Source organism: Aeromonas veronii, assembly GCF_040215105.1.
Taxonomy (GTDB): Bacteria; Pseudomonadota; Gammaproteobacteria; order Enterobacterales; family Aeromonadaceae; genus Aeromonas; species Aeromonas veronii_G.
Genome location: NZ_CP157875.1, coordinates 4,262,501 through 4,318,707, shown reverse-complemented (window position 1 = coordinate 4,318,707; position 56,207 = coordinate 4,262,501). Strand labels below are relative to the sequence as shown.

Below are 56,207 nucleotides of genomic sequence, written 5' to 3'. Positions count from 1 at the left end.
CAAGCCTGCCGGCCTGGTGGTTCACCCGGGTGCGGGCACGCCGGATGGCACCATTCTCAACGCCCTGCTGCACCGCTACCCCGGCATTGCCGAGGTGCCCCGCGCCGGTATCGTGCACCGTCTGGATAAAGACACCACTGGGTTGATGGTGGTCGCCAAGACCATTCCGGCCCAGACCCATCTGGTGGAAGCCCTGCAGGCACGCCAGATCACCCGTGAGTACGAGGCCGTTGCCATCGGTCACATGACCGCAGGTGGCACCGTCGATGCCCCCATCGGCCGTCACCCGACCCAGCGTACCCACATGGCCGTGGTGCCCAATGGCCGTCCCTCCGTGACCCACTTCCGGGTGCACGAGAAGTTCCGCGGCCATACCCGCCTGCGGCTGCGCCTCGAGACCGGACGTACCCACCAGATCCGGGTACACATGGCTCACATCAAGCACCCGCTGGTAGGGGATCCCGCCTACGGTGGCCGTCTGCGTCTGCTGCGCAATGCGACCCCGGAGCTGACCCTGGCCCTGCGCAACTTCAACCGTCAGGCACTGCACGCCACCATGTTGAAGCTGGCTCACCCCATCACCGGCGAAGTCATGGAGTGGCACTCCTCCACGCCGCAGGACATGCTGGATCTGATGGAGGTGTTGCGGGCAGACACCCTGGCCAACCCGGATGATCTGGTCTGGAACTGATGCAGCCTGTCTGCGTCGGATCTTGCCGTTATTCGGCATTCGGCCTGAACGATGAATCGAGCGGGGCTCCCTTGGCGGGGCCCCGTTTTCATATGAGGTGAATCAATGAAGGAATCGCGGATGAACTGGATAGTCCCCCACTGGCCGGCGGCTGCCAACGTCAGAGCCCTGTCGACCACCCGGGATGGGGGCATCAGCGAGGGCGTCTTTCAGGGATTGAACCTGGGGGCCCACGTGGGGGATGACCCCGGGCGGGTCGAGGCGAGCCGCGCCCTGCTGCAACAGGCTGCCGGGATCCCGGGTCGGCTCAACTGGCTCAATCAGGTGCACGGCGTTGCCGTCCATCCCGTCAGCAACGACTACGACGCCGCGCCGGATGCCGATGCAGCCTGCGCCAGAGACGCTGGCCTTGCCTGCATCGTCATGACCGCCGACTGCCTGCCGGTGCTGTTCTGCGACAAGGCCGGCACCCGGGTGGCAGCCGCCCACGCCGGCTGGCGTGGCCTTCATGCCGGCGTGCTGGAAGCCAGCATCGCCGCAATGGGCTGCGAGCCGAACGACATTCTCGCCTGGCTCGGCCCCGCCATCGGCCCCACGGCGTTCGAGGTGGGGGGAGAGGTGCGCGATGCCTTTATGGCCGAGCAGGCTGAGGCGGTCGCGGCCTTCGTGCCGTCGGCCAACGAGGGCAAGTGGCTGGCGGATATCTATCAGCTGGCGAGGCTGCGCCTGGCCCGTGCCGGGGTGACCGCCGTCTATGGTGGCGAACACTGCACCTTCGGTGAGGAGGGGCGCTTCTTCTCCTATCGCCGTGACGGCCAGACCGGTCGCATGGCCTCCATCATCTGGTTGGCGGAATAATTCGAGAAGTGCTCGGAGACCCGCGATAGCCTTTCCCGGCGCCGCCCTGTGATGCAGGGCGGCGCTCTTTTGGCACCGCTATTGAGGGAAAAATAAACAGTCACCCCTTGAAATTCCATTCCAAGACCTCATCTTCCCTGTCAGAAAGTTCTGTTGTTGCCGCCCCGGCGGCGTCTGTCTGAAGAGGGGGAGTGCAATGCGCCTCGATCGCCTGACCAGCAAATTCCAAGTCGCAATTTCCGACGCCCAGTCATTGGCACTGGGTCGTGATCATCAATTCATCGAACCCGTCCATCTGATGACCGCCCTGGTCAATCAGGATGGCGGCTCCATTCGTCCGCTGCTGACCCTGACCGGGTTGGACATCAATGCCCTGCGCTCGCGCCTGGGGGAGGAGCTCGATCGCCTGCCTCGCGTGAGCGGGGTCGAGGGGGACGTGCAGCTCTCCAACGGCCTCGGTCGCCTGCTCAACGTCTGTGACAAGCTGGCCCAGCAACGCAAGGATCAGTTCATCTCATCCGAACTGTTCGTGCTGGCCGCCCTGAACGAGAAGGGCACCCTGGGTGAGCTGCTGCGTGCCCAGGGGCTGACCAAGGAGAAACTCGAGGCCGCCATCGACAAGGTGCGCGGTGGCAAGAAGGTGGATGACGCCAACGCCGAGGAGAACCGCCAGGCGCTGGAGAAGTACACCATCGATCTCACCGAGCGGGCCGAACTCGGCAAACTCGACCCCGTCATCGGTCGTGATGACGAGATCCGCCGCACCATCCAGGTGCTGCAGCGCCGCACCAAGAACAACCCCGTGCTGATCGGGGCCCCGGGCGTGGGCAAGACCGCCATCGTCGAGGGGTTGGCCCAACGCATCGTCAACGGCGAGGTGCCGGAAGGACTCAAGAACAAGCGGGTGCTCTCCCTGGATATGGGGGCCCTGGTGGCCGGCGCCAAGTATCGCGGCGAGTTCGAGGAGCGCCTCAAGGCTGTGCTCAATGATCTCGCCAAGGAGGAGGGCAGCGTCATCCTGTTCGTGGACGAGCTGCACACCATGGTGGGCGCCGGCAAGGGCGAGGGGGCCATGGACGCGGGCAACATGCTCAAACCGGCCCTGGCGCGCGGTGAGCTGCACTGCGTCGGTGCCACCACGCTCGATGAGTACAGACAGTACGTGGAGAAAGATGCCGCCCTGGAGCGCCGCTTCCAGAAGGTGCTGGTGGAAGAGCCCTCGGTGGAGGACACCATCGCCATCCTGCGCGGCCTTAAAGAACGCTACGAGCTGCACCATCACGTGCAGATCACAGATCCCGCTATTGTTGCGGCGGCCCAGCTCTCCCACCGCTACATCGCGGATCGCCAGCTGCCGGACAAAGCCATCGACCTCATCGACGAGGCGGCGGCCAGCATCCGGCTGCAGATAGACTCCAAGCCGGAGTCCCTGGACCGGCTCGAGCGGCGCATCATTCAGTTGAAACTGGAGCAGCAGGCGCTGTTGAAAGAAGACGACGATGCCAGCCGCAAGCGTCTGGACTTGCTCAATCAGGAGCTGTCTGAAAAAGAGCGGGAATACAACGAGCTGGAAGAGGTGTGGAAGGCCGAGAAGGCCGCCCTCGCCGGCACCCAGCACATCAAGGCTGCGCTGGAGCAGGCCCGTCAGGATCTGGATGTGGCGCGCCGCGCAGGCGACTTGGCCCGCATGTCCGAGCTGCAATATGGCCGCATCCCCGAGCTCGAGAAACAGCTCGACCTCGCCACCCAGGCCGAGATGCAGGAGACCAGCCTGCTGCGCAACCGCGTCACCGATGTGGAGATTGCCGATGTGCTGGCCCGCTGGACCGGCATCCCGGTGGCGCGGATGCTGGAAGGGGAGCGTGACAAGCTGCTGAGGATGGAGGATCAGCTGCACAGCCGGGTGATCGGCCAGGAGGAGGCGGTGGACGCCGTCTCCAACGCGATTCGCCGCTCCCGGGCGGGCTTGTCGGACCCGAACCGTCCCATTGGCTCCTTCCTGTTCCTCGGCCCCACCGGGGTGGGCAAGACCGAGCTGTGCAAGGCGTTGGCGGAGTTCCTGTTCGATACCCAGGACGCCATGGTGCGCATCGACATGTCCGAATTCATGGAGAAGCACAGCGTGGCCCGCCTGGTGGGTGCGCCTCCGGGATACGTGGGGTATGAGGAGGGCGGTTATCTGACCGAGGCGGTGCGCCGTCGCCCCTACTCGGTGATCCTGCTGGACGAGGTGGAGAAGGCCCACCCGGATGTGTTCAACATCCTGTTGCAGGTGCTGGACGACGGTCGTCTGACCGACGGTCAGGGCCGCACCGTGGACTTCCGCAATACGGTCGTCATCATGACCTCCAACCTCGGCTCGGATCTGATCCAGGAGCACTATGCCGAGAAGGATTACGAGGAGATGAAGGGCCTGCTGATGGAGCTGCTGACCCGCAGCTTCCGGCCTGAGTTCATCAACCGGATCGACGAGACCGTGGTGTTCCACCCCCTCGGCGAGGATCACATCAAGTCCATCGCCCGCATCCAGCTCAAGAGCCTGATGGGCCGCCTGGAGTCCCAGGGCTACGAGGTGGAGGTGAGCGAGGAGCTGCTGACCAAGCTGGTGCATGCCGGTTTCGATCCCGTCTACGGGGCGCGCCCCCTCAAGCGGGCGATCCAGCAGAAGGTGGAGAACCCGCTGGCCCAGGCCCTGCTCAGCGGCCGGGTCATCCCCGGCAAGAAGCTGCTGCTGGGAGCCGACAGCAATGGTCTCACCATGAGTCAGCCATAAAAGGTGTCACTAATGAAAAACGCAGGCCTGGTGCCTGCGTTTTTTTATGGGCGACACCCGGTGACCAGGGCGCTTCCCTTGTGTTTTTGTAGATATTTATTTCGTCATTATTGCGTTTTGTAGCGTGTTGTGTGGTCTGGAGTCGAGCAGCCAGCGGCACAGACTGTCGATATGCTGTCGGCACGGTGTCTGTCTCGGCCACACCAGGTAGTAGCCGTCACCGGTGGCGACAGCCTGCTCGAAGGGCAGGGCCAGCAGGCCGCTTGTGATCGCCTCCTGGCTCAGCAGCAGATCCCCGACCGAGATGCCGTGGCCGCTGATGGCCGCCATATTGCCCTGCTCCAGGGTGTCGAACACCTTGCCGCCGGCCAGGTTGAGACCGGGCTGGATGCCGGTCCCCTTGAGCCACCGGCGCCAGTCCCGGCGATCCGGCGAGGGATGGATCAGCTCGCACATCGCCAGATCCCGGCTCGCATCCTCCACCAGGGCTGGCGCACAGAGGGGGATCAGCCACTCCTCGAACAGCAACCTGCTTTCAACATCGCCCCCGAAATGACCATTCCCCAGCAGGATGGCGCAGTCATAGGGTTCGCGGTCGAAATCCACCCCGTCTATGTCCATCCAGACGCTGGAGGCCTCTATCTTGGGGCTGGTGTGATGGGCACGGAAGTTGCCGAGCACCTCCAGCAGCCAGCGCATGGTCAGGGTCGACGGCGCCTTCAGGCGCAGCGTCCGGCGATGGCTACGAAAGGCGTGGCAGGCCTGCTCCAGACGCTGGAACCCCTCCGTCAATTGTCCCGCCAGAGCGCGCCCAGCGTCCGTCACCTCGACCCTGGGGCCATGGCGGTGGAAGAGCTCGCATTCGAACCAGGCTTCCAGGGTCTGGACGTGGCGGCTGACGGCCCCCGGCGTCAGATTCAATGAGGCCGCCGCCTTGCTGAAGGAGCCGAGTCGGGCCGCGGCTTCAAACGCACGCAGCGCATAGAGGGGAGGGAGTGACATGGGTCGAGGCCAGTGTGAGTTTTGCTCACATTGAATGGGAGTTTTACCCGTTTCTCAAGCGGCCATTACTGGGAAATAATGCCGGCCATGCTTGGATATGGGTGAGAACGACTCATCATGGCTGCCATGGCGTGGCCAGCCGGAATCCGGTCTGGGAGCCAGGACATGCCTGCATTGCCCGGACACAAAAGCGGCGATGCCGGTATCGATACAAAGGAGAATGACCGAGATGAACATGACGCTACTGGGGGCCTATACCCTGTCCGTATTGCTGCTGTTGCTGACCCCCGGCCCCGTGGTGGCCCTCGTCACCGGCACGGCGGCGCGCCACGGTTATCGCAAGGCCGGGATGACCCTGCTCGGGACCAACGGTGCCTCCCTGATTTTGATCGGGCTGGCCACCCTGGTCCTGGCCGGTGTAGTCTCCCTGCCGCCCCTGTGGCTCTACCTGCTGGGCGGGGTGGGGTCCCTGTACATCGGCTACACGGCCGTGCGCGGGCTGATGGCCTGTGCGGGGCGAGAGCCCTCCCCCGAGGGATCCGATCCTGAAGGAGGCGGCTTTGTGCGAGGCTTCATGATCGGGGTGGCGAACCCCAAGGACATCCTGTTCTTCGTCGCCTTCTTCCCGCAGTTCATCGCGGTGACGCCCCGCTTTGGCACCAGCATCCTGACCCTCTCCCTGGTGTGGTTCTTCTTCGATCTGCTGGTATTGAGCCTCTATGTCCTGCTGGTAAAGCGCTGGATGCCCGCCCGGCACAGCCCCCGCATCGCCCTGATCTCATCCCTGTTCCTGCTCGCCGTGTCGCTGTTCGGTATTCTCTACAATGGGGTGAAAGTCACCCTGATGCTGGCGTGAACGGCCGTTAAAGAAGGATTTTCATCGCTTTCATACATCTTCTCTCTGCACGACAACGCCAGCCTTGGGACTGGTGTTGTCGCGTCTCTCCTATACCCATAACCAATTTATGGAGATAGGGCTGGGTCTCGTCTGGCCGGGATGCTACGCTGCATATCATTGATGATTATGTTGTTATTTTCAGAAGAGGGACCTTTGCCGATGAAAATACCATGCTCACTCATCCTGCTTTGCGCCAGTCTGGGGTCGCCCTTGGCGATGGCGGAGCAGGCCGTTCAGGATGTGCCCGAGATCTGTGCCACCTGCCACAGCATGAACGGCGTCCCCAAGGAGCCGAACATCCCCAACCTGTGGGGGCAGTCCGAAGCCTATATCAGCGAGCAGTTGCGGGCCTTTCGCAGCGGCAAGCGGGTCAGCGACTTCATGAATCCCATCATCTATCAACTCAGCGATGAGCAGATTGCCCGCGCCGCCAAGCACTTCTCGAGTCAGGCAGAGGCGAAGGAGATCCCCCTGCACTGGAGCGGTGACAAGTGGCCGGGGGACATGGAAGCGGGTGAGCGGCTGGCCCTGGCGGGCAAGCCGGATCGCAACCTGCCCGCCTGCGTGGCCTGCCATGGCCCGAGCGGTATCGGCGTAAGCCCGCTGTTCCCGCGCCTTGCCGGGCAGGATCCTGCCTACCTCAAGCGTCAGCTTCATTACTGGAAGGCGAACAAGCGCCCGGATGGCGCCATGGGTTCCATGCCCGCCATCGCCAAGGCCCTGAGCGACGCCGAGGTGGATGCGGTGGCCAACTACTTTGCGACGTTGGGGGTGGCGAAATGAGACAGTCCTATTTGCTGCTTTGCCTGCTGGCCGGATTTGCCCAGGCCGCATCCTTCGACGATCAGTTCAGCGTCCCCCTCGGCGAGAAGGCGCCGGATGGCCAGTATCATCAGGTGCCCGACTGGTCGAAGGTACCGGACGGCGAAATGGGGGCCGCCATCAAACGTGGCTACAGCCTGTTCGTCAACACCCAGCAGCTCAAGGGACAGGGGCAGTCAGGCAACGGCCTGCAGTGCAGCAACTGCCATCTGGGCAGTGGCATCATCCCCGGCGCCAGCCCGCTGTGGGGGGCCTATCCCGCCTATCCCGCCTATCGCAAGAAGAACAACAAGGTGAATACCTATGAAGACAGACTGCAGGGCTGCTTCCTGTTCTCCATGAATGCCAAGGGCGGCGAGCCACCGGCCTATGACAGCCTGGCCATTCGGGATCTGGTGGCCTACTCCTACTGGCTGGCGAGCGGGGCGGCCATCAGTGACAAGTTGCCGGGCCGCAACTTCTTCGCAGTGGCCGAGCCGCCCCAGGCCCCCGACTTCAAGCGGGGTCAGGCCGTCTATGGGGAACGCTGCGCCGATTGCCACGGCGCCAGCGGCGAGGGCAAGAAGATCGCCGAGCGCTTCGTGTTCCCGCCGCTGTGGGGCAAGGAGAGCTACAACTGGGGGGCGGGCATGCACGGCATCGACAAGGCCGCCGCCTTCATCAAGAGCAACATGCCCCTCTCCCAGGGCGGGAGCCTGAGCGATCAGCAGGCCTGGGACGTCTCCTTCTACATCAACAGTCAGGAGCGCCCCCAGGATCCCCGATACAAGGGGGATCTCGGCCAGACCACCAAGGAGTTCCACGGCAAGTATTCCCAGTACGGGCTCGCCTCGCCGGTGGATGGCCATCTGCTGGGCAGCAAGGCGTACTGACGGCAGTAGTGATGAAAACAGGGGCTCAGGCCCCTTTTTTCTGGCCTGAATCATGTGGAAAAGACAAAAAAAGCGGCAATCCGAAGATTGCCGAGAGGAATGTATTCGATGCGATCTGAGGTGGGTTGAGCGGATCGCAGGGGCAAGCCCCAAGGTCGGCAGGCACGCCCGCCTTACAATCAGCCGGGATACGCTCTCCACCCCGGCCGACCAGCTTCACTATCGCATCGGTTCCCGCAACACGGGACCAGATGCAATCAAATCAATCTCTTACAGCATGCCCGCTACGGCAGCCTTCATCTCCGCCGGCCAGACGCCGACCTGGACCTGACCGATGTGCTCTTTTTGCAGCAGCAGCATGGCGAGGCGGGACTGGCCGATGCCGCCGCCGATGGTCTGGGGCATCTCGCCCGCCAGCAGCGCCTGGTGCCAGTCATATAGCAGGCGATCCTCGTCCCCTGTGGTGGCGAGCTGGCGGCGCAGGGCCTCGGCGTCCACCCGGATCCCCATGGAGGAGATCTCGAAGCTGTCCTTGAGCACCGGGTTCCACACCAGGATGTCGCCGTTCAGACCGGCAAGCCCCTGACCGAGATCGTTCTCGCTGCTCCAGTCGTCGTAGTCCGGGGCGCGCACGTCGTGGCGCTCGCCGTGAGACAGAGCCCCGCCGATGCCGATGAGGAACACGGCCCCCAGCTCCTTGGCGATGGCGCGCTCGCGGCCCTTGGCGTCGAGGTTCGGGTAACGGCTCAGCAGCTCTTCACTGTGCAGGAACTGGATCTCGCTCGGCAGGAAGGGGGTCAGCTCGTGCTCGGCGCAGACCGCGCGCTCGGTGGCCTTGATGGCGCTCCAGATGCCGCGTACCGTCTCCTTCAAGTAGGCCAGATCCCGGCGCTCGCTCGGCATCACCTTCTCCCAGTCCCACTGATCCACGTAGACCGAGTGGATGGGGGTGAGGCGGTCTTCGTCCGGGCGCAGCGCCTTCATGTGGGTGTAGATGCCCTCGCCCGGGCCGAAACCGAAGCGACCCAGGGTCTGGCGTTTCCATTTGGCGAGGGAATGCACCACCTCGTAGCTGTGCTCGGGCAGGGTCTTCACCTTGACCTGCACCGCATGCTCGCAGCCGGAGAGATTGTCCTGGGTGCCATCACCGACCCGGCTCAGGATGGGGGCTTGCACCTCCATCAGACCGAGTTGCAGTGCGAGTTGGCGGGAGAACATCTCTTTGACGAAGCTGATCTGCTGTTGGCTGCGAATGTAGTGCTGTTTCATGCTGAAGTACCTGTCTCGAACCCGTTGGATGTGGTGATTCTTCAACAGATGAACCATTAAATTCAATATTCGATAATAGAAATAGGCTTGTCGTGTTTTTTTCTTCAAAATAAGCTGTGAATTAATATCGTATCGTTAACGGGAGTGCAAAAAAATGCCGGAAAATTATCGGATCGATAATCTCGATCAGGCCATCCTCACCGCCCTGATGGAGAATGCGCGCATCCCCTATGCGGAGCTGGCCAAGCAGCTGGCGGTCAGCCCGGGCACCATCCATGTGCGGGTGGAGAAGATGAAGCAGGGGGGGATCATCGAGGGCACCCGGGTGCAGGTGAACCCCAAAAAGCTGGGTTACGACGTCTGCTGCTTCATCGGGATCAATCTGAAGAGTGCGAAAGACTACCCCTCGGCCCTGGCCAAGCTGCAGGCCCTGGACGAGGTGGTGGAGGCCTACTACACCACGGGCCACTACAGCATCTTCATGAAGGTGATGACCCGTTCCATCGACGAGTTGCAGACGGTGCTGATCCACAAGATCCAGACTATCGACGAGATCCAGTCCACCGAGACCCTGATCTCGTTGCAAAACCCCATCCTGCGAGACGTGAAGCCCTGAGCATGGCGGTTGGCTGTGGTGGCGGAGGTGAATGGAGTGACGACTTGTCGAGGCGATGGCGGATGAGATAGATAAATACGCTGATTTATTGATATATGGTGGATATAGAGAGAGGTAAAATTTAATTTTGCAGTGAGTTTGACTGCCTCAGCCAGGCTGGAATCGGCAGCCCCGGCACGGCGGAGCCGCTTCAGGGGACGAGATAGGGGATGCCGTGCTTCTCGTAGAGGGCCTGCAGGCGTCCATCCTGCTTCATGTGCAGCAGCTCGGCGTCATAGGCGGCCATCAGTGCCGGGGTGTCGGCATCGGCGCGGGCACGGGTCCAGGCGTTGAAATAGGGACTGGTGCGCAGGGGCTTGGGCAGGTAGTCGAGCTGGCCTTCCAGATGCTCCTCATGGATCTGGGCAAAGGCGGTCACCAGGGGCATGGGCACCAGGTCGATGCGCCCGGCGATCAGCTTGCGCAGTTGCAAGGCATTGATGGGGATCTCCTGGAAGTGATAGGCCGGATCCCGGCTGGCGGCCATCAGCTCGGGGGTATAGGCGAAATCCCTGGTGATGCCGATGCGCCAGGGCTTGAGGTCGGCGAGCTGCTGATAGTGGATCTTCTCCTTGTCCTCCTTGCGCACGAAGAAGTGCCAGCTGTGCAGCAGGTGAGCCTGCTTGGGATAGAGGAGGTAGGCGTCCCGCTCCGGCTTGTAGGAGTGGGTCAGCACCAGATCGTACTCGCCGTTCTGGGCGTTGCGGGTAAGGCGGGCTCCTGCTTCTATCAGATCGATTCTGATCGGCACCCTGAGCGCGCCGAAGATGGTGCTGACCAGATCCACATCCAGCCCCTGTGGCCGGCCAGCGGCATCCAGCCACTTCAGGGGCGGCTCTATGGTACCGCCGATGACCAGCGTCTTGGCAGACAGCCAGCAGGGCAACAGCAGACAGAACAGCAGCAAGGCTCGCAAATCACATCTCCTGAGTGGGCGGGGCAGGCTCGCGATCATTTGGGTATAGTAGCCGACACCTATGTCACAGAGACGACAGCAGATGGCGAATCCTGAAATAGAAAGCGAACTGGATGGCATCGACAAGGTGGCGGTCATGCTCTATCGGCTCGGTCTCAGTCTGGCAGCTTTGCTGCTCCTGTGTCGAGGGAGTCGTGCATTGACGGGGCTGGATTTATTGTCGCCATCCCACTGGCTGACGGCCCTGGCGGTGGCGAGCAGCCTGTGCGCGTTTTGCCTGCACCTCTATGACAAGCGGATACGCTTCCTCTTGCAGGGATTGGGATGGGGGGCACTGCTGCTGGCCGCCTGCGGGGCGTCGGATGCGCTGGTGCTGGGGGCGGCGCTGGCCACCCTGAGCGGATTGGCCTTCAAGGAGCAGTTCTGTTTCGCCATCCCGGGCATCCGGCTGCTACCGGTGCTGCTCCCCCTCTGCTGGTTGCTGGAGGTGCTGCACCTGGCGTGGGCGAGTGCCCTGGTGGCGCTGGCGAGCGGCCTGCTGCTCGGCCTGCTCAGTCTGGCCAAGTGGCGCATGCCGCTCCATTTCGATATCGGGGATCGCAGCCGCTACCAGCTCTAGGTCGCCTGGCACTGTTTCATCTGCTGGTTGAGGGCGGCCATCACCTGCCGACGGCTGATGAGGCCGGTCACCTTGCCTTGCTGCAACACCGGGTAGATCTTGGGCTTGGCGCCGGTCATCTGGCGAGCCAGATCCAGAATACTGTCGTCAGGGCCGACGCTGAGCGGGTTGCGGTTCATCAGATCCTCGACCCGGGTGCGGGTATCGCAGTAGTAGCTGCCGCTCAGCAGGCTGGGGATGCAGTCCTGCTCTGACAGGAAGCCGACGAGCTGCCGTTGGGCATCCAGTACCGGCAGACCGCTCAGGCCGGTGCCGTGCAGCCGATCCAGCGCCTCGGCGAGGCCCATGCCGGGGGTGAGTGCCTGGGTCAGGCGCTGCATATGATCGCGAACTTGTAGCATCTTGAGTCTCCGTACGTTTCAATGGAGTCACTATGCCCGTCGAAAGGACGGGTGGGCCAATGGGTTTTGCCTCACCCATTGATAGGCGCGGGGCGCAAGGTTGTGGCCCGCCGGAGACGTCGGCGGGCGCTGTCAGACAAGGAGAGGGTATGCGTGCATTGGTGACGGGCTGCGGCCGCCGACTGGGTTTCTACCTGTGTGAGCGGCTGGTGGCTGCCGGTTGGCAAGTGACGGGCAGTTATCGCAGCGAGCGGCCGGAGCTGGCGCGGCTGCGCGCCCTCGGGGTGGAACTGGTGCAGGCCGATTTTGCCCAGGCTGGGGAGGTGGAGCGGCTCATCGATGCCCTGCGTGCCCACGAGGATCTGGCGCTCATCATCCACAACGCCTCCGCCTTCGAGCCCGAGGCGAGGGAGGCGGCGGCGCAGCACGAGCAGTTCGATCGCTTCTATCGGGTGCACATGGCGGCGCCTTTTGCGCTCAATCGGGCCCTGGCATCCCAGCTCTCAAGCCAGCCCAATGCCGGCATCATCCACATCACCGACATCTATATCCACGCCCCCGCTCCCCAGTTTGCCGCCTACGTGGCCACCAAGGCCGGGGCCCATTCCCTCGCCATGAGCTTCGCCCGCGAGCTGGCACCGGGGGTGAGAGTCAACACCATCGAGCCCGGCCCCATCCTGTTTCTCGATGAACACGGGGACGCCTGGCGCCAGCAGGTGCTGGCCCGCACACCGCTGGCAAGAGAGGGAGGACTGGAGCCCATCTGGCAGGCGGTACAGCTGTTGATGAGCAATGACTACATGACGGGGGCCAGCATCCGGGTGGATGGCGGCCGCTCCCTGGCGGTCATCTAGGGACAAGCCCCGGCCTCAGGCCGGGGAGCAGGATGGGTCAGTGACGGGGGACGCCGGGATGGGGGTGCACCGTCTGCGGCGGGGCCGGGATCTTGCCCTCCTCCAGCGGTTGCCACAGTTCGACGGGCTCCTGCCCGAGCAGGGGGGCGGTGAAGACCTTGCTGGTCGGCAGCCGCAGCGCCACCTTGCGATCGTGCACCTGACCCCGGCCATAGAATTCGGCCAGCAGCTCTTCCAGATAGGCATCCACCCCGGCCTTCGCGAAGTCGTCCCTCTCTCCTTGTGCAAGGATGTCGATATCCAGGGGTCTGTCCGCCACCTTGCACAGGGGGTTGTTGCGATCCCGGCCATGGGCCAGCTCCATGAGGACGAACTCGGCTTTCAGCTGGGGCAGGGAGAGCTCGCTCTCGATGATGAACAGACAGTTGAGAAAGTCGTGGCGCGAGTGCATGCCCACCGGTTTGGTCTGGATCACCGAACTCAGCCGCAGATGGCCGAAACGGGCAAGCAGTTCGGCGACGGCCTGACCGACATGTTGGGCAGGCTCCAGATTCGATCCAATGCTACAGAGATAAAACATGCTTTCCGCTTCCTTGGGATGGGCTCGTCTGAAATATATACGCAGCTCACGGTTATCGTGTTCACTATGAATTAACATGGTTTTAGCTGTTGTGATCCAAATCTGATTGGCAGAAAGGAGGTTCATATGAGTGTTGAAATGAAATGGGCGTTGTTGACCGCCTCCGGGGCATTGGCCTTTATTATCGTCATCTGTGTGTTATCCGTCGGATTGGCGTGAGTCCTCCGATCGAAATGAACCGGCCCTCTGGCCGGTTTTGCTTTTTGGGGGAGTGCGGATATGCTGACCCACCCATGAAAAAGCGAGACAGTTCGAGATGACCAAGGTACGGCCCCGTTCTCTTCTTCAGGTGGTGTTGATGGGCTTCGTGCTGGTCTTGATGCCCCTGGGAGGCATGATCTGGCACGACAGCCAGGCGCTCTCCCACCTGAGCCAGCTGACCAGCGATGAGCTGGAGCGGGCGGTGCGCGATACTCGCCGTGCGACCCTGCTCGGTGCCCAGGCGGTCGATCTGGAGCGCACCCTGCGCCGTTACGCGATCCTGGGGGACGAACGCATCCTTGGCAGCTACCAACAGCAGCTGGCGAGCTATCGCGCCCTGCTTGCCACCCATCAACAGTCCATTCCTGACGTAGCCATCTATACCGATCTCGACGCGGCCCTGAGCTGGCTGGACGGCTTGCAGGATCTGCGCAAGGCCAAGAGCGACGAGAACAACAGCAGATTTGAAGAGTTCAACCGGCTCAACGATCAGCTGGAGGCGATCACCGGCGGCCAGGTCGATGAGCAGGTCATACGCATGCGCTCCGCCATCGCCGACCTGAAGACCGAGATCCTGTGGGCCAGCGGCTTCGTGGCCGTGCTCAGCCTGTTGCTGGTGTTGCTGTTCACCTACCTTATCATCCACCCGGTACGTCAGATTGAGTCGCGGATCCTGAGCCTGGGTGCCGGGGTGGAACCGGACAAGCGTCCGGTGGACGGCCCCGCCGAGCTGGTGCTGCTGGGGGAGCGGATCGGCTGGCTGCACGAGAAGCTCAAGGAGCTGGAGCAGCAGAAGTATCAGTTCCTGCGCCATGTTTCCCATGAACTCAAGACCCCGCTGGCCGTGTTGCGGGAAGGGGCGGATCTGCTGTCTGAACAGCTGGTGGGCCCCCTCAACCCGGATCAGCAGGAGATCTGCCAGATGCTGGAGGAGAATAGCCGCCGTCTGCAGACCCTGATCGAGCGGCTGCTGGACTTCAATCGACTCAGCCAGCAGGAGGCGTTCAGCTTGACTGCGGTACCTTTGGGTCCCTTGTTGTCAGAATTGTCTGCAGAGTACCGGCTGGCGCTGGAATCCAAGCAAATCAGTGTACACTTGCCGTCCGAACCCCTCAGCCTGCAAGCTGAGCCCTATCGTCTGCGGCTCATCCTGGACAACCTGTTCTCCAACGCCGTCAGCTACGGCGCCAAGGGGGGGCAGATCTGGATCCGGGCCGGCGTGGAGGCGGGCGGCAGCTGGCTGGAAGTGGCCAACGAAGGCCCCGCCATTCCCCCTGCCGAGCGTGAACGGATCTTCGAACCGTTCGAACAGGGCAGCACGGTACGCCAGGGCCTGTTGAAGGGCTCTGGCATGGGCCTCTCCATCGCCCGCGAGTCGGCGATGAGTCTGGGGGGCGAGTTGAAACTGGTCGAGGATGAACAGGCGGATGTCTGTTTTCGCCTGACGCTGAAGTGAACCCCGAGCCGGCGCCATTCAGAATATCCGGTGCCCGGGTGATTGAAGATGAGATTGATTGACGTCAGACAGGCCGCTGCCTGTCTCCCGCTTGGATCTGAAGTGAAGTCCAAAATGAAACGATTCGTTGTGCCCATATTGATGATGAGCCTGCTCTCGGGCTGCTCCCTGTTGCCGTCGGGCAGTCTCACGACCCCGTCTGATGAAGCCATCGCCAAGCGCATGGAATTTGCCAATAAAGAGATGCAGGTTCGCCTGCAGTACTCGGACTGGCTGCTGGCCAGCCATCCCCAGCAGCGGGTGCAGGAGCGCCAGCGCCTCAAGGGGGCCAGTGACCTCGAGAGCCGGGTCAGTCTGGCCATGGTCAACACCCATCCCTCCGAATCGGTGGCGAGCCGCCGGGCCGGGCTGGATCAGCTCAAGACCCTGTTGCCCGAACTCGGGCTGGATGCCCAGGCCTTCCTGCGCAGCTGGATCGCCCTCGGCGAGGAGCTGCTGGCCCGTGACAGCCGCCGGGATGACCAGAATCAGGAGGTGCAGCGTCTGCGCCGCCAGATTGAACAGCTCACCACCATCGATGAGCAGCTGAATCAGCGTAAGCTCAATGGTGGTACCCAACCATGACAAGTGCGTCTGGCAAAGCCATGAAGGGGGCAATTCTGGTGAAAGGGGGGAGGGTATGAGCCGCATTCTGCTGGTGGATGACGATGCCAGCCTGCTCAAACTGATGAGCATGCGCCTGCGCAGCCAGGGCTATGAGGTGGATACCGCCGACAGCGCAGAAGGGGCGCTGGACAGGTTGCGCCAGCAGCGGGCCGATCTGGTGCTGAGCGACCTGCGCATGGGGGGCATGGACGGGTTGGCGCTGTTCGAGCGGATCCAGTCCCAGTGGCTCGGCATGCCGGTCATCATCATGACGGCCCACGGTACCATTCCCGATGCCATCCAGGCGACCCGCTCCGGGGTGTTCAGCTTCCTCACCAAGCCCATCGACAAGGATGAGCTGCTGGTGACCATCGAACATGCCCTCAGTCTCACTCGCCCCAAGCAGCAGCAGGAGTGGCAGTCCCTCATCCAGACCCGCAATCCACAGATGGAACAGTTGCTGATCCAGGCGAGCAGCATCGCCACCATGGAGGTGCCGGTGCTGATCCTGGGGCCGTCGGGATCCGGCAAGGGGGTCATGACCCAGGCGCTGCATCAGGCCAGCACCCGGCACGACAAGCCGCTGCACACCATCAACTGCGCCGCTCTGCCCTGGGCCGCGCTGGATCTGCAACTGTTCGGGGAGGACGGCCAGTCCGGCCTGTTTGCCCAGGCAAAGGGCGCGACCCTATTCCTCGACGAGATAGGCAACCTGTCGGAGTCCCTGCAGGCCAAGCTGCTGCAGGTGCTGGCAGAATATGGTCAGGGCACCCCGGAGGTGAGGGTCATCAGCTCCAGCCACCAGGATCTGGTCACGGCCATGGAGGAGGGGCGTTTTCGGGAGGATCTCTTCTACCGTCTCAACGTCGCCAACATTACCTTGCCCCCCCTGAGTGCCCGCAGCGAGGATATTCCACTGCTGGCGCGCCAGGCACTGGACGATTATCGCAGTCGCCACGACAATTGTGCCGCCCTTGGCTTCTCGCCGGAGGCGCTGGCCCTGCTGGCGGCAGCGGCCTGGCCCGGCAACGTGCGCCAGCTCTGCGGGGTGGTGGATCAGCTCGCCAGCCTCTGCTGCAGCCCGGTGATCGGGGCGGCCATGGTGGAATCGGCCCTGAGCGGCGGAGTCGGTGGCATCCCCTCCTTCAACGAGGCCCGCGCCGAGTTCGAGAAGGAGTATCTGATCCGCCTGTTGCGTACCACGGAAGGCAACGTCACCCTGGCGGCCAACATGGCGGGCCGTAACCGTACCGATTTCTACAAGTTGTTGAATCGCCACAGCATCGAGGCGGCAAACTTCAAGTTGAAGGGGTGAACGGCAGCCTAGCCCCAGGGGAAAACGAAACGGCCTGACCACATTGTGGTCAGGCCGTTTGCTATGGCGCGCCGTTTGTCAGGAGCGGGCGGGATCGACCGCGTTTGCCTGGGCCTGGGTCTTGCGGGACAGCCAGAGTCCGCTCGCCTTCATCAGGTAGCCGAAGAGGGCGCCAATCACCAGGGATGGCAGGATCAGCTGCCACTCCCCGGCCGCCCCGAAGGTGGCGCAGCAACCGGCGAAGGTGCCGGGAATGTAGGCGAGCCACTGTTGTTTGGCCTGCACGCACATCAGGGTGGCGACCACCCCTGTCATCAGATAGCCCGCCATGCCAGCGCCCCACCAGCTCTCGCCGTGGATCAGCAACAGGGCCCACAGCATGCCGGTGGCATTGCACAACAGGGTCTGCAGCAGTGCCTTGTAGCCGCCGCTGGAGGCAAAATAGCTGGTGCAGCCGAGGAAGCCGACCCAGGAGATGAGACCGAGGGCGGCGGCCAGTCCACCCCAGACGGCGGAGAGAAGACCGGTCGTGATGGCGATGGCGATCAGTGGGCTCATGTCATGATTCTCAGTGATGGATCCGGAAAAGCAGGCAGCCTACCCCTCGAATGCAGGGCGGCAAGCAGGGGCGGGATTGTGTGTGATCTTGGTCACTCTTTTCAACTCGGGAATACGCTTGCGCTCGCGAAAAAAATTCATGGTGGCTTTTTGAACGCTGCACCATAGTTAGAGGCCCTGTCCTGCTCCTGGAGTGAGTCTGATGGCGCCAAACGTGATCGTTCCTCTGCTGGTCTTCGTCCTGCTGTTTCTGGTTGGAACCATGGCCAAGGCCTTGCCGCTCTACCAGATGATGTAAGCCGTGAAATAAAATCTCGCCGGGGCCGGTCTTAGTATATGTCGCCTCACAGCCCCGGGAGTTTCCTCATGTTGATCAAGCGTTCTACCCCCCATCAGCCGACCGAACGGGATGTCACCCCGGAATCCGTCTATCAGGATCGTCGTCTCATCCTCAAGGGGTTGGGACTGGGCGCCGCCGCGACCCTGGCCTTCCCGGCCCAGGCCAGCCTGCTGGATCTCTTCTCCTCCGAGAAGGCGGTGCCGGCCCCCGCGACCAAGGCACTCAACTACCAGGCGGCCACTCGACCGGAAGGGGTGATCCTCACTCCGCTGGACAAGGCGATTACCCACAACAACTTCTATGAACTCGGCACCGACAAGGGGGATCCGGCCCGCAACGCCCATTACCTCAAGCCGGAGCCCTGGACCCTGAAGGTGGAGGGGGAGGTGGCCAAGCCGTTCACCCTGGATGTGTGGGATCTCATCAACAAGCAGACCCTGGAGGAGCGGATCTATCGGCTGCGCTGCGTGGAGGCCTGGTCCATGGTGCTGCCCTGGAGCGGTATCTCGCTGGCGGAGATCATCCGCCGCGCCGAACCCACCAGTCGGGCCAAGTTCGTGGCGTTCGAGACCCTCTACGATCCTGAGCAACTGCCGGGGCAGGCGTCTCGCGGTTTGGGGGGCGGCATCGATTACCCCTACGTGGAGGGGCTGCGCATGGACGAGGCGATGCACCCGCTCTCCTTCCTGGCGATGGGGCTCTACGGCAAGACGCTGCCCGCCCAGAACGGGGCGCCCATCCGGCTGGTGGTGCCCTGGAAGTATGGCTTCAAGAGCATCAAGAGCATCGTCTCCATCCGGCTGGTAGAGGAGATGCCTCCCACCACCTGGAATCTGCTGGCACCGAACGAATATGGCTTCTACGCCAACGTCAATCCACAGGTAGATCACCCGCGCTGGAGTCAGGCCAGCGAGCGCTTCATCGGCGAAGGGGGCATCTTCGGTGCCAAGCGTCAGCCGACATTGATGTTCAATGGTTATGGCGATGAAGTGGCCTCCCTTTATCAGGGGATGGATCTGCGCAAATGGTATTGAGAATGGGGGCGCTAACCCGGGCCGAGGGTCGGCAGGGCGGCGGCAGGAATGACTCTTGCGAAGCGGGGTTGAAGCCATGGCATTGAGATTGACGGCGCGCCATATCACCGGATTGCGGGCCCTGGTGCATCTGGGGTCGCTGGGTTTCCTGCTGTGGCTCGGTTATGCCGTGCCGGCGGGGCTGTTGGGAGGGGACCCGGTGCAGGGGCTGACTCATTACCTCGGCAAGGGAGCTTTGCACCTGCTGCTGCTGACCCTGCTGGTATCGCCGCTGGCCAAACGCTGGCGCCAGGGGCAGCTCATCAAGCTGCGCCGCCCGCTCGGGCTCTGGTGCGCCGCCTGGGCGGGATTGCACTTCATGGTGTGGCTCGGGCTGGATCTGCAATTCGACTGGGGGTTGATCGGCGGCGAGCTGGTTAAGCGCAGCTACATCGTGGTGGGGGCATTGGCCCTGCTGATCCTGCTCGTCCTGAGCATCACTTCAATCCCGGCCTTGTTGCGGACCATGGGGCCGAGCTGGCAGCGGCTGCACAACTGGATCTATGCCCTGGCCCTGCTGGTGCCCATTCATTATTGGTGGTCGGTCAAGAGCGGCTGGCAGGAGCCGCTAGTCTATCTGCTGATGGCCTGCGCCCTACTGGTGCCGAGGCGGGAAAAACTGCTGCGGCCCTGGCGCCAGCGCCAGCAGCGGCGGACCGGCCTGAAAGAGGCCTGAGCCCGGACGATGTTTCATCCAGACGAAAAAAGAGGCCTATTCGGCCTCTTTTTGCTGGGTGATCTCGCCGGTGTAGGCATCGACGCTCAGTCGCACCTTCTGCTCCCTGGCATCCAGGGTGCGCACCTCAAATCTGTCCCCTTCCAGCTCAATTTCACGAATGTCGTGATACCCTTGAGCCAGCAGCAGCTTGACCAGGGCCGGCATGTCCAGGCGGGTCAATGTTGCCCAGCCAGATGAAGAAAAAAGACAAAGGATCAGCAGGATACTGCGTGGGATCATATTCATTCCGGATTCATGGCTGGCACACTATAAACGCCATTATGTTAGGTTTTAAGAGATGAATCACCCATGAATAGAGCCCTGCCCCTGCTGGCCCTGTTGCTGCTGGCCCTGTTGCTGCCGGCCCTGGTCCAGGCGGCCATGCCGAACGAGGCGTTGCTGCAGCAAGCGGTCAGCGAGGGGAAGATCCGGCCTTTTCATGAGTTGATGGAGGTGGCTTCCCGCCTGCCGGTACGGGTGCTGCGCGTCGATCTGGGGGAGGAAGACGGTGTCTGGCTCTATGAACTCAAGCTCATCGACGACGAAAACAGCGTGATCAAGGTGGGCTATCGGGCCGATAATCTGGAGATGGTATGGCTCAATGGGCACCATCTTGAGCGCCTGTTCGAGCCCCGCCCCTCACCGGAAGAAGAGTGAGTCTGCTGATTCCTCCGGCTTGCCCGTACCGGACACAGTTCCGCACCTTGTCCCGAACCGCGCAGGCGGGGACATCAACCCCCTTGCCGTTGGCAATCACACCTTGGACGAAGATTCATGCGCATTCTGATAGTTGAAGATGAAAAGATCCTGGCGGGCCAGCTGGCTGAACAGCTGCGCCTGACCGGTTTCGTGACCGACCTCTGCCACGATGGCAACGAGGCGGGCTTCCTCGGCGAGACCGAACCCTATGACGCCATCATCCTGGATCTCGGTTTGCCGGGCCGCGATGGCCTGAGCGTGCTGAAAGAGTGGCGCAGCAAGGGGATCGATACCCCTGTGCTGGTGCTGACCGCCCGCGGTCAGTTGCACGAGAAGATTGAAGGGCTCAACGCCGGAGCCGACGACTACCTCACCAAGCCGTTCCAGGTGGCCGAGCTGGTGGCCCGGGTCCATGCCCTGGTGCGCCGCGCCGCAGGCAATGCCAGCTCCATTCTGGAGATAGGCGGAGTGCGCCTGGACATGGCCGCCTCCCAGGTCTGGTATGAAGGCACCCCCATCAAGCTGACCGCCCACGAATTCCGGGTGCTGGGTTATCTGATGCAGCACAGAGGCAAGGTGGTCTCCCGCAGCGAGCTCATCGACCACATCTATGCCCAGGATTTCGATCGGGACTCCAACACTGTCGAGGTGTTCATCGGCCGGATCCGCAAGAAGACCCACGCCGATCTGATCGAGACGGTGCGCGGACTCGGGTACAGGATCAACGAATGATCCCCCTGACCGGCGGCGCCGGCATTGGCGCCGATTACCGCGGGGTGGCGTCATGAGGCTGGTGCGCACCCTGCGCGGCCGGTTGCTGGCCATCGCCCTGGTCTGGTGCGGGCTCTTCCTGTTCGCCACCGGTTTCAGCCTGCAGACCATGATGCGCAACTACTGGCAGGAGGCGGAAGCCGATGGCCTCAGGTTGCAGCTCTACGATCTGCTCTCCCGTCTCGAGATCCAGCACAATGGCTTGCCGGTCGTCACCGAGCCCATGGCGGATCCCCGCTACCGTCAGCCCTATTCCGGTTACTACTGGCAACTGGAGCTGGGGGGTGAGGTGATAGGCCGCTCCCGCTCCCTCTGGGATACCCACCTCAGCGCCCATGGCCTGAAGTCCGCCTTCGGCGACCCGGATCTCTTCGTCGGCAAGGGACCGAACCGGGAGCCGTTGCTGATCATGACCCGCACCGTGTTGCTGCCGGGTTCGGATCGGGTGTTTACCCTGGTGATGGCGAAAGACAGCACTGTGCTGACCCAGACCCTCAAGAAGACCCGCATCAGCCTCTTCCTCGGCCTGGGGTTCGCCGCCACCGGTCTGGTGCTGGGCTTCATGTTCCAGATCGTCTACGGCCTGCGCCCGCTGCACCTGCTGCGCCGGGAGTTGAGCCGGGTTCATCAGGGCCATCAGGAGGGATTCCGGCTGCGCTATCCGCTGGAGATCCAGCCCCTGGTTGAGGACATCAACCGGCTGCTGCACCACTACGGCGAGCTGTTGCAACGGGCCCGTGCCCACACCGGCAACCTGGCACACGCCCTCAAGACCCCGCTCAGCATCATGCGCAATCAGGTGGCCCAGCTGCCGCCAGAGGATCAGGCCGCCATCGGCGAGCAGCTCGACAAGATCCAGCGCCACATCGATTATCACCTCGGCAAAGCCCGGGTGACCGGCGCCGCCAAGATCCTGGGGGTGTCGACCCCGGTGCGGGCCCGGGTGGAGTACATCTGCCGCGCCTTCTCCCGTCTCTACCCGGGCAAGGAGGTGGATTTGCAGGTGCCCGCCAACCTGGCGGTCGGGGTGGAGGAGCAGGACTTTGACGAGATGGTGGGCAACCTCCTGGAGAATGCCTTCAAGTGGTCCGCCGGTCGGCTGCGGGTCTCCAGCGCCGAGCTGGGGGGCTGGATCACCCTGCGCATCGAGGATGATGGCCCCGGCATGAGCGAGGATCAGATTGCCAAGGCGGTGCTGCGCGGGGTGCGCCTCGACGAGAAGGTGCCGGGCTCCGGGCTTGGCCTCAACATCGTCTCCGATCTGGCGGAAGCCTATCGTGGCAGCCTCATCATGGGGCGGGCCGAGCTTGGTGGCCTGGCCGCCTCCCTCTCCCTGCCCAAGGTGGCCCGGATCGAGAGCTAGGCCACCGACGTTGCCATGAGGCGCCGACCCGTCCGGGCTGGCAAGGGACGGGCGTCCGGCTTAAGATAAAGTCCTTATTTCAAGGGGTAGGAAGAGTAGCAATGACTGATGATCCGTGGGCACTGTGTCATCTCGACGATTCGTTCGATGCCTCCGTGCTGGGTACCAAGGGCGCCCAGATCCAGTGGTTCGAAGACAGGGATGCCCTGATCGCCTTCCTGCTGGAAGATTTCGTCGACCTGCTGGCGGACGTGGGAGAGCTGGATGAGGATCAGACCGAGAGCGCCCGGGAGCGTTTCACCCTGCTGGTGGAGCAGAGCCTGGACGATCGCAGCCTGATGGATGCCATCAACGACCTCGCCTCCGGTCTGCGCCGCATCGCCTGGCTGGGGCCCTTGTCAGAACTGGCGGAGATCAGCGACGATTTCGCCAGCGGGCTGCGGGCCTTCTTCTGGAGCCAGTACGACGGTGACGAGGATGACCCCGAGGCCTGGGTGCCGGAGGATCTCTGGCCACAGCTGGTGGAGTGTGCAGAGGAGTATATGGTCGAGGGTGAATTCTAGGAGACGTCACACCGTAGATGCCGCATCAGGCAGCTGGATATGCTGCTGAATGCGGGTTTTCTGCCCGCCTCCATTCCGGGTTTTCCCACCAAACAAAAAAACGGCGCCTCGAAGGCGCCGTTTTTCATGGCCAGGATCCGGGATCAGGCGTTGGCCGGCACCTCGTGGGCCGTGTTGTTCAGCGCGGGCCCGCTGTATTTCTCGATCTCCAGCTGGGCCATGTGGCCGCAGTTGCCCTGCGCCAGGCTGGAGGAGCCCTCGTCGAAGGTCAGGCAGTTGACGTTGCCGTTCTTGCAGATGCTGCCCACCTCGCCCGGCTTGGCCGGATCGAACCAGGCACCCTCGCAGACACGCACCACCCCGGGGCGGATGTCTTTCGACACCAGGGCGCCCACCAGGATCTGGCCACGCTCGTTGAAGGCGCGCACCAGATCCCCGTCCGCGATGCCCCGTGACTTGGCATCATCCGGGTGGATCAGAATGGCCTCCCGGTCGGCGATGGCGAACTTGTCCCGCAGCGGGGTGTTGTCCAGCTGGGAGTGCAGCCGCTGGGTGGGGTGGGAGGTGTTCAGCGACAGGGGATAGCGGTTGGCCTGTTCGCTCTGGTACCACTCCTTGGGCTCATACCATCTGGGATGGCCGGCGCAGTCGACGTAGTTCATGCCCGCGACCGTGCTGGAGAAGATCTCGATCTTGCCGGACGGGGTGCCGAGGGGATTGAGCAGCGGGTTCTCGCGAAAATCGGCGTGGCGGATCCACTGGCGATTCGCCTCCGGGATGGGGAAGCGGATGTAGTTGTTGGACTCCCAGAACAGGTTGAACGGCGGCAGCGCCACCTTGGCACCGCGGGCCTGGGCGGCCATGCCGTCGTACATCTGCTTGAGCCAGAGGGTCTCGTCCTTGCCTTCGGTATAGGCTTCCTGCAGGCCGAGCTTGGCGGCGACGGCGCTGAAGATGTCGAAGTCGTTGCGTGCCTCGTGCTGGGGCGGCACGCACTGGTGCATGGGGAAGACGTAGCGCTGGGAGTAGTCACCCCCCATCTCCAGGTCGTTGCGTTCATAGCTGGTGGTCACCGGCAGGACGATGTCCGCGTGTTTGGCGGTGGCGGTCCAGTAGGGCTCGTGGACGATGACGGTCTGCGGCTTGCGCCAGGCCTCCAGCAGGTTGTTGGTGTCCTGATGGTGATGGAAGGGGTTGCCCCCCGCCACGTAGACCAGCTTCACGTCCGGGTAGGTCACCTTGCGGCCGTTGAAGTCGATGGTCTTGCCGGGGTTGGCGAGGCAGTCGGCGATGCGGGCCACCGGGATCGGGGCCGGGCTGTTTTGCGGCGCAGCCCCCGCCGAGATGCCGGCGAGAATGCCGCCCTTGGCAGTCGGGCTGCCGCCGGAGGAGTAGTGATAACTGAAGCCGTAGCCGCCCCCCGGCAGGCCTATCTGCCCCAGCATGGCGGCCAGGGTGATCAGCATCCAGTTCGGCTGTTCGCCGTGATGCTGTCGCTGCATGCCCCAGCCCGCCATGATCATGGTGCGCTTGGCCGCCATGTCGAGGGCCAGCTGGCGAATGACCTTGGCCTCGACACCGCAGATGGCGGCGGCCCACTCGGCGCTCTTGGGCTGGCCATCATCCTTGCCGAGCAGGTAGGCGAGGAACTTGTCGAAACCGGCGGTGTAGCGATCGAGGAAGGCTTGATCGTGCTTCTGTTCGCTATAGAGGGTGTGAGCCACCCCCAGCATCATGGCCACGTCGGTGTAAGCCTTGGGAGCAATCCACTCGGCCCCCGCCAGCTTGGCGGTCTCGTTGTAGACGGGATCGATGCTGATGACCCGGGTGCCCTTCTCCTTGAGCGCCTTGAAACCGGCCTGCCCCTCGTGATCCGGCATGTTCCAGCTGTTCTTCAGGGTCACCTGGGCGTTGACCCCCCAGAGCACCACCAGTTCGGCATTTTCCACCACGTTCGGCCAGGCCGTCTGCTGCTCGTACACCTCGATGGAGCCCATCACGTGGGACATGATCACCTGGGCCGCGCCGGTGGAGTAGTCACCGGCATAACCGGTGAAGCCACCCGCCAGGTTCATCAGCCGATGCAGCAGGGTGCGGCAGTTGTGGAACATGCCGACACTCTTCCAGCCGTAGGAGCCGGCGTGAATGGCCTGGGGGCCGAAGTCGCTCTGGACCCGCTTGATCTCGCCGGCCACCAGTTCGATGGCCTTGTCCCAGCTCACCTTGACCCACTCATCCGCACCGCGCAGCTCGGGTCTCGCGCCCGGGCCGTGTTCCAGCCAGCTCTTGCGTACCATGGGGAACTTGATGCGGTTCTTGGCATGAACCTGGAAGGGGGCCATGTCGATGAGCTCGTTCGGAGCCGGGTCATCGGCGATCGGCTGCACGCGGATCATGCGGCCATCAGAGACGATGGCTTCGAAGGCTCCCCAGTGGGCGCCGGTCAGTATGCCCTTCTGGGCGGGCACCAGGGTGGGGAACTGTGCCAGCGCCGTGCTGATGGCCTGGGCCAGGGCGTTCTTCGGGAAGAGGCCAGCCAGCAGCGGCAGGGCTGCGCAGGCGCCCAACCCCTTCAGCAGGTTGCGGCGGGACAGATTGGTGTCTTGGTCATTGAAAAAAGTCATGGGAAATTCCTCTGTTCCAGCCTCAGTGGGCCGCACTCATGTCACTGGCGTGTTTTTGCACGTATTGGGTCAGCATGCGGGACTGCTCCGGGGTGAGGGAGGTCCGCGATTCCATGCCCTTGATGACCCCGATCCACTGGTTCGCATTGAAGTGATCCAGGGCGGTCAGGCCGTGACAGCCGGTGCAGTTGTTGGACATCAGGGTGGAGGCGTATTGCCACAGCTTGCCCTGATCGCCGATGAGCTGGCTCTGATCCACCCAGGCGGTCAGCTTGACCTGATGCCAGGTGAGGTTGGTGGCGCCGTCGGTCTCGCTCTTGCCGGTGACCAGCGCTTGCTTGGCGGCGTCGCCGACCAGCACGCTCAGGATCCGCTTGCCGGGTGCGGCGTAGAACACCTCGCTGACCCCGTCCTGTTGCCAGCCTTCGATCTGCACCTGGGCACGGCCGTTGTCGTTGGCCAGGATCTCGACCTGGGTAGATGGCATCAGGGTGCCTTCGTCGGTGCTGGCCTTGGCGTCGAGGAACAGCGGGGTGGTGGCGATGGCGTAGCGAGTGGTGACGCTGGCCGGAGTCTGGGCGGCGGCGGCAGCCAGCTCGCTGGCACCGGCGGCAGCCAGTTCACTCATGTCCGGCATGATGTGAGCGACACCGCGGTGGCAGTCGATGCAGGTCTGGCCTTCCTTGATGGCAACCGGGTGTTCGGCCCGAGCGTTGGGGCGCTGGGCCAGGATGTCCATGGCCTCATAGCTGTGGCAGCTGCGGCAGGTGGCGGAGTCGTTGGCCTTGAGCTGATCCCAGACGGTCTGGGCCATGTGCAGCTTGCGGGCCTCATATTTCTCCGGGGTGTCCAGGGTGCCGAGGGCCTCGTGGTAGATGTCTTTCACCGCGCGGATCTTGGTCCACAGGTAGGAGGCGGGCTCGTTGGGGATGTGGCAGTCGGCGCACTCGGCGCGGATCCCCTTCACGTTCTGGAAGTGGACGCTGCCCTGGTATTCGGCGAGCGGCGTCTGCATGGAGTGGCAGGAGACGCAAAACTCGGTGGAGCTGGTCTTGTGCAGTACGGTGACGGTGACCCCCAGGGCCGCGACTCCCAGCAGGGCTCCCAGCAACAGGAGCCAGAACCAGCTCTTTCTCAACATTTTTCCCAACATGGCGTCATTCCCAACAATCAAATAATACCAATATAGTAGTAGTCATCGATGGCAGGGGCGTTGACCCCGGTCATATTTACATTTTTGAAAACAATGATTTTTTTGTCGAATAATCCATCAGTTAGCTACCGTTCCCAGCGACGTTGACGGCGGGCTGGCGTCAGAGGTTGTCTCCGGACCGGTCTTGGGATTGAAAAAAAAGACCCGAGCGAGGCCGAATCTGAACGAGGCAAGGGTCAGTCGTCATCCCATGACGGACGATGGCGGCAGGCTTGGGATTTGCCGGAGGTGGCATGTATACTGTTCGCATATACAGTGTTCAGGTCAGCTTGCCATGCGACTCTTCATCGCCGAAAAACCCAGTCTGGGCCGCGCCATTGCCGATGCCCTGCCCAAGCCCCACAAGAAGGGGGAGGGCTTCATCGAGACCGCAGAGGGGGATGTGGTGACCTGGTGCATCGGTCACCTGCTGGAGCAGGCGGAGCCTGACGCCTACGATGCCGCCTACAAGCAGTGGCGGATGGAATCCTTGCCCATAGTGCCGAGCCAGTGGCAACTGGTGGCCAAGCCGAAGACCAAGCCCCAGCTCAGTGCCATCAAGCGGCTCATCAAGCAGGCCGACTGCGTTGTCAATGCCGGTGACCCAGATCGGGAGGGGCAACTGCTGGTGGACGAGGTGATCGATTTTCTCGGCTATCCCAAGAGCAAACCGGTGCAACGCTGTCTCATCAGCGATCTCAACCCGCCTGCGGTGCGCCGCGCCCTCGACAAACTCAGGGACAACAAGGAGTTCGTGCCGCTCGCGGTGTCGGCCCTAGCCCGCAGCCGTGCCGACTGGCTCTATGGCATCAACATGACCCGGGCCTACACCTTGCTCGGTCGCAAGGGCGGTTGCAGCGAGCTGCTGTCGGTGGGCCGGGTACAGACGCCGCTGCTGGGGCTGGTGGTGCGGCGGGATCTGGAAATAGATGCCTTCGTGCCAAAACCCTTCTTCGAGGTGCTGGCCCATGTGGTGACTCAGGGCAACGAGCGGTTCAGCGCCAAGTGGCTGCCGTCCGAGGCCTGCGCCCCCTGGCAGGACGAGGAGGGGCGGGTGTTGAACCGGGCGCTCGCCGTCAAGGTGGTGGAGCGCATTCAGGGCCAGGACGCCCTGGTGGAGGAGGTGGAAGAGCAGGCTCGCAAGCAGTCGGCACCGCTGCCCTACAACCTCTCCAGCCTGCAGATCGATGCCGCCAAGCGCTTCGGCATGGATGCCAAGCGGGTGCTGGACATCTGCCAGGGGCTCTATGAGCGCCACAAGCTCATCACCTATCCCAGATCCGACAGCCGCCACCTGCCGAGCGATCACTTCAACCGGGCGCCTCAGGTGCGTGACGCCATCGCCGCCACGGTGCCGGCCCTGGCCAAGGCGGTGAGCGAGGCGGACGGCAAGATCCGCAGCAAGGCCTGGAACGACAGCAAGGTGGATGCCCACCACGCCATCATCCCCACCGAGAAGCGGGGCAACGAGGGGAGTCTGAGCGGGGATGAAGCCAAACTCTATGGTCTGATCGCCCGCCAATACCTGCTGCAGTTCTATCCACCGTTCGAGTACAACGACAGCAAGGTGCTGCTGCGCATCGCCGGCGGCCTGTTCCAGGCCAAGGCCAGACGCATCCTGAAAGCGGGCTGGAAGGCGCTGCTCGGGGTGGAAGAGGATGACGATGAGGAGAAGGCCGGCACCCTGCCTGCCCTGCGTCAGGGGGAGAGATTGCTGTGTGAGCGGGGTGAGCTGCTGGAGAAGATGACCCAGGCCCCCAAGGCGTTCACCGATGCCACCCTGCTGGCGGCCATGACGGGCATCGCCCGCTATGTGCAGGATCCCGAGATCCGCAAGACCCTGCGGGAGACCGACGGGTTGGGGACGGAGGCGACCCGGGCCGGCATCATAGATCTGCTGTTCAAACGCCGTTTTCTGGTCCGTCAGGGCAAGAGCATCAAGGCCACCCCCACCGGGCGGGCGCTGATCCTGGCGTTGCCCGCCACCGCCACCACGCCGGACATGACGGCGCTCTGGGAACAACACCTCGGCCGGATCGCCGAGCGCCACGCCAGCTACCAGCAGTTCATGGGGCCCCTCACCGAGCAGCTGCACGCCCTCATAGAGGGAGCACGGCAGGACTCCGGCGCCAGTTTCAGTGCTCTGCCCAAGGCGGCCGAGGGCGCAGGCAAGCGTCGCTTCACCCGCCGCAGTGGCAGCAGTGGCAAGAGTGGAGGCAAAAGCGCCACGAGCACAGGTGCAACCACTCCTCGCAAGAGCACGGGCAAGCGTGCCACTCGCACCAAGGCGGCCTGAGGCTTTCCGAGGCCGTGGCTTGAAGATAAAAAGAGGGGCTTTCGCCCCTCTTTTGTATCGAAATAATGCGCTAAAGCAGTTAATTAACCTGTGTAGACCCCCTCTTCCGGGTATCGAATGCGGGTCTCGCTCGGTCTGGCCAGCATGAGTGCCAGGGTCAGTGGCCCCAGACGACCGCAGATCATCACCAACACCAGGATGAGCTTGCCCGGCTCGCTCAGCCCAGGGGTGATGCCGGTGGTGAGCCCCACGGTGGCGAAGGCCGAGATGGTCTCGAACATGATCTTGTCCATGGAGACGGACTCCGTCAGGGTCAGCAGGAACATGGAGAGCATCAGCACCATGACGCTGACGATAATGATGGCGAGCGACCGGGTCACTATCTGGGGAGAGAGGGTGCGACCGAAGGCGGTCACATGGGGTCGCTTGGTGAGAAAGGCCCGGGTGGCCAGCAGCACCACGGCGAAGGTGGTCACCTTGATCCCCCCCCCGGTGGAGGTCGCACCGGCCCCGATGAACATCAGCATCATCATGAACAGCAGGGAGGCAGGCACCATCTGACCGATGTCGACGGTGTTGAAGCCTGCGGTACGTGCCGTGGCGGACTGGAAGAAGGCCGCCAGCCATTGGCCGCCGAAGCTGGTTTGCCCCAGGGTGTGGGGGTTGTCGTGCTCCAGCAGCCAGAACATCAGGGTGCCCAGCAGCAGCAAGGCCGGGGTCATCAGTATCATCAGCTTGCTGTGCAGTTTCAGCTTGCGCCAGCGGCGGTTGCGCACCAGATCGACGATGACGGTGAAGCCGATGCCGCCGAGGATCAGCAGGGCGGGGATGGTCAGACTGATGATGGGATCGTCCCTGTAATCCATCAGATTGTTGGCAAACAGCGAGAAACCAGCGTTGTTGAAGGCCGACACCGCATGGAAGAAGCTGACGTAGAGGCCGTGGGACCAGCCCATCTCGGGTACCCAGCGGATGGCCATGATGCAGGTGCCGATGAGTTGGGAGACGAGCGCAAACAAGACGATGCGCTTGACCAGCTGGACGATGTTGACCGAGCCCTCCTGGCCGAGCGCCTCCTTGGCCAGTACCTGTTGGCGCAGGCCGATCCGCTTGCTGAACATGGCGATCAGCAGCAGGGTCATGGTCATCTGACCGAGCCCGCCAATCTCCATCAGGATGAGCAGAATGATCTGCCCTTGCAGGGTGAAGGCGGTGCCGGTATCCACCACCCCGAGGCCGGTCACGCTGATGGCCGAGGTCGCGGTGAACAGGGCATTGATGAAAGTGACCTCGCCCTTGTGGCTGGAAGGCTGTACCAGAAACAGGGTGCCGACCAACAGAATGATGAGGAAACTGCCCAGGATCAGCTTGGCTTCACTCCAGCGGGATTCGGTATCCCGCTGCATGGTGAAGGCGTAGTTGCTGCGCCAGTTGATCATAGAGTGTCGAGCCAGTGGTCGATGGCGTGCTTGTTGCCGGCCAGGATCAGGATGTCGCCGAGTTGCAGCTCCATCTTGCCGGTCAGCACGTTGTGCAGCACCTCGCCACGCTTGATGGCAAGCAGCTGGAAGTCGCTCTGCTGCAGCAGATGCAGATCACCCAGGCTGCGACCGTTTTGTTGCAGACCGATCACGAATTCGGTGAGCACCATGTCGTGGCCCAGCTCCAGATAGTCGAACAACCGGTTGTCCAGCATGCTCTGGGCGACCCGGCGCCCCATGTCCCATTCCGGATTGATCACCTTGTCGGCCCCGACCTTTTGCAGGATCTTGGCGTGGAACTTGTCACGGGCCTTGACCCACACCTTCTTCACGCCCGCTTCCTTCAACACCAGCGTGGTGAGAATGCTGGTCTCCAGGCTGTCACCGATGGCGACGAAGACGATGTCGAAGTTGGCGAGGCCGAGTTCGGCGACCGTGGCCTCGTCGGTGGCATCGGCCACGATGACATGGTTGCACAGGGTCGCTATCTGGCGGGTCTTGACCTCGTCGATATCGATGGCCAGCACCTCGGCATCCTGCCGCTGCAGCTCTTCGCACAAGGCACTGCCAAACAGGCCGAGCCCGATGACGGCAAATTGGTTGTTCATTCACACTTCCTCAAGGGACTGAAGGAGTTACTCTACTCCAGCGGCTTGAGTCCGAAAAGTACCCGGGTTTTTCGTCCCGGGGGTTCTGGGGTAAACTGCCCCCTCGCTCTTGTCGGGACACGCAGATGAAACTCACCCCCCACGCCCCCTTGTTGACCCTCAATACCCTGGGCCTCGAGGCCCACTGCCTCTGGCTGGCCGATGTGGCCGAGCTGGACGATCTCCGGCAACTGCGGGACAACGCTGAGCTGGCGGCTCTGCCGCGCCTGGTGCTGGGTGGCGGCAGCAACATCCTGTTCTGCAACGATTTCGCAGGCCTGGTGGTGCACAACCGTCTGCTGGGGATCGAGATGCAGGATGAGGGGGATCACTGGCTGCTGCACGTCGCCGCTGGCGAGAGCTGGCATGAGCTGGTGTGCCATGCCCTGCAGCAGGGTTGGCACGGGCTGGAGAACCTGGCGCTGATCCCCGGTACGGTGGGGGCGGCCCCGGTGCAAAACATCGGTGCCTACGGGGTCGAGCTGGCCCGATTCTGCACCTATGTGGAAGCCTTCAACTGGCAGAGCGGCGAGCTGGAGCGCATCCCGGCCGCCGACTGTCAGTTCGGCTATCGCGACAGCATCTTCAAGCACGCCTGCCAGGATACGCATTTCATTACCGCCGTCGGCCTGAGCCTGCCCAAGGCCTGGCAGCCGGTACAGGGCTATGGCCCGCTGGCGGCCCTCGGCGAGCAACCGAGCCCTCAGGCCATCTTCGACACCGTCTGCGCCACCCGCATGGCCAAGCTGCCGGATCCTGCCCGGCTCGGCAATGCCGGCAGCTTCTTCAAGAACCCCGTGGTGCCGCAAGCACTGGCAGAAGGGTTGAAGTCACGCTACCCGCAGATGCCGCTCTATCCGGCAGGGGAGGGGCAGGCCAAGCTGGCTGCGGGCTGGCTCATCGATCAGTGCGGCCTCAAGGGGTTTGCCATCGGCCGCGCCGCCGTCCACCAGGAGCAGGCGTTGGTGCTGGTGAATCTGGGAGGGGCCAGTGCCATGGAACTCATCGCCCTGGCCGCCCATGTGCGAGACAGCGTGGAACAGCAATTCGGGGTCGTGCTGGAGCACGAGGTGCGTTTCATGGGATTGACCGGCGAGACCTGGCTTGACGAGGTGCTGGCATGACCCTGACCCCCATCAGACAGACCCTGATCACCCTGCTGAGCGATGGCCAGTTCCACTCCGGTGAGCAGCTTGGCGAACAGCTTGGCATCAGCCGGGCGGCCGTCAGCAAGCACATGGCGGCCCTCAAGGAGCTGGGGCTGGATCTGTTCAGTCTGACCGGCAAGGGCTACCGGTTGGCGGTGCCCATGGCACTCTATGACGAGGCCAAGTTGCGGGCCCAGGTCCCCATGGCACCGGTGCACTGCTTCTCGGTGATTGGCTCCACCAACCAGCATCTGCTGGAGCGGGTGAACGGGCTGCAATCCGGCGAGAGCTGTCTGGCGGAGTGCCAGACCGCGGGGCGTGGGCGCCGTGGCAAGCCCTGGATCACCCCCTTCGGTTGCCAGTTGATCCTGAGCATGTACTGGCGCCTCGAGCAGGGCATGGCGGCCGCCATGGGGCTGAGCCTGGCGGTGGGCGTGGCCGTGGTCCAGGCGTTGGAGTCCCTCGGTTATCCCGGAGTGGAGCTGAAGTGGCCCAATGATCTCTATTATCAGGGGCGCAAGCTCGCCGGCATCCTGGTGGAGATGAGTGGCAGTGCCGGGGCCAGCTGTCATCTGGTGATCGGGATCGGCCTCAATCTCGCGATGCCGGAGCGCCAGGGGGAGAAGATCGATCAGGCCTGGTCCGAGCTGCGCCACGTCAAGCCCGAACTGGTGGATCGCAATGAGCTGGCCGCCTGCGTGATCCAGCATCTGCAGCAGGCCATGGTGACCTTCGAGCAGAGCGGTCTGGCAAGTTTCGTGGATAACTGGAATCGGCTCGACTACTTCGCCGGCCAGCCGGTGAAGCTGCTGATGGGGGAGCAGGTGATCCGTGGCATCGCCCGCGGTATCGACGATCGCGGTGCCCTGCGGCTGGAGACGGAGGAGGGAATCAAATTCTACCTGGGGGGGGAGATCTCCCTGCGTCGAGGCGACTGAGGTCGACTGACACCATCACAAAGGGGGCCATCGGCCCCCTTTGTTGCTTTTGTCTTCGCCAGCACCATCATTTGCGCAGCTTGATCTGCTCGATGGCGTGCTCGTTACCCTTGGTCAGGATCAGATTGGCCCGCTCCCGGGTCGGCAGGATATTCTCTTGCAGATTCAGATAGTTGATATCCTGCCAGATGTTGTTGGCGATCTCGGTGGCCTCGCTCTCCGCCAGCTTGGCGTAGTGGTGGAAGTAGGAGTCGGGATCCGAGAAAGCGCCGCTGCGGAACTTGAGAAAACGCTCCACATACCAGGTTCGCAGCAGTTCTGTGTCCGCATCCACATAGATGGAGAAGTCGACAAAATCTGACACGAAGACGCGATGGGGCTCCTGCGGGTAATCCATGCCGCTCTGCAGCACATTGAGCCCCTCCAGGATCAGGATGTCCGGCTGTTCCACCACCTTCTTCTCATCGGGCAGGATGTCATAGATGAGGTGGGAGTAGACGGGGGCCTCGACCCGCTCATGACCGGCCCGGATATTGGCGACGAACTCCACCAGATGGCGGATGTCGTAGGATTCCGGGAATCCCTTGCGGCGCATCAGGCCGCGGGCTTCCAGCTCCTTGTTGGGGTAGAGGAAGCCATCGGTAGTCACCAGCTCCACCCGCGGGTGTTCCGGCCACCGCTCCAGCAACGCCTGCATGATGCGGGCCGTGGTGCTCTTGCCCCCCGCCACGCTGCCGGCGATGCTGATGATATAGGTGCCCTTGCCGCGAGACTGGCCGAGGAACTGCTCCAGCACCCGGCTGCGGCGCTGCTTGGCCTTGACGTAGAGATTGAGCAGACGGGAGAGGGGCAGGTAGATCTCTTCCACCTCCCGCAATGACACCTTCTCGTTGATCCCGCGCAGGGTGTGCAGATCCGTCTCCGTCAGGGTGAGGGGGACTGCATCACGCAATAACGCCCATTGTTCGCGGGTGAATTGCAAATAGGGGTTATGCTCTGTGGTCATGGTGTCATCACTGTTTCTTGGGCAGGGCGACCATACACCAAGGGATCGGGAGCGACAAGGGATGTGGCGGGTTCGAGCACAGAGGGTACGGTTTTTTGTACTCTTCCCAGCAATAATGCACATTTTGCAAGGCGCAATGGTTGCATCCCCAAAATCCTTACCATAAAATGCGCGACGCTTAGATGTCTGTCGTCTATTTGCTCGGCAAATGCGATAAAAACAACGGGTGCAAGCAGAATTACCGTTGTGACGTCGACGTGACGGAGGGGTTCCCGAGCGGCCAAAGGGATCAGACTGTAAATCTGACGGCTCTGCCTTCGAAGGTTCGAATCCTTCTCCCTCCACCATATTTCTCTGCGGTTTGAGTTCTTTGGGTTAGAGAAATGCGGGCATCGTATAATGGCTATTACCTCAGCCTTCCAAGCTGATGATGCGGGTTCGATTCCCGCTGCCCGCTCCAAGATGCTGATATGGCTCAGGTAACTCTGATAGCCACACCCTAGGGTGAGTTCGGCAATCGAACCAGCCTGTCAGCACCAGCCTCTCTACTCCCCCAGATTCAAATCCATCATATAAACTGTTCTGTGGTTAGCTTGCCACCGCGTACTCAGCGTTAGTTTAGAGGGACGATCATGTCTAAAGAAAAATTTGAGCGTAATAAACCGCACGTTAACGTGGGTACCATCGGCCACGTTGACCACGGTAAAACCACCCTGACCGCCGCCATCACCAACGTGCTGGCCAAGCACTTCGGTGGTAAAGCTTTCGCCTTCGACCAGATCGACAAGGCACCGGAAGAGCGTGAGCGTGGTATCACCATCAACACCTCCCACGTAGAATACGACACCGCTACCCGTCACTACGCTCACGTAGATTGCCCGGGTCACGCCGACTACGTTAAGAACATGATCACCGGTGCTGCTCAGATGGACGGCGCAATCCTGGTAGTCGCTGCGACTGACGGCCCGATGCCGCAAACTCGTGAGCACATCCTGCTGGGTCGCCAGGTTGGTATCCCGTACATGATCGTGTTCATGAACAAGTGCGACATGGTTGACGACGAAGAGCTGCTCGAGCTGGTCGAAATGGAAGTCCGTGAACTGCTGACCGAGTACGACTTCCCGGGTGATGACCTGCCGGTAGTCCGTGGTTCCGCACTGAAAGCGCTGGAAGGCGAAGCTCAGTGGGAAGAGAAGATCATCGAACTGGCTCACCACCTGGATACCTACATCCCGGAGCCGGAGCGCGCGATTGATCAGCCGTTCCTGATGCCTATCGAAGACGTCTTCTCCATCGCTGGCCGTGGTACCGTAGTAACCGGTCGTGTAGAGCGCGGTATCGTGAAGGTTGGTGAAGAAGTGGAAATCGTGGGTATCAAAGATACCACCAAGACCACTTGTACCGGTGTTGAAATGTTCCGCAAACTGCTGGACGAAGGCCGTGCTGGTGAGAACGTTGGCGCCCTGCTGCGTGGCGTGAAGCGTGAAGACGTAGAGCGTGGTCAGGTACTGGCCAAGCCGGGCTCCATCAAGCCGCACACCAAGTTTGAATCTGAAGTGTACGTGCTGTCCAAAGAAGAAGGTGGTCGTCATACCCCGTTCTTCAAGGGCTACCGTCCGCAGTTCTACTTCCGTACAACCGACGTGACCGGTACCATCGAACTGCCGGAAGGCGTAGAAATGGTAATGCCGGGCGACAACATCAAAATGGTTGTTACCCTGATTGCGCCGATCGCGATGGACGACGGCCTGCGTTTCGCCATCCGTGAAGGTGGCCGTACCGTAGGTGCTGGTGTTGTAGCCAAAGTTATCGCGTAATCTTGGCTTACATAAATAAAGCAAAGCCCCTATAATAGGGGCTTTCTTATGTAGGGGCGTAGTTCGAATTGGTAGAACAGCGGTCTCCAAAACCGATGGTTGCGGGTTCGAGTCCTGCCGCCCCTGCCATATACCTCGTCTCGTACGGGGCTTTTGTGTCTTTGGTTACGTCAGATACAGGTGGGTTGTATGAGTGTTAGTTCTGAGGGTCAGGGCGGAAGCAAGGATACCCTGCTTTGGGGCCTGGTTTTCATCATTCTGGCGGCCGCAGTAGTAGGTAATTACCTGCTGACCGACGTTGTCGCCGCCGTCCGCGCCCTGGGTGTGGTCGTTGTCATCGCTGCTGCAGGTGCAGTAGCCCTGCAAACCACCAAAGGTAAGGCAACACTGGCTTTTGCTCGTGAGTCTCGCCTGGAAGTCCGCAAGGTCGTATGGCCGACCCGCCAGGAAGCCATTCAGACAACCCTGATTGTGCTGGCGGTGACCGCCGTGATGGGGCTCTTGCTGTTCGTTCTGGACGGTGCCTTGGTCTGGTTGGTCAACCTGATTACCGGTGTGTAAGGATAAGCCATGACTGAACAACGTGAACAGCGTATGAGATGGTATGTCGTGCAGGCATTTTCCGGCTACGAAGGCCGGGTTGCCAAGTCCCTGCGTGAACATATCAAGATGCATGGCATGGAAGAGCTGTTTGGCGAAGTGCTGGTCCCGACCGAAGAAGTGGTCGAGATGCGTGCTGGCCAGAAGCGCAAGAGTGAGCGCAAATTTTTCCCGGGCTATGTCCTGGTCCAGATGGTGATGGATGAAACCACATGGCACCTGGTACGCAACGTACCACGTGTGATGGGCTTTATCGGTGGCACCTCCGATCGTCCTGCTCCTATCTCTGATAAAGAAGCGGATGCCATCCTCAACCGTCTGCAAGATGCCCATGACAAGCCGCGTCCGAAAACCCTGTTTGAACCGGGTGAAATGGTGCGGGTTGCCGATGGTCCGTTTGCCGACTTCAACGGTACCGTTGAAGAGGTGGACTACGAGAAGAGCCGCGTGAAGGTCTCCGTTCTGATCTTCGGTCGCTCAACACCGGTCGAACTGGATTTTGGTCAAGTCGAGAAAGGCTGATTAAACTCTGTTCGTTAACGGTTGTCAGGGGCAGCGATTATCTCTATAATTCGCTGCCCCTTTATTTGTTGGGGAGCCGTTTGCAGGAGCATGTCTCCGAGGCGTTAGAACCCATTTTTGAGGTATTTTTGTAATGGCTAAGAAAGTCACAGCTTATATCAAGCTGCAAGTTAAGGCTGGCAGTGCTAACCCCAGCCCTCCCGTTGGTCCTGCTCTGGGTCAGCACGGTGTTAACATCATGGAATTCTGTAAGGCGTTCAACGCTCGTACAGAGAAGCTGGAAAAAGGTTCACCGACTCCGGTCGTGATCACCGTTTACAGCGACCGTTCCTTCACCTTCGAAACCAAGACTCCGCCCGCTTCCTTCCTGCTGAAGAAAGCCGCCGGCATCCAGTCTGGTTCTGCCAAGCCGAACAAAGACAAGGTTGGTAAGGTGACCGTTGCCCAGCTGCAAGAAATCGCCAAGACCAAAGAGCCGGATATGACTGGTGCCGATCTGGATGCAAAAGTACGTTGCATCGCCGGTTCCGCTCGTTCCATGGGCCTGGTGGTGGAGGACTAAGACAATGGCAAAACTTTCCAAGCGTATGCGCGTTATTCGCGAAAAAGTTGACGGTACCAAAGAGTACTCCATCAACGAAGCCATTGCCCTGCTGAAAGAACTGGCTACCGCCAAGTTCGTTGAAAGCGTTGACGTCGCCGTTAACCTGGGTATCGATGCTCGTAAATCTGACCAGAACGTACGTGGTGCTACTGTACTGCCGCACGGTACCGGTCGTGACATCCGTGTCGCCGTGTTCACCCAGGGTGCCAACGCCGAAGCCGCCAAGGCTGCCGGTGCTGAACTGGTTGGTATGGACGACCTGGCTGAGCAAGTCAAAAAAGGCGAGATGAACTTCGACGTCGTGATCGCATCCCCGGATGCCATGCGTGTTGTTGGTCAACTGGGGCAGATCCTGGGCCCGCGCGGCCTGATGCCTAACCCGAAAGTGGGTACCGTAACCCCGAACGTTGCTGAAGCCGTCAAGAACGCCAAAGCCGGTCAGGTTCGTTACCGCAATGACAAGAATGGTATCATCCATACCACTCTGGGTAAGGTTTCTTTCAACGAAGTTCAGCTGAAAGAAAACTTGGAAGCGCTGCTGGTTGCCTTGAAAAAGGCCAAGCCTTCCTCCGCCAAAGGCGTCTTCATCAAGAAAGTCAGCATCTCCACCACCATGGGTGCCGGTGTTGCCGTAGACCAAGCTTCTCTGGAAGCTCAGGCCTAATTGATGCGTTTTACAAGGCGCAAAATTTAATCTATAATTTTGCGCCTTGATTGGTTGGGGGTTTCGACCTCCGTCCAAGACCGCAGGTGGCCTAATCGCCTTAATCCTTCCTGCGTAGACGGTGCCGGAAACCCAGCGAGAAAGATTTCTTTCTCTTCTGGAATCCTGCTACCGCATCGTTCCCCTCTGTTGTAAAGGTAGGGGGGATGTGTCAGTACTGGGTCAACTAGACCCGGATTCAATCCAGGAGTTAAGCCAATGGCATTGGGACTCGAAGACAAAAAGGCAATTGTTGCTGAAGTCAACGAAGCTGCCAAAGGCGCTCTTTCTGCAGTTGTAGCCGATTCTCGCGGTGTGACTGTAGAGAAGATGACCAGCCTGCGTAAATCTGCTCGCGAAGCCGGTGTGTACATGCGCGTTGTGCGTAACACCCTGCTGCGTCGCGCAGTTGAAGGTACCGAATTCGGTTGCCTGAACGACGTATTGTCTGGTCCTACCTTGATTGCTTTCTCTAACGAACACCCGGGCGCTGCCGCTCGTCTGTTCAAAGAGTTTGCCAAAGCGAACCAAAAGTTCGAAATCAAGGCTGGCGCTTTTAACGGTGAATTCATCGCCGCAGCACAAATTGATCGTCTGGCCACGCTGCCGACCTACGACGAAGCAATTGCGAAGTTGATGGCTACCATGAAGGAAGCCTCTGCTGGCAAGCTGGTTCGTACCATCGCTGCTGTGCGTGATCAGAAGCAAGCTGCTGCTTGATTCTCGCCTATTTAGGCTGTTTGAGTTTATTCAACATCAGGAATTTTTGTCATGTCTATCACTAAAGACCAAATCATCGAAGCCGTTGCTTCCATGTCCGTAATGGAAGTTGTTGAGCTGATCGAAGCTATGGAAGAGAAGTTCGGTGTTTCTGCCGCTGTTGCTGTTGCTGCCGGTCCGGCCGCTGAAGCAGTAGAAGAGAAGACCGAGTTCGACGTAGTTCTGACTGCTGCTGGCGCCAACAAAGTTGCCGTCATCAAGGCCGTACGCGGCGCCACCGGTCTGGGCCTGAAAGAAGCCAAGGACCTGGTAGAAGCTGCTCCGACCAATCTGAAAGAAGCCGTCTCCAAAGACGAAGCCGAAGCTCTGAAGAAAGAGCTGGAAGCTGCTGGTGCTTCTGTTGAGATCAAATAATCTGCATTTATGTAGATTAGCCTGATAAAACAGGCTAAGGCTGGTGAATCTTTATTCACCAGCCTTTTTGCGCTGTAGACTGAGAGTATTTCACACCGTTCACGACTCTCGGTGCACCAGCAATCCGGACCGCCTCATCGTCCGGGCCAACACAAACGGTGTTGAGACAGAGCTGTCCCGTGGGGACAGAGTGGGTCACTTATCAGCGAGCTGAGGAACCCTATGGTTTACTCTTATACCGAAAAAAAACGCATACGTAAGGACTTCGGTAAGCGAGACCAGGTACTGGACACGCCTTATCTGTTGTCCATTCAGCTGGACTCCTTCAAGCAGTTCATCGAGGCTGACCCGGAAGGTGAGTACGGCTTAGAAGCCGCCTTCCGTAGCGTTTTCCCGATCACCAGTTACTCCGGTAGTGCTGAGCTTCAGTATGTCAGCTATCGCCTGGGTGAGCCGGTATTTGACGTAAAAGAATGCCAGATCCGTGGAGTGACCTACTCCGCGCCGCTGCGTGTCAAGCTTCGTATGGTTCTGTACGACCGTGAAGCAGCTGCCGGCACCGTCAAAGATATCAAGGAACAAGAAGTTTACATGGGCGAAATTCCGCTCATGACCGAAAACGGCACCTTTGTCATCAATGGTACCGAGCGGGTCATCGTCTCCCAGCTGCACCGCAGCCCGGGTGTCTTCTTCGACCACGATAAAGGCAAAACACATTCATCCGGTAAGGTACTGTATAACGCCCGCGTTATTCCCTACCGTGGCTCCTGGCTGGACTTCGAGTTCGATGCGAAAGACAACCTGTTTGTCCGTATCGACCGTCGTCGTAAACTGCCGGCCTCCATTATTCTGCGCGCCCTGGACTTCAGTTCCGAAGAAATCCTGGCCACCTTCTTCGAGACCATCGGTTTCGAGGTCAAAGATGGCAAGTTGATGATGGATCTGGTGCCTGAGCGCCTGCGTGGTGAAACTGCGACCTTCGACATCATCGCCAATGGCGCCGTGGTGGTTGAAACCGGTCGTCGTGTCACTGCTCGTCATATCCGTCAGTTGGAAAAAGACGCCATCACCCAGATTGAGGTGCCGGTCGAATATGTTGTTGGCAAAGTTGCTGCCAAGAACTACGCGCACCCGCAAACTGGCGAAATGGTCGTGACTGCCAACCAGGCTTTGAGCCTGGAAGCGGTAGCCAACCTGTCCCAAGCCGGCTTCAAGCACTTCGAGGTTCTGTTCACCAACGAACTGGATCACGGTGCCTACATGTCCGAGACCCTGCGCATCGACTCCAGCTCCAGCCGTTTGGAAGCCCTGGTCGAGATCTACCGCATGATGCGTCCGGGCGAGCCGCCCACCCGCGAAGCGGCAGAGCAGCTGTTCGAGAACCTGTTCTTCTCCTCCGAGCGTTACGACCTGTCTACCGTGGGTCGGATGAAGTTCAACCGCCGTCTGGGTCGTGAAGACGAGACCGGCGTTGGCGTGCTGACCAAAGACGACATCGTCGAAGTCATGAAGCGCCTGATCGACATCCGTAACGGCAATGACGAGGTGGACGATATCGACCACCTGGGCAACCGTCGTATCCGTTCTGTCGGTGAAATGGCCGAGAACCAGTTCCGTGTCGGTCTGGTCCGTGTCGAGCGTGCGGTCAAGGAGCGCCTCTCCCTGGGCGACCTCGATACCCTGATGCCGCAGGATCTGATCAACGCCAAGCCGATCTCCGCCGCGGTCAAAGAGTTCTTCGGTTCCAGCCAGCTGTCCCAGTTCATGGACCAGAACAACCCGCTGTCCGAAGTGACCCACAAGCGTCGTATCTCTGCGCTGGGCCCGGGCGGTCTGACCCGTGAGCGTGCCGGCTTTGAGGTTCGAGACGTACACCCGACCCACTACGGTCGTCTGTGCCCCATCGAAACCCCTGAAGGTCCGAACATCGGTCTGATCAACTCGCTGTCCGTGTATTCCCGCACCAACGAGTACGGTTTCCTCGAGACCCCGTACCGCAAGGTCATCGACGGTGTGATCACCGACGAAGTGGATTACCTGTCCGCGATTGAAGAAGGTAAGTACGTGATCGCGCAGGCTAACGCCGCGACCTCCGAAGATGGCCGTCTGAAAGATGAGCTGATCCCGTGCCGTCATAAGGGTGAATCCACCTTCATGAACGCCGACCAGATCCAGTACATGGACGTGAGCCCGCAACAGATCGTCTCTGTCGCTGCTGCTCTGATCCCGTTCCTGGAGCACGATGATGCTAACCGAGCCCTGATGGGTTCGAACATGCAACGTCAGGCCGTACCGACTCTGCGCGCTGACAAGCCGCTGGTAGGTACCGGTATGGAACGCGCCGTGGCAGTTGACTCCGGGGTAACCGTGGTGGCCAAGCGTGGCGGCATGATCGACTATGTCGACGCCTCCCGTATCGTTATCAAGGTCAATGAAGATGAGCTGTTGCCAGGCGAAGCCGGCATCGACATCTACAGCCTGACCAAATACACCCGTTCCAACCAGAACACCTGTATCAACCAGCGTCCTTGCGTGATGTTGGGTGAGCCGGTGATGGCGGGCGACGTGCTGGCTGACGGCCCGTCCACCGACCTGGGCGAACTGGCGCTGGGCCAAAACCTGCGCGTCGCGTTCATGCCGTGGAACGGTTACAACTTCGAAGACTCGATCCTGGTGAACGAGCGCGTGGTTCAGGAAGATCGCCTGACCACCATCCACATCCAGGAACTGGCCTGTATCTCCCGTGACACCAAGCTGGGTCCGGAAGAGATCACCGCCGACATCCCGAACGTGGGTGAAGCCGCTCTGTCCAAGCTGGACGAGTCCGGTATCGTCTACGTGGGTGCGGAAGTGAAGGGCGGCGACATCCTGGTCGGCAAGGTAACACCCAAGGGTGAAACCCAGCTAACTCCGGAAGAGAAGCTGCTGCGCGCCATCTTCGGTGAGAAAGCTTCCGATGTGAAGGACTCCTCCCTGCGTGTGCCGAACGGTGTGTACGGTACCGTGGTTGACGTGCAAGTCTTTACCCGCGATGGCGTGGAAAAAGACAAGCGCGCCAAAGAAATCGAAGAGATGCAGCTGAAGGAAGCGAAGAAGGACTTGACCGAAGAGTTCAAGATCCTGGAAGACGGCATCTTTGGCCGCTCCCGCAACCTGCTGCTGGCCGCCGGTTACAGCGAAGATCGTCTGAACAAGCTGGATCGTTCCAAGTGGTTTGAACTGGCCATCGAAGATGAAGCCAAGCAGATCGAACTGGAACAGATCGCCGAACAGCACGTTGAGCTCAAAGCCGAGTTCGACAAGAAGTTCGAGAACAAGCGTCGCAAGATTATCCAGGGTGATGATCTGGCGCCGGGCGTACTGAAAATCGTCAAGGTTTACCTGGCAGTGAAGCGTCGCATCCAACCGGGTGACAAGATGGCGGGCCGTCACGGTAACAAGGGTGTTATCTCCAAGATCTGTCCGGTCGAGGATATGCCCCATGACGAGTTCGGCCGTCCGGTCGACATCGTACTGAACCCGCTGGGCGTACCATCCCGTATGAACATCGGTCAGATCCTCGAAGTGCATCTGGGCCTCGCGGCCAAGGGCATCGGCGAGAAGATCGACCGCATGATCAAAGAGCAGCGTGAGCTGCACGAGATGCGCGAGTTCCTGCAACAGGTCTATGACCTGGGCGAGAAGGACTCCCAGCAAGTGAACATCGCCGAGCTGTCTGACGACGACGTACGTACCCTGGTGGGTAACCTGCGCAAGGGTCTGCCGGTCGCTACACCTGTCTTTGATGGTGCCAAAGAGCGCGAAATCAAGGCCTTGCTGAAGCTGGCCGATCTGCCGGAATCCGGTCAGATCTCCCTGTTCGACGGTCGTACCGGTAACGCCTTCGAGCGTAAGGTCACCGTGGGTTACATGTACATGCTCAAGCTGAACCACCTGGTAGACGACAAGATGCATGCACGTTCTACCGGTTCATACAGCCTGGTTACCCAGCAGCCGCTGGGTGGTAAGGCACAGTTCGGTGGTCAGCGGTTCGGTGAGATGGAAGTGTGGGCCCTGGAGGCTTACGGTGCGGCATATACCCTGCAGGAAATGCTGACCGTCAAGTCTGACGATGTGAACGGCCGTACCAAGATGTACAAGAACATCGTGGATGGCGACCACCGTATGGAGCCGGGCATGCCCGAATCCTTCAACGTATTGCTGAAGGAAATCCGCTCTCTGGGTATCAACATCGAGCTGGACGAAGAGTAAGAGCTCGCTCTTATTGTTCGAGAATTGACGTGGGCGCCCCGAGAGGGGCGCCGAGGTTAGACTCCTGACAGGGGAAACACGTGAAAGACTTACTCAAGTTTTTGAAGGCTCAGACCAAGACCGAAGAGTTTGACAGTATCAAGATCGGTCTGGCCTCTCCTGACATGATCCGCTCCTGGTCATTCGGTGAGGTCAAAAAGCCTGAGACCATCAACTACCGGACTTTCAAGCCGGAACGTGATGGTCTGTTCTGCGCCCGTATCTTCGGACCGGTGAAGGACTACGAGTGTCTGTGCGGCAAGTACAAGCGCCTGAAACACCGTGGTGTGATCTGCGAGAAGTGTGGCGTAGAAGTGACCCAGACCAAGGTCCGTCGTGAGCGTATGGGCCACATAGAGCTGGCCAGCCCGACTGCCCACATCTGGTTCCTGAAGTCCCTGCCGTCCCGTATCGGTCTGCTGCTGGACATGACCCTGCGTGACATCGAGCGCGTGCTGTATTTCGAATCCTATGTGGTTATCGAACCCGGCATGACCAACCTCGAGCGCAGCCAGATGCTGTCCGAAGAGAACTATCTGGACGCACTGGAAGAGTGGGGCGACGAATTCGACGCCAAGATGGGTGCCGAAGCAATCTTGGCATTGCTGCGCGCCATCGATCTGGAAGGTGAAGTCAAGACCATGCGCGAGGAGCTGGAACAGACCAACTCCGAGACCAAGCGCAAGAAGACCACCAAGCGTCTGAAGCTGATGGAAGCCTTCCTGCAGTCCGGCAACAAGCCGGAGTGGATGATCATGACAGTGCTGCCCGTGCTGCCGCCGGACCTGCGTCCGCTGGTACCGCTGGACGGCGGCCGTTTCGCGACCTCCGATCTGAACGATCTGTACCGTCGCGTGATCAACCGTAACAACCGTTTGAAGCGCCTGCTGGACCTGGCCGCCCCGGACATCATCGTGCGCAACGAAAAGCGCATGCTGCAAGAGTCCGTGGATGCCCTGCTGGACAACGGCCGTCGTGGTCGTGCCATCACCGGCTCCAACAAGCGTCCGCTGAAATCCTTGGCCGACATGATCAAGGGTAAGCAAGGTCGTTTCCGTCAGAACCTGCTGGGTAAGCGGGTCGACTACTCCGGTCGTTCCGTTATCACCGTAGGTCCGACTCTGCGTCTGCATCAGTGCGGTCTGCCGAAGAAGATGGCGCTGGAACTGTTCAAGCCGTTCATCTATGGCAAGCTGGAAACTCGCGGTCTGGCGACCACGATCAAGGCCGCCAAGAAGATGGTGGAGCGCGAAGAAGCTGTCGTTTGGGACATCCTGGACGAAGTGATCCGCGAACACCCGGTCCTGCTGAACCGTGCACCGACCCTGCACCGTCTGGGTATCCAGGCGTTTGAACCGACCCTGATCGAAGGGAAAGCCATCCAGCTGCACCCGCTGGTCTGTGCCGCCTATAACGCGGACTTCGATGGTGACCAGATGGCGGTTCACGTACCGCTGACCCTGGAAGCCCAGCTCGAAGCGCGCGCCTTGATGATGTCCACCAACAACATCCTGTCGCCTGCCTCCGGTGAGCCGATCATCGTTCCGTCCCAGGACGTGGTCTTGGGTCTGTACTACATGACCCGTGCCCGTATCAACGCCAAGGGCGAAGGTATGGTGCTGGCCGGTCCGAAAGAAGCAGAGAAAGTCTATCGCGCCGGTCTGGCCGATCTGCACGCTCGTGTGAAGGTGCGTATCACCGAATACCTGCGTCAGGAAGACGGTTCCCTGCTGCCGCACACCGAGATGAAGAGCACTACCGTGGGTCGTGCGATCCTGAGCCTGATCCTGCCAAAAGGCATGGAATACGCCCTGATCGACGAGCCGAAGGTACTGACCGCCGCCGAAGAGGCCGATCTGGCTGCCAATCCGCAGAACTGGATCAAGTACGTCTCCAACAAGGCGCTGGGCAAGAAGCTCATCTCTCGTCTGCTGAACACCTGCTATCGCAAGCAGGGCCTGAAGGACACCGTCATCTTCGCTGACCAGCTGATGTACACCGGTTTCCACTACGCGGCCCTGTCCGGTGCTTCCGTTGGTATCGATGACATGGTCATCCCGGATGCCAAGAAAGACATCATTGCGGCAGCCGAAGCCGAAGTCGCCGAGATCCAGGACCAGTTCCTGTCCGGTCTGGTGACCGCGGGCGAACGCTACAACAAGGTTATCGATATCTGGGCCAGCGCGAACGATCGCGTCTCCAAGGCCATGATGGATAACCTGTCCAAGGAGCGTAACGTCAACTCCCTGGGCGAAGAGGAAGAACAAGCTTCCTTCAACAGCATCTTCATGATGGCCGACTCCGGTGCGCGGGGTTCCGCCGCCCAGATCCGTCAGCTGGCCGGTATGCGTGGCCTGATGGCGAAACCGGATGGCTCCATCATCGAAACGCCGATCGTGGCGAACTTCCGTGAAGGTCTGAACGTACTGCAGTACTTCATCTCCACTCACGGTGCTCGTAAGGGTCTGGCGGATACCGCACTGAAGACTGCGAACTCCGGTTACCTGACTCGTCGTCTGGTTGACGTGGCACAGGACATGGTGATCACAGAGGACGATTGCGGCACAACCGAAGGTCTGTGGATGACTCCGCTGATCGAGGGTGGTGACGTGGTCGAGCCGCTGCGTGAGCGCGTGCTGGGCCGTGTGGTTGCCGAAGACGTGATCAAGCCGGGTACCGAAGATGAAGTGCTGGTAGCACGTAACACCCTGCTCGACGAGCAACTGTGTGATCAGCTCGAGCGCAACTCCGTCGACCGCGTGAAGGTACGTTCTGCCATCACCTGTGAGACCGACTTCGGTAACTGTGCCCACTGCTACGGCCGTGATCTGGCCCGTGGTCATCTGGTGAACAAGGGTGAGGCTGTCGGTGTTATCGCCGCCCAGTCCATCGGTGAGCCGGGTACCCAGCTGACGATGCGTACCTTCCACATCGGTGGTGCCGCATCCCGAGCTGCTGCCGAGAGCAGCATCCAGGTCAAGAACACCGGTAGCATCAAGCTGCAAAACGCCAAGTTCGTTACCAACAACTCCGACAAGCTGGTCATCACCTCTCGTTCCACCGAGCTGACCATCATGGACGAGATGGGCCGTACCAAGGAAAGCCACAAGCTGCCTTACGGTTCCGTCCTGGAAGTGAAGGATGGCGAAGCCGTGAACGCCGGTGACACCGTCGCGAACTGGGATCCGCACACTCACCCGATCATCACCGAAGTGGCAGGTCGTCTGCACTTCGAACACATGATCGACGGCGTGACCATCACTCGTCAGACCGACGAGCTGACCGGTCTCTCTTCCATCGTCGTGCTGGATGTCAACGAGCGTCCGAGTGCCGGTAAAGAGATGCGTCCGACCGTGAAACTGGTCGACCTGAACGGCAAGGATGTCATGATCCCGGGTACCGATGTTCCCGCCCAGTACTTCCTGCCGGGCAAGGCCATCGTGAACCTGGAAGATGGTGCCAACGTGGGCGTGGGTGACGCGGTTGCGCGTATCCCGCAAGAGTCCAGCGGTACCAAGGACATCACCGGTGGTCTGCCGCGCGTTGCGGATCTGTTCGAAGCGCGTCAACCGAAGGAACCGGCTATCCTGGCCGAGATCTCCGGTACCATCTCCTTCGGGAAAGAGACCAAGGGCAAGCGCCGTCTGGTCATCACCCCGACCGACGGTGGCGAGATCTACGAAGAGATGATTCCGAAGTGGCGTCACCTCAACGTGTTCGAAGGTGAAAAAGTTGAGAAGGGTGAAGTCCTGGCGGACGGTCCTGAGTCTGCTCACGACATCCTGCGTCTGCGCGGTATCAGCCCGGTCGCCAACTACATCGCCAACGAAGTGCAGGACGTTTACCGTCTGCAGGGCGTTAAGATCAACGACAAGCACATCGAAGTCATCGTTCGTCAGATGCTGCGCAAGTGCGAGATCCTGAGCGCTGGCGACACCGATCTCATCGAAGGCGAGCAGGTTGAAGTAGCTCGTGTGAAGATTGCCAACCGTAAGCTGGTTGCAGAGGGCAAGGCCCCGGCGACCTACCGTCATATCCTGATGGGTATTACCAAGGCATCTCTGAGCACCGAGTCCTTCATCTCCGCGGCTTCCTTCCAGGAAACCACCCGGGTTCTGACCGAAGCGGCCGTTGGCGGCAAGCGTGATGAACTGCGTGGCCTGAAAGAGAACGTGATCGTAGGTCGTCTGATCCCGGCGGGTACTGGCTTTGCCTACCACCACAGCCGGATCAACCAGCGTGCCGCCGCAGCCCGTGCTGTTGGTGTGCCGCAGGTGACTGCCGATGAAGCTCAGCAAAATCTGGCGGATCTGCTCAACGCAGCCGGCAGCTTTGACGAAGAGTAATCTTCCGCTGCAGTGATGAGAAAGGGCCCCTTCCAGGGGTCCTTTTTTTATTTCTCATCCGGCACCTGGCGCGTGTCGGAGCGGGGCAGGGGATGATCCAGTGCAAGGTTATAGAGCAAAAAATCAAAAAAAGTTGACATTGCCCCCCCGCAATTGAAAACTCGAGAAAGTTGAATGGTTATTACAGGGGTAGAACATGGCTGTCGGTATCGAGGAAGTACTGCTTCCCGAAGATCAACTGAGCGGTCGCGCTTTTACAGACGAAGACAGGGAGTTGTTGCGTTCATATGAAGGTCTCATCGAGGGCCTGGCCGATCTGTTCGGCAAGCACTGCGAGGTAGTGCTTCATTCCCTGGAAAATCTGCATGAGTCAGTGATCAAGATTGCAAATGGATTTAACACCGGGAGAACCCTGGGGGCGCCCATCACGGATCTCGCCCTGCGGATGCTCAAGGATATCGAGCGTACCGGCCAGGATCACACCCAGAGCTATTTTGCGCGCAGTCGCACCGGCGCGCTGATGAAGTCGAGCACCATTGCCATTCGCAACGGTGACAAGCAGGTCGTCGGCCTCATCTGCATTAACCTGCATATCAATGCACCTTTCCACGAATTCGTGGCCGAGTTCTTCCCGACCCCGCAACAGGTGGAGCGTCAATCGCCGGAGACCTTCGCCAACAGTGTGGAAGAGCTGGTTGCCCAGACGGTGGACAACACCATCGACGAGATCAACCGCGATCCCACCGTGGCGAACAATGCCAAGAATCGTTTTATCGTGACCCAGCTGTTCGAGAAGGGCATATTTGATATCAAGGACTCGATCAACCTGGTCGCGGACAAGCTGAATATTTCCAAACATACCGTGTATCTCTACATCCGACAGCGCAAGCAGGGCGAAGAAGAGAGCGAGTAAGTGCCATAGAAGGGGACAGACAAGAATGGCTAAAGAAGTGATTGCAACCGACAAGGCACCTGCCGCAATTGGACCTTATGTACAAGGCACCAAGCTGGGAGAACTGATCTTCACCTCCGGGCAGATCCCGCTCGATCCCACCACCATGGACATCGTCGCCGGTGGTATCGAAGCCCAGGCCGAGCAGGTGATGAAGAATCTGGTTGCAGTATTGAAGGCGGCCGGCTCGGATACCGGCAAGGTGTTGAAGACCACCTGCTTCCTGAGCGACATGAACAACTTCGTGGCTTTCAATCAAGTCTATGCCCGCTACTTCGGCGAAGCAGCGCCGGCCCGCTCCTGCGTGGAAGTGGCCCGTCTGCCCAAGGATGTGCTGGTCGAGGTCGAGGCTATCGCTCACGTCTAAGCCAAGCGCTTGACAAGAGCCCCTCTCAGGAGGGGCTTTTTCGTCTTTGAGGTAGAATGGTTGCATACCTTTGCAGGAGTCCGGACATGAGTCTGAGTTTTGCCCTGCTGGTCACCGGGCCCGCCTACGGCACCCAGACGGCCAGTACCGCCTATCGTTTCGCCCTGGGTCTCATCGAGCAGGGTCATCGCCTGTCCCACCTGTTCTTCTATCAGGACGGTGTGCATAACGGCAGTAACTTGCATGCCCCTGCCTCTGACGAGACCGATCTGGTAGCGCTATGGCGCGAGCTGGCCTTGGCGCAGGGCATCGCCATCGATGTCTGTGTTGCCGCCGCCATGCGGCGCGGGGTGCTCGATGAAACCGAAGCCAGGGGGATTGGCAAGGGGCAGTTCAATCTGCAGGCTCCATTTCGCCTGAGCGGTCTGGGGCAGTTGGCACAAGCCAGCCTGACCGCCGATCGCTTCGTGCAGTTTTAGGGGGGGAGAGATGAGCAAGATTGCCTTTATCTGCCGCCGTGGTCCCCACGGCACATCGAATGGTCGGGAGGGGCTCGACGCCCTGCTGGCGACCTCGGCATTGACCGAATCGCTGGCCCTGTTTCTCATCGGTGACGGGGTGCTGCAACTGCTCAAAGAGCAGCAGCCGCAGGCCATATTGCAGCGCCACTATGCGCCGACCTTCAAGATGTTGGAACTGTATGACATCGAGGAGGTCTATGTCTGTACGGCTTCGCTCGCGGAGCGGGGTCTGGAAGCCGCCGATCTGCTGATCCCCGCAACGCCCTTGTCCCCCGATGAGATCCGCCGTGAATGGGGGCGTTGCAGCACCCATATCAGTTTTTGAGGTGCCCATGATACAGCTGGTATTGAGTTCCCCCTTCCTTGGTCAGGCACTGGAGCAGGCACTGCGTTATCGCGATGTGTCGGATCCTGTGGTGCTGATGCAGGATGCGGTCGTTGCGGCGATGGCTCCCGTGTGGTGCGAACGGCTGGCCGGGGTCCCGCTCTATGTGATGCAGGAAGACCTGCTAGCGCGGGGAATGCAGGGGCGGATCGGGATGGAACTCGACATGACCGGCCTGATCAACCTGATCGCCGAGCAGGGATCGCCGCTGACCTGGGCGGATTAGTTCGGGTTTTTATCTGATAACTCAGATGGTTAAGCAATTTCCGTTCGGTGTGAGTTTGTTGCTTGGGCGCACGAATTGTATAAATCTTGACTCCCCCGACAACAGGGCATAAAATTTCGCGTCCCCGTATCTGCGGGGAGGATTTTTCACACGTTTATGAAGTCATTATCAGGAGCCTTTTGATGGCAACTATTAACCAGTTGGTTCGCAAGCCACGCATCAAGCTCGTTGTAAAAAGCAACGTGCCGGCGCTGGAAGCGTGCCCTCAGAAGCGTGGCGTATGCACCCGTGTATACACCACCACCCCGAAGAAGCCTAACTCTGCACTGCGTAAAGTCTGCCGTGTACGTCTGACCAACGGCTTCGAAGTCACCTCCTACATCGGTGGTGAAGGTCACAACCTGCAGGAACACTCCGTTGTTCTGATCCGTGGCGGTCGTGTCAAGGATTTGCCAGGTGTTCGTTATCACACCGTTCGTGGTGCGTTGGACTGTGCCGGTGTTAAAGACCGTAAGCAGGCTCGCTCCAAGTATGGCGTGAAGCGTCCGAAAGCTTAATGGTTCTCCGTTAAGTAAGGCCAAACGTTAATTCGTTTCTAGTTAGATAACTTTCTAGTTTTGGGTAACCCCTGAAGTTCACGGAGAATTTGAAATGCCAAGACGTCGTGTTGTTGGTCAGCGTAAAATCCTGCCGGATCCCAAGTTCGGATCTGAGCTGCTGGCCAAATTCGTCAACGTAGTAATGGTTGACGGTAAGAAATCTGTTGCAGAAGCCATCGTATACGGTGCCCTGGACATCATTGCCACCAAATCTGGCAAAGAGCACCTGGCCCTGTTCGAAGTCGCTCTGGACAACATTCGTCCGTCCGTCGAGGTTAAATCTCGTCGTGTCGGTGGTGCAACCTATCAGGTGCCGGTAGAAGTTCGCCCGGTACGTCGCAATGCTCTGGCAATGCGCTGGTTGGTTGATGCCGCTCGTAAACGTGGTGAAAAATCAATGGCTCAGCGTTTGGCTGGCGAGCTGCTGGATGCCGCTGACAATAAGGGTTCGTCTGTCAAGAAACGTGAAGACGTTCACCGTATGGCTGAAGCGAACAAGGCTTTCGCTCACTTCCGCTGGTAATCCGCCTGCGCAGGGCCTCGTGGCTCTGCGCACCTTCAGTTATCTAGGGGTACGCTCCTAGTAAGAGGATGACAATGGCTCGTACAACCCCCATTGAGCGTTATCGTAATATCGGTATCTCCGCTCACATCGACGCCGGTAAGACTACTACTACTGAGCGCGTTCTGTTTTACACCGGTGTAAGTCACAAGATCGGTGAAGTTCACGATGGCGCTGCCACCATGGACTGGATGGAACAGGAACAAGAGCGTGGTATCACCATCACCTCCGCCGCGACCACCGCTTTCTGGTCCGGTATGGGCAAACAGTTCCAACCGCACCGTATCAACATCATCGATACCCCGGGCCACGTTGACTTTACTATCGAAGTAGAGCGTTCAATGCGTGTTCTGGACGGTGCCGTGATGGTGTACTGTGCCGTAGGTGGCGTACAGCCACAGTCTGAGACCGTATGGCGTCAGGCTAACAAGTACAAGGTTCCCCGTATCGCGTTCGTCAACAAGATGGACCGTACCGGCGCCAACTATCTGCGCTGCGTTGAGCACATCAAGACCCGTCTGAAAGGCGTGCCGGTTCCCCTGCAACTGAACATCGGTGCAGAAGAGAACTTCAAGGGCGTTATCGACCTGGTCAAGATGAAAGCCATCAACTGGAGCGAAGCTGATCAGGGCGTATCCTTCGATTACGAAGACGTCCCGGCCGAGTTGCTGGAACAGGCGCAAGAAATGCGCATGAACCTGGTTGAAGCCGCTGCTGAGGCGTCTGAAGACCTGATGGAAAAATACCTGGGTGGTGAAGAACTGACCGAGGAAGAGATCAAGATTGCTCTTCGTCAGCGCGTTCTGAACAACGAAATCATCCTGGTTACCTGTGGCTCCGCGTTCAAGAACAAGGGCGTACAGGCCATGCTGGATGCCGTGGTTGACTATCTGCCGGCCCCGACCGACGTAGCAGCCATCGACGGTCTGAAGCTGGATGGCGAGACCAAAGACGAGCGTCACGCTTCCGATGACGAGCCGTTCGCAGCTCTGGCATTCAAGATTGCTACCGACCCGTTCGTAGGCAACCTGACCTTCTTCCGCGTTTACTCCGGTGTGGTTAACTCCGGTGACTCCGTGCTGAACTCTGTCAAAGAGAAGCGCGAGCGTTTTGGCCGTATCGTTCAGATGCACGCCAACAAGCGTGAAGAGATCAAAGAAGTTCGCGCAGGCGATATCGCTGCTGCCATCGGTCTGAAAGACGTGACCACTGGTGATACCCTGTGTGACGAAAAAGCCCCGATCATCCTGGAACGTATGGAGTTCCCGGAGCCGGTAATCTCCATCGCGGTTGAGCCGAAAACCAAGGCTGACCAAGAGAAGATGGGTCTGGCACTCGGCCGTCTGGCGCAGGAAGATCCCTCTTTCCGCGTATGGACCGACGAAGAATCTGGCCAAACCATCATCGCCGGTATGGGCGAGCTGCACCTGGACATCATCGTTGACCGTATGCGTCGCGAGTTCAAGGTAGAAGCGAACGTAGGTAAGCCGCAGGTTGCCTACCGCGAAACCATCCGCGATACCGTCAAGGATATCGAAGGCAAGCACGCCAAGCAGTCTGGTGGTCGTGGTCAGTACGGTCACGTTGTGATCGACATGTACCCGCTGGAAGAAGGCAAAGCCTACGAGTTCGTCAACGACATCAAGGGTGGCGTCATTCCGGGTGAATTCATCCCGGGCGTTGATAAGGGTATCCGCGAGCAGCTGAAATCTGGCCCGCTGGCTGGTTATCCGGTAATGGATCTGGGCGTGCGTCTGCACTTCGGTTCTTACCACGATGTCGACTCCTCCGAACTGGCGTTCAAAATCGCTGCTTCCATGGCCTTTAAGGCTGGCTTCATGAAGGCCAACCCGGTTCTGCTCGAACCGATCATGAAAGTAGAAGTTGAGACTCCGGAAGACTACATGGGCGACGTGATCGGTGACCTGAACCGTCGTCGTGGCCTGATCGAAGGTATGGAAGACGGCCCGTCCGGCAAGATCGTACGTGCCCTGGTGCCGCTGGCCGAGATGTTCGGTTATGCGACCGCCCTGCGTTCCGCTACCCAAGGTCGTGCTTCCTACGCCATGGAATTCGCCAAGTATCACGATGCCCCGACCAACGTCGCCCAGGCCGTGATCGAAGAGCGCAAATCCAAGTAATTTATGATTCCCCGCCTACGACGGTAGGCGGGTTTAACCTAGAAGGACTACGTCGTGTCTAAAGAAAAATTTGAGCGTAATAAACCGCACGTAAACGTCGGCACCATCGGCCACGTTGACCACGGTAAAACCACCCTGACCGCCGCCATCACCAACGTGCTGGCCAAGCACTTCGGTGGTAAAGCTTTCGCCTTCGACCAGATCGACAAGGCACCGGAAGAGCGTGAGCGTGGTATCACCATCAACACCTCCCATGTAGAATACGACACCGCTACCCGTCACTACGCTCACGTAGATTGCCCGGGTCACGCCGACTACGTTAAGAACATGATCACCGGTGCTGCCCAGATGGACGGCGCAATCCTGGTAGTTGCTGCGACTGACGGCCCGATGCCGCAAACTCGTGAGCACATCCTGCTGGGTCGCCAGGTTGGTATCCCGTACATGATCGTGTTCATGAACAAGTGCGACATGGTTGACGACGAAGAGCTGCTCGAGCTGGTCGAAATGGAAGTCCGTGAACTGCTGACCGAGTACGACTTCCCGGGTGATGACCTGCCGGTAGTCCGTGGTTCCGCACTGAAAGCGCTGGAAGGCGAAGCTCAGTGGGAAGAGAAGATCATCGAGCTGGCTCACCACCTGGATACCTACATCCCGGAGCCGGAGCGTGCGATTGACCAGCCGTTCCTGATGCCTATCGAAGACGTCTTCTCCATCGCTGGCCGTGGTACCGTAGTAACCGGTCGTGTAGAGCGCGGTATCGTGAAGGTTGGTGAAGAAGTGGAAATCGTGGGTATCAAAGATACCACCAAGACCACTTGTACCGGTGTTGAAATGTTCCGCAAGCTGCTGGACGAAGGCCGTGCTGGTGAGAACGTTGGCGCCCTGCTGCGTGGCGTGAAGCGTGAAGACGTAGAGCGTGGTCAGGTACTGGCCAAGCCGGGCTCCATCAAGCCGCACACCAAGTTTGAATCTGAAGTGTACGTACTGTCCAAAGAAGAAGGTGGTCGTCATACCCCGTTCTTCAAGGGCTACCGTCCGCAGTTCTACTTCCGTACTACCGACGTGACCGGTACCATCGAACTGCCGGAAGGCGTGGAAATGGTAATGCCGGGCGACAACATCAAAATGGTTGTTACCCTGATTGCGCCGATCGCGATGGATGACGGCCTGCGTTTCGCTATCCGTGAAGGTGGCCGTACCGTAGGTGCTGGTGTTGTAGCTAAAGTTATCGCTTAATCGATACTTTATATACACATGAAAGGGGTGGCTTCGGCCACCCCTTTTACTTTTTGGGGCTTTATCTGCCCTGTGAGATACTTTGCGAAATTATCGATTAGAGGTAGTGCCCGTGAGTAAACCCGCCATTTTTCTGGACAGAGACGGTGTCATCAACGAAGACACCGGCTATGTCAGCCAGGTCGACGACTTTCATTTCCTGCCAGGTGTCATCGAGGCGCTGCAACTGCTGAAGAAGAAGGGTTATCTGCTGGTCGTGGTGACCAACCAATCCGGTATCGCGCGCGGCTACTTCAGTGAAGATGACTTCATGAACCTGACTGAATGGATGGACTGGTCGCTGGCAGATCGGGATGTGGATCTCGACGGCATCTACTTCTGTCCCCATCACCCGGATCATGGCGCACCTTGCGACTGCCGCAAGCCAGAGCCCGGAATGCTGCTGCTGGCCAAGCAGGAGCTGGGGATCGACATGGCTCGTTCCTACATGGTGGGCGACAAGCTGTCCGATCTGAAGGCTGCGCTCAATGCGCAGGTGGGCAACAAGGTATTGGTGCGTACCGGCAAGCCGGTGACCGATGCAGGTATCGCTTTAGCCGATAGTATTTATGATGATCTCCATGGTTTTGCGATAGCAGTACCGGTTGCAGGCTGAATTCGAACGTTTTGTAGACGGGTTGGTGGCTTTGTGAGCAAACAAATTGCCAACGTCATCTTTTTGCAATAATCCCCTTGCCAGAAAGTTTTGGCTCCCTATAATGCGCCTCCATCGACAGGGCAAGCGGCAACGCAAACAAGCCGGTCGGTGCCTCGAAAAGCCTCGTAAAATAAGGCTTGACTCGAGAAGGCGGTTGAGTAGAATGCCACTCCCGCAGCAGCCAAAAGCTGCGTCGCT

53 protein-coding genes and 3 tRNA genes (1 of these 56 cut by a window edge) are annotated in these 56,207 nt (G+C 60.2%); 44 read left to right on the top strand and 12 right to left on the bottom strand.

The features are described from left to right. The 3 genes from rluD to clpB form a co-directional block, all read left to right on the top strand. A protein-coding gene (gene rluD / locus ABNP46_RS19995) for a 23S rRNA pseudouridine(1911/1915/1917) synthase RluD (RefSeq protein ID WP_349920158.1) crosses the window boundary here: on the top strand, positions 1–691 show its 3' portion. 290 nt of this gene lie to the left of the window's left edge; the window shows 691 of its 981 coding nt (coding positions 291–981); its start codon lies beyond the left edge, outside the window; the stop codon is at positions 689–691. Between the two features lie 120 nt (positions 692–811). Next, positions 812–1,549 (top strand): peptidoglycan editing factor PgeF, encoded by a 738-nt coding sequence (gene pgeF / locus ABNP46_RS19990; RefSeq protein ID WP_349920157.1) that lies wholly within the window; start codon positions 812–814, stop codon positions 1,547–1,549. 196 nt (positions 1,550–1,745) lie between these two features. Continuing rightward, positions 1,746–4,322, top strand: coding sequence for an ATP-dependent chaperone ClpB (gene clpB / locus ABNP46_RS19985; protein ID WP_349920155.1), 2,577 nt, complete (start codon positions 1,746–1,748; stop codon positions 4,320–4,322). 96 nt (positions 4,323–4,418) lie between these two features. Here clpB and ABNP46_RS19980 read toward each other — a convergent pair whose 3' ends face one another. Next, entirely contained in the window at positions 4,419–5,324 is a 906-nt protein-coding gene (locus ABNP46_RS19980) for a LysR family transcriptional regulator (RefSeq protein WP_349920154.1), read from the bottom strand. Between the two features lie 229 nt (positions 5,325–5,553). On the opposite strand from ABNP46_RS19980, the gene ABNP46_RS19975 reads away from it, so the two are divergent. From ABNP46_RS19975 to ABNP46_RS19965, 3 genes are all read left to right on the top strand, one after another. After that, positions 5,554–6,180, top strand: coding sequence for a LysE family translocator (locus ABNP46_RS19975; protein ID WP_349920153.1), 627 nt, complete (start codon positions 5,554–5,556; stop codon positions 6,178–6,180). Between the two features lie 201 nt (positions 6,181–6,381). Next, the gene (locus tag ABNP46_RS19970; RefSeq protein ID WP_349920152.1) at positions 6,382–7,005 is read left to right on the top strand and encodes a c-type cytochrome; all 624 of its coding nucleotides are present in this window, start codon (positions 6,382–6,384) and stop codon (positions 7,003–7,005) included. After that, positions 7,002–7,916, top strand: coding sequence for a c-type cytochrome (locus ABNP46_RS19965; RefSeq protein WP_349920151.1), 915 nt, complete (start codon positions 7,002–7,004; stop codon positions 7,914–7,916). The genes ABNP46_RS19970 and ABNP46_RS19965 overlap by 4 nt, the downstream gene beginning before the upstream one ends. Positions 7,917–8,186: 270 nt before the next feature. Here ABNP46_RS19965 and asnA read toward each other — a convergent pair whose 3' ends face one another. Beyond that, complete coding sequence (asnA, locus tag ABNP46_RS19960; RefSeq protein WP_349920150.1) at positions 8,187–9,185, bottom strand: aspartate--ammonia ligase; 999 nt, start codon at positions 9,183–9,185, stop codon at positions 8,187–8,189. Positions 9,186–9,339: 154 nt separating this feature from the next. On the opposite strand from asnA, the gene asnC reads away from it, so the two are divergent. Continuing rightward, the gene (asnC, locus tag ABNP46_RS19955; RefSeq protein WP_349920149.1) at positions 9,340–9,801 is read left to right on the top strand and encodes a transcriptional regulator AsnC; all 462 of its coding nucleotides are present in this window, start codon (positions 9,340–9,342) and stop codon (positions 9,799–9,801) included. Positions 9,802–9,991: 190 nt separating this feature from the next. Here asnC and ABNP46_RS19950 read toward each other — a convergent pair whose 3' ends face one another. Beyond that, positions 9,992–10,756 carry a substrate-binding periplasmic protein gene (locus ABNP46_RS19950; protein ID WP_349920147.1) on the bottom strand — a complete coding sequence of 255 codons (765 nt, stop codon included), beginning with the start codon at positions 10,754–10,756 and terminating at the stop codon, positions 9,992–9,994. Between the two features lie 82 nt (positions 10,757–10,838). On the opposite strand from ABNP46_RS19950, the gene ABNP46_RS19945 reads away from it, so the two are divergent. Beyond that, complete coding sequence (locus ABNP46_RS19945) at positions 10,839–11,375, top strand: DUF2301 domain-containing membrane protein (protein WP_349920146.1); 537 nt, start codon at positions 10,839–10,841, stop codon at positions 11,373–11,375. Here ABNP46_RS19945 and ABNP46_RS19940 read toward each other — a convergent pair. Beyond that, positions 11,372–11,776 (bottom strand): CBS domain-containing protein, encoded by a 405-nt coding sequence (locus ABNP46_RS19940; RefSeq protein ID WP_349920145.1) that lies wholly within the window; start codon positions 11,774–11,776, stop codon positions 11,372–11,374. The two genes, ABNP46_RS19945 and ABNP46_RS19940, sit on opposite strands and share 4 nt — an antisense overlap. 149 nt (positions 11,777–11,925) lie before the next feature. Between ABNP46_RS19940 and ABNP46_RS19935 the strand changes: the two genes are divergently transcribed. Then, on the top strand, positions 11,926–12,630 hold the full coding sequence (locus ABNP46_RS19935; protein WP_349920143.1) for an SDR family oxidoreductase: 705 nt from the start codon (positions 11,926–11,928) through the stop codon (positions 12,628–12,630). A 37-nt stretch (positions 12,631–12,667) separates the two neighbouring features. Here ABNP46_RS19935 and ABNP46_RS19930 read toward each other — a convergent pair whose 3' ends face one another. Continuing rightward, positions 12,668–13,210 (bottom strand): 2-amino-4-hydroxy-6-hydroxymethyldihydropteridine diphosphokinase, encoded by a 543-nt coding sequence (locus ABNP46_RS19930; RefSeq protein ID WP_349920141.1) that lies wholly within the window; start codon positions 13,208–13,210, stop codon positions 12,668–12,670. 126 nt (positions 13,211–13,336) lie between these two features. Here ABNP46_RS19930 and ABNP46_RS19925 point away from each other — a divergent pair, with 126 nt between their 5' ends. From ABNP46_RS19925 to ABNP46_RS19910, 4 genes are all read left to right on the top strand, one after another. Further along, positions 13,337–13,429, top strand: coding sequence for a YnhF family membrane protein (locus ABNP46_RS19925; RefSeq protein WP_349920139.1), 93 nt, complete (start codon positions 13,337–13,339; stop codon positions 13,427–13,429). Positions 13,430–13,526: 97 nt separating this feature from the next. Continuing rightward, positions 13,527–14,927: a sensor histidine kinase gene (locus ABNP46_RS19920; protein ID WP_349920138.1), complete on the top strand. Its 1,401-nt coding sequence runs from the start codon at positions 13,527–13,529 to the stop codon at positions 14,925–14,927. A gap of 114 nt (positions 14,928–15,041) precedes the next feature. Next, the gene (locus ABNP46_RS19915) at positions 15,042–15,551 is read left to right on the top strand and encodes a hypothetical protein (RefSeq protein ID WP_349920136.1); all 510 of its coding nucleotides are present in this window, start codon (positions 15,042–15,044) and stop codon (positions 15,549–15,551) included. 55 nt (positions 15,552–15,606) lie between these two features. Beyond that, positions 15,607–16,887 carry a sigma 54-interacting transcriptional regulator gene (locus ABNP46_RS19910; protein ID WP_349920135.1) on the top strand — a complete coding sequence of 427 codons (1,281 nt, stop codon included), beginning with the start codon at positions 15,607–15,609 and terminating at the stop codon, positions 16,885–16,887. Positions 16,888–16,965: 78 nt separating this feature from the next. On the opposite strand, the gene ABNP46_RS19905 is transcribed toward ABNP46_RS19910, so the two are convergent. Continuing rightward, positions 16,966–17,445 (bottom strand): DUF1097 domain-containing protein, encoded by a 480-nt coding sequence (locus tag ABNP46_RS19905; RefSeq protein ID WP_349920133.1) that lies wholly within the window; start codon positions 17,443–17,445, stop codon positions 16,966–16,968. A 366-nt stretch (positions 17,446–17,811) separates the two neighbouring features. Here ABNP46_RS19905 and msrP point away from each other — a divergent pair, with 366 nt between their 5' ends. Further along, positions 17,812–18,819, top strand: coding sequence for a protein-methionine-sulfoxide reductase catalytic subunit MsrP (gene msrP / locus ABNP46_RS19900; protein ID WP_349920131.1), 1,008 nt, complete (start codon positions 17,812–17,814; stop codon positions 18,817–18,819). A 76-nt stretch (positions 18,820–18,895) separates the two neighbouring features. Further along, positions 18,896–19,534, top strand: a complete 639-nt coding sequence (gene msrQ, locus ABNP46_RS19895) for a protein-methionine-sulfoxide reductase heme-binding subunit MsrQ (protein WP_349920129.1) — start codon at positions 18,896–18,898, stop codon at positions 19,532–19,534. A gap of 36 nt (positions 19,535–19,570) precedes the next feature. Here the strand turns inward: msrQ and ABNP46_RS19890 are convergent, their stop codons facing one another. Beyond that, positions 19,571–19,822 carry a PepSY domain-containing protein gene (locus ABNP46_RS19890; RefSeq protein WP_349920127.1) on the bottom strand — a complete coding sequence of 84 codons (252 nt, stop codon included), beginning with the start codon at positions 19,820–19,822 and terminating at the stop codon, positions 19,571–19,573. Positions 19,823–19,885: 63 nt separating this feature from the next. Between ABNP46_RS19890 and ABNP46_RS19885 the strand changes: the two genes are divergently transcribed. The 4 genes from ABNP46_RS19885 (at position 19,886) to ABNP46_RS19870 (ending at position 22,972) form a co-directional block, all read left to right on the top strand. Beyond that, positions 19,886–20,233, top strand: coding sequence for a PepSY domain-containing protein (locus ABNP46_RS19885; protein ID WP_349920125.1), 348 nt, complete (start codon positions 19,886–19,888; stop codon positions 20,231–20,233). Between the two features lie 117 nt (positions 20,234–20,350). Next, positions 20,351–21,007, top strand: coding sequence for a response regulator transcription factor (locus tag ABNP46_RS19880; RefSeq protein ID WP_349920123.1), 657 nt, complete (start codon positions 20,351–20,353; stop codon positions 21,005–21,007). A gap of 52 nt (positions 21,008–21,059) precedes the next feature. Beyond that, positions 21,060–22,409 carry a sensor histidine kinase gene (locus ABNP46_RS19875; RefSeq protein ID WP_349920121.1) on the top strand — a complete coding sequence of 450 codons (1,350 nt, stop codon included), beginning with the start codon at positions 21,060–21,062 and terminating at the stop codon, positions 22,407–22,409. Positions 22,410–22,510: 101 nt separating this feature from the next. Then, positions 22,511–22,972 (top strand): hypothetical protein, encoded by a 462-nt coding sequence (locus ABNP46_RS19870; protein WP_349920119.1) that lies wholly within the window; start codon positions 22,511–22,513, stop codon positions 22,970–22,972. Between the two features lie 143 nt (positions 22,973–23,115). Here the strand turns inward: ABNP46_RS19870 and torA are convergent, their stop codons facing one another. Further along, positions 23,116–25,596, bottom strand: a complete 2,481-nt coding sequence (torA, locus tag ABNP46_RS19865; RefSeq protein ID WP_349920117.1) for a trimethylamine-N-oxide reductase TorA — start codon at positions 25,594–25,596, stop codon at positions 23,116–23,118. A 22-nt stretch (positions 25,597–25,618) separates the two neighbouring features. Further along, complete coding sequence (locus tag ABNP46_RS19860; RefSeq protein WP_349920115.1) at positions 25,619–26,749, bottom strand: NapC/NirT family cytochrome c; 1,131 nt, start codon at positions 26,747–26,749, stop codon at positions 25,619–25,621. A gap of 334 nt (positions 26,750–27,083) precedes the next feature. On the opposite strand from ABNP46_RS19860, the gene ABNP46_RS19855 reads away from it, so the two are divergent. After that, positions 27,084–29,084, top strand: a complete 2,001-nt coding sequence (locus tag ABNP46_RS19855; RefSeq protein WP_349920113.1) for a DNA topoisomerase III — start codon at positions 27,084–27,086, stop codon at positions 29,082–29,084. 83 nt (positions 29,085–29,167) lie between these two features. On the opposite strand, the gene ABNP46_RS19850 is transcribed toward ABNP46_RS19855, so the two are convergent. Both ABNP46_RS19850 and ABNP46_RS19845 read right to left on the bottom strand, forming a co-directional pair. Then, complete coding sequence (locus ABNP46_RS19850) at positions 29,168–30,523, bottom strand: TrkH family potassium uptake protein (RefSeq protein WP_349920111.1); 1,356 nt, start codon at positions 30,521–30,523, stop codon at positions 29,168–29,170. Beyond that, positions 30,520–31,173 (bottom strand): potassium channel family protein, encoded by a 654-nt coding sequence (locus ABNP46_RS19845; protein WP_349920109.1) that lies wholly within the window; start codon positions 31,171–31,173, stop codon positions 30,520–30,522. The genes ABNP46_RS19850 and ABNP46_RS19845 overlap by 4 nt, the downstream gene beginning before the upstream one ends. Positions 31,174–31,298: 125 nt before the next feature. Between ABNP46_RS19845 and murB the strand changes: the two genes are divergently transcribed. Both murB and birA read left to right on the top strand, forming a co-directional pair. After that, positions 31,299–32,336 (top strand): UDP-N-acetylmuramate dehydrogenase, encoded by a 1,038-nt coding sequence (murB, locus tag ABNP46_RS19840; protein ID WP_349920107.1) that lies wholly within the window; start codon positions 31,299–31,301, stop codon positions 32,334–32,336. Continuing rightward, entirely contained in the window at positions 32,333–33,298 is a 966-nt protein-coding gene (gene birA / locus ABNP46_RS19835) for a bifunctional biotin--[acetyl-CoA-carboxylase] ligase/biotin operon repressor BirA (RefSeq protein ID WP_349920105.1), read from the top strand. The genes murB and birA overlap by 4 nt, the downstream gene beginning before the upstream one ends. Before the next feature lie 67 nt (positions 33,299–33,365). Here birA and coaA read toward each other — a convergent pair whose 3' ends face one another. Then, positions 33,366–34,304 (bottom strand): type I pantothenate kinase, encoded by a 939-nt coding sequence (gene coaA, locus ABNP46_RS19830; RefSeq protein WP_349920103.1) that lies wholly within the window; start codon positions 34,302–34,304, stop codon positions 33,366–33,368. 262 nt (positions 34,305–34,566) lie between these two features. Between coaA and ABNP46_RS19825 the strand changes: the two genes are divergently transcribed. The 22 genes from ABNP46_RS19825 (at position 34,567) to gmhB (ending at position 55,967) form a co-directional block, all read left to right on the top strand. Further along, a tRNA-Tyr gene (locus tag ABNP46_RS19825) sits at positions 34,567–34,651 on the top strand. Between the two features lie 38 nt (positions 34,652–34,689). Further along, positions 34,690–34,764: transfer RNA gene (locus ABNP46_RS19820), tRNA-Gly, on the top strand. Positions 34,765–34,936: 172 nt separating this feature from the next. Beyond that, positions 34,937–36,121, top strand: a complete 1,185-nt coding sequence (gene tuf, locus ABNP46_RS19815; RefSeq protein WP_349920081.1) for an elongation factor Tu — start codon at positions 34,937–34,939, stop codon at positions 36,119–36,121. A 52-nt stretch (positions 36,122–36,173) separates the two neighbouring features. Further along, a tRNA-Trp gene (locus tag ABNP46_RS19810) sits at positions 36,174–36,250 on the top strand. Positions 36,251–36,310: 60 nt separating this feature from the next. After that, positions 36,311–36,682 (top strand): preprotein translocase subunit SecE, encoded by a 372-nt coding sequence (gene secE / locus ABNP46_RS19805; RefSeq protein WP_025328619.1) that lies wholly within the window; start codon positions 36,311–36,313, stop codon positions 36,680–36,682. Between the two features lie 9 nt (positions 36,683–36,691). Then, complete coding sequence (nusG, locus tag ABNP46_RS19800; protein ID WP_010675959.1) at positions 36,692–37,243, top strand: transcription termination/antitermination protein NusG; 552 nt, start codon at positions 36,692–36,694, stop codon at positions 37,241–37,243. 133 nt (positions 37,244–37,376) lie between these two features. Continuing rightward, on the top strand, positions 37,377–37,805 hold the full coding sequence (rplK, locus tag ABNP46_RS19795) for a 50S ribosomal protein L11 (protein WP_016352267.1): 429 nt from the start codon (positions 37,377–37,379) through the stop codon (positions 37,803–37,805). A gap of 4 nt (positions 37,806–37,809) precedes the next feature. Further along, positions 37,810–38,511 carry a 50S ribosomal protein L1 gene (rplA, locus tag ABNP46_RS19790; RefSeq protein ID WP_349920100.1) on the top strand — a complete coding sequence of 234 codons (702 nt, stop codon included), beginning with the start codon at positions 37,810–37,812 and terminating at the stop codon, positions 38,509–38,511. 258 nt (positions 38,512–38,769) lie between these two features. Beyond that, the gene (gene rplJ / locus ABNP46_RS19785) at positions 38,770–39,270 is read left to right on the top strand and encodes a 50S ribosomal protein L10 (RefSeq protein WP_016352265.1); all 501 of its coding nucleotides are present in this window, start codon (positions 38,770–38,772) and stop codon (positions 39,268–39,270) included. Between the two features lie 51 nt (positions 39,271–39,321). Beyond that, positions 39,322–39,684 (top strand): 50S ribosomal protein L7/L12, encoded by a 363-nt coding sequence (gene rplL, locus ABNP46_RS19780; RefSeq protein ID WP_349920098.1) that lies wholly within the window; start codon positions 39,322–39,324, stop codon positions 39,682–39,684. Positions 39,685–39,906: 222 nt separating this feature from the next. After that, the gene (rpoB, locus tag ABNP46_RS19775) at positions 39,907–43,935 is read left to right on the top strand and encodes a DNA-directed RNA polymerase subunit beta (protein ID WP_349920097.1); all 4,029 of its coding nucleotides are present in this window, start codon (positions 39,907–39,909) and stop codon (positions 43,933–43,935) included. 80 nt (positions 43,936–44,015) lie between these two features. After that, complete coding sequence (rpoC, locus tag ABNP46_RS19770) at positions 44,016–48,320, top strand: DNA-directed RNA polymerase subunit beta' (protein ID WP_349920096.1); 4,305 nt, start codon at positions 44,016–44,018, stop codon at positions 48,318–48,320. A 196-nt stretch (positions 48,321–48,516) separates the two neighbouring features. Beyond that, entirely contained in the window at positions 48,517–49,233 is a 717-nt protein-coding gene (locus tag ABNP46_RS19765) for a helix-turn-helix transcriptional regulator (protein WP_349920094.1), read from the top strand. A gap of 25 nt (positions 49,234–49,258) precedes the next feature. Continuing rightward, a complete protein-coding gene (locus ABNP46_RS19760; RefSeq protein WP_349920092.1) occupies positions 49,259–49,639 on the top strand; it encodes a RidA family protein in 381 nt (126 codons plus the stop codon). A gap of 86 nt (positions 49,640–49,725) precedes the next feature. Further along, positions 49,726–50,118, top strand: a complete 393-nt coding sequence (gene tusD / locus ABNP46_RS19755) for a sulfurtransferase complex subunit TusD (protein WP_349920090.1) — start codon at positions 49,726–49,728, stop codon at positions 50,116–50,118. Between the two features lie 10 nt (positions 50,119–50,128). Then, positions 50,129–50,485 (top strand): sulfurtransferase complex subunit TusC, encoded by a 357-nt coding sequence (gene tusC, locus ABNP46_RS19750; RefSeq protein WP_349920088.1) that lies wholly within the window; start codon positions 50,129–50,131, stop codon positions 50,483–50,485. A gap of 7 nt (positions 50,486–50,492) precedes the next feature. Continuing rightward, positions 50,493–50,771 carry a sulfurtransferase complex subunit TusB gene (gene tusB, locus ABNP46_RS19745; protein WP_349920086.1) on the top strand — a complete coding sequence of 93 codons (279 nt, stop codon included), beginning with the start codon at positions 50,493–50,495 and terminating at the stop codon, positions 50,769–50,771. A gap of 182 nt (positions 50,772–50,953) precedes the next feature. Further along, on the top strand, positions 50,954–51,328 hold the full coding sequence (rpsL, locus tag ABNP46_RS19740) for a 30S ribosomal protein S12 (protein ID WP_005306278.1): 375 nt from the start codon (positions 50,954–50,956) through the stop codon (positions 51,326–51,328). Between the two features lie 94 nt (positions 51,329–51,422). Next, entirely contained in the window at positions 51,423–51,893 is a 471-nt protein-coding gene (rpsG, locus tag ABNP46_RS19735) for a 30S ribosomal protein S7 (RefSeq protein WP_033129801.1), read from the top strand. A 74-nt stretch (positions 51,894–51,967) separates the two neighbouring features. Next, positions 51,968–54,073: an elongation factor G gene (gene fusA / locus ABNP46_RS19730; protein WP_349920083.1), complete on the top strand. Its 2,106-nt coding sequence runs from the start codon at positions 51,968–51,970 to the stop codon at positions 54,071–54,073. Between the two features lie 54 nt (positions 54,074–54,127). Continuing rightward, the gene (tuf, locus tag ABNP46_RS19725; protein ID WP_349920081.1) at positions 54,128–55,312 is read left to right on the top strand and encodes an elongation factor Tu; all 1,185 of its coding nucleotides are present in this window, start codon (positions 54,128–54,130) and stop codon (positions 55,310–55,312) included. 112 nt (positions 55,313–55,424) lie between these two features. Continuing rightward, positions 55,425–55,967 carry a D-glycero-beta-D-manno-heptose 1,7-bisphosphate 7-phosphatase gene (gene gmhB / locus ABNP46_RS19720; RefSeq protein ID WP_349920080.1) on the top strand — a complete coding sequence of 181 codons (543 nt, stop codon included), beginning with the start codon at positions 55,425–55,427 and terminating at the stop codon, positions 55,965–55,967. The last annotated feature ends 240 nt before the right edge of the window (positions 55,968–56,207 follow it).

Bases quoted from the DNA above. Each gene is read 5' to 3' on its own strand.
- msrQ (WP_349920129.1), top strand. From the start codon at position 18,896: ATGGCATTGAGATTGACGGCGCGCCATATCACCGGATTGCGGGCCCTG.
- rplK (WP_016352267.1), top strand. From the start codon at position 37,377: ATGGCTAAGAAAGTCACAGCTTATATCAAGCTGCAAGTTAAGGCTGGC.
- birA (WP_349920105.1), top strand. From the start codon at position 32,333: ATGACCCTGACCCCCATCAGACAGACCCTGATCACCCTGCTGAGCGAT.
- tusD (WP_349920090.1), top strand. From the start codon at position 49,726: ATGAGTCTGAGTTTTGCCCTGCTGGTCACCGGGCCCGCCTACGGCACC.
- ABNP46_RS19885 (WP_349920125.1), top strand. From the start codon at position 19,886: ATGAATAGAGCCCTGCCCCTGCTGGCCCTGTTGCTGCTGGCCCTGTTG.
- ABNP46_RS19870 (WP_349920119.1), top strand. From the start codon at position 22,511: ATGACTGATGATCCGTGGGCACTGTGTCATCTCGACGATTCGTTCGAT.
- pgeF (WP_349920157.1), top strand. From the start codon at position 812: ATGAACTGGATAGTCCCCCACTGGCCGGCGGCTGCCAACGTCAGAGCC.
- ABNP46_RS19925 (WP_349920139.1), top strand. From the start codon at position 13,337: ATGAGTGTTGAAATGAAATGGGCGTTGTTGACCGCCTCCGGGGCATTG.
- ABNP46_RS19940 (WP_349920145.1), bottom strand. From the start codon at position 11,776: ATGCTACAAGTTCGCGATCATATGCAGCGCCTGACCCAGGCACTCACC.
- ABNP46_RS19850 (WP_349920111.1), bottom strand. From the start codon at position 30,523: ATGATCAACTGGCGCAGCAACTACGCCTTCACCATGCAGCGGGATACC.
- rpoB (WP_349920097.1), top strand. From the start codon at position 39,907: ATGGTTTACTCTTATACCGAAAAAAAACGCATACGTAAGGACTTCGGT.
- ABNP46_RS19855 (WP_349920113.1), top strand. From the start codon at position 27,084: ATGCGACTCTTCATCGCCGAAAAACCCAGTCTGGGCCGCGCCATTGCC.
- asnA (WP_349920150.1), bottom strand. From the start codon at position 9,185: ATGAAACAGCACTACATTCGCAGCCAACAGCAGATCAGCTTCGTCAAA.
- ABNP46_RS19910 (WP_349920135.1), top strand. From the start codon at position 15,607: ATGAGCCGCATTCTGCTGGTGGATGACGATGCCAGCCTGCTCAAACTG.
- ABNP46_RS19975 (WP_349920153.1), top strand. From the start codon at position 5,554: ATGAACATGACGCTACTGGGGGCCTATACCCTGTCCGTATTGCTGCTG.
- ABNP46_RS19930 (WP_349920141.1), bottom strand. From the start codon at position 13,210: ATGTTTTATCTCTGTAGCATTGGATCGAATCTGGAGCCTGCCCAACAT.
- rpsG (WP_033129801.1), top strand. From the start codon at position 51,423: ATGCCAAGACGTCGTGTTGTTGGTCAGCGTAAAATCCTGCCGGATCCC.
- ABNP46_RS19760 (WP_349920092.1), top strand. From the start codon at position 49,259: ATGGCTAAAGAAGTGATTGCAACCGACAAGGCACCTGCCGCAATTGGA.
- ABNP46_RS19765 (WP_349920094.1), top strand. From the start codon at position 48,517: ATGGCTGTCGGTATCGAGGAAGTACTGCTTCCCGAAGATCAACTGAGC.
- ABNP46_RS19890 (WP_349920127.1), bottom strand. From the start codon at position 19,822: ATGAATATGATCCCACGCAGTATCCTGCTGATCCTTTGTCTTTTTTCT.
- tusB (WP_349920086.1), top strand. From the start codon at position 50,493: ATGATACAGCTGGTATTGAGTTCCCCCTTCCTTGGTCAGGCACTGGAG.
- ABNP46_RS19970 (WP_349920152.1), top strand. From the start codon at position 6,382: ATGAAAATACCATGCTCACTCATCCTGCTTTGCGCCAGTCTGGGGTCG.
- rplA (WP_349920100.1), top strand. From the start codon at position 37,810: ATGGCAAAACTTTCCAAGCGTATGCGCGTTATTCGCGAAAAAGTTGAC.
- rpsL (WP_005306278.1), top strand. From the start codon at position 50,954: ATGGCAACTATTAACCAGTTGGTTCGCAAGCCACGCATCAAGCTCGTT.
- secE (WP_025328619.1), top strand. From the start codon at position 36,311: ATGAGTGTTAGTTCTGAGGGTCAGGGCGGAAGCAAGGATACCCTGCTT.
- ABNP46_RS19875 (WP_349920121.1), top strand. From the start codon at position 21,060: ATGAGGCTGGTGCGCACCCTGCGCGGCCGGTTGCTGGCCATCGCCCTG.
- asnC (WP_349920149.1), top strand. From the start codon at position 9,340: ATGCCGGAAAATTATCGGATCGATAATCTCGATCAGGCCATCCTCACC.
- ABNP46_RS19980 (WP_349920154.1), bottom strand. From the start codon at position 5,324: ATGTCACTCCCTCCCCTCTATGCGCTGCGTGCGTTTGAAGCCGCGGCC.
- ABNP46_RS19920 (WP_349920138.1), top strand. From the start codon at position 13,527: ATGACCAAGGTACGGCCCCGTTCTCTTCTTCAGGTGGTGTTGATGGGC.
- fusA (WP_349920083.1), top strand. From the start codon at position 51,968: ATGGCTCGTACAACCCCCATTGAGCGTTATCGTAATATCGGTATCTCC.
- clpB (WP_349920155.1), top strand. From the start codon at position 1,746: ATGCGCCTCGATCGCCTGACCAGCAAATTCCAAGTCGCAATTTCCGAC.
- rplL (WP_349920098.1), top strand. From the start codon at position 39,322: ATGTCTATCACTAAAGACCAAATCATCGAAGCCGTTGCTTCCATGTCC.
- tusC (WP_349920088.1), top strand. From the start codon at position 50,129: ATGAGCAAGATTGCCTTTATCTGCCGCCGTGGTCCCCACGGCACATCG.
- ABNP46_RS19880 (WP_349920123.1), top strand. From the start codon at position 20,351: ATGCGCATTCTGATAGTTGAAGATGAAAAGATCCTGGCGGGCCAGCTG.
- nusG (WP_010675959.1), top strand. From the start codon at position 36,692: ATGACTGAACAACGTGAACAGCGTATGAGATGGTATGTCGTGCAGGCA.
- murB (WP_349920107.1), top strand. From the start codon at position 31,299: ATGAAACTCACCCCCCACGCCCCCTTGTTGACCCTCAATACCCTGGGC.
- coaA (WP_349920103.1), bottom strand. From the start codon at position 34,304: ATGACCACAGAGCATAACCCCTATTTGCAATTCACCCGCGAACAATGG.
- ABNP46_RS19845 (WP_349920109.1), bottom strand. From the start codon at position 31,173: ATGAACAACCAATTTGCCGTCATCGGGCTCGGCCTGTTTGGCAGTGCC.
- torA (WP_349920117.1), bottom strand. From the start codon at position 25,596: ATGACTTTTTTCAATGACCAAGACACCAATCTGTCCCGCCGCAACCTG.
- ABNP46_RS19935 (WP_349920143.1), top strand. From the start codon at position 11,926: ATGCGTGCATTGGTGACGGGCTGCGGCCGCCGACTGGGTTTCTACCTG.
- ABNP46_RS19965 (WP_349920151.1), top strand. From the start codon at position 7,002: ATGAGACAGTCCTATTTGCTGCTTTGCCTGCTGGCCGGATTTGCCCAG.
- ABNP46_RS19905 (WP_349920133.1), bottom strand. From the start codon at position 17,445: ATGAGCCCACTGATCGCCATCGCCATCACGACCGGTCTTCTCTCCGCC.
- tuf (WP_349920081.1), top strand. From the start codon at position 34,937: ATGTCTAAAGAAAAATTTGAGCGTAATAAACCGCACGTTAACGTGGGT.
- ABNP46_RS19945 (WP_349920146.1), top strand. From the start codon at position 10,839: ATGGCGAATCCTGAAATAGAAAGCGAACTGGATGGCATCGACAAGGTG.
- ABNP46_RS19860 (WP_349920115.1), bottom strand. From the start codon at position 26,749: ATGTTGGGAAAAATGTTGAGAAAGAGCTGGTTCTGGCTCCTGTTGCTG.
- msrP (WP_349920131.1), top strand. From the start codon at position 17,812: ATGTTGATCAAGCGTTCTACCCCCCATCAGCCGACCGAACGGGATGTC.
- ABNP46_RS19915 (WP_349920136.1), top strand. From the start codon at position 15,042: ATGAAACGATTCGTTGTGCCCATATTGATGATGAGCCTGCTCTCGGGC.
- rplJ (WP_016352265.1), top strand. From the start codon at position 38,770: ATGGCATTGGGACTCGAAGACAAAAAGGCAATTGTTGCTGAAGTCAAC.